Origin of the sequence: Dyadobacter jiangsuensis, from assembly GCF_003014695.1 — a bacterium.
Lineage (GTDB): Bacteria > Bacteroidota > Bacteroidia > Cytophagales > Spirosomataceae > Dyadobacter > Dyadobacter jiangsuensis.
The window spans coordinates 57672-109996 of the sequence record NZ_PYAS01000019.1 but is presented as its reverse complement, the minus strand read 5'-3'; the positions used below and the strand labels follow the sequence as shown (position 1 = coordinate 109996).

At 49.0% G+C, this 52325-nt stretch carries 45 protein-coding genes and 1 rRNA gene (1 of these 46 only partly in view); 27 read left to right on the top strand and 19 right to left on the bottom strand.

Features of this window, described 5'->3' with window-relative positions:
• Positions 1 to 91: ribosomal RNA gene (locus CLV60_RS30080) — 16S ribosomal RNA — on the bottom strand; the annotation flags it as partial.
• Between the two features lie 459 nt (positions 92 to 550).
• A complete protein-coding gene (locus CLV60_RS30075) occupies positions 551 to 2995 on the bottom strand; it encodes a ribonucleoside-diphosphate reductase subunit alpha (protein WP_106599112.1) in 2445 nt (814 codons plus the stop codon).
• Between the two features lie 439 nt (positions 2996 to 3434).
• Here CLV60_RS30075 and CLV60_RS30070 point away from each other — a divergent pair, with 439 nt between their 5' ends.
• From CLV60_RS30070 to rimK, 6 genes are all read left to right on the top strand, one after another.
• A complete protein-coding gene (locus CLV60_RS30070) occupies positions 3435 to 4346 on the top strand; it encodes a sugar phosphate isomerase/epimerase family protein (protein ID WP_106599111.1) in 912 nt (303 codons plus the stop codon).
• A gap of 130 nt (positions 4347 to 4476) precedes the next feature.
• Positions 4477 to 4719 (top strand): type B 50S ribosomal protein L31, encoded by a 243-nt coding sequence (locus tag CLV60_RS30065; protein WP_019945104.1) that lies wholly within the window; start codon positions 4477 to 4479, stop codon positions 4717 to 4719.
• Between the two features lie 154 nt (positions 4720 to 4873).
• The gene (locus CLV60_RS30060; RefSeq protein WP_106599110.1) at positions 4874 to 6058 is read left to right on the top strand and encodes a putative sugar nucleotidyl transferase; all 1185 of its coding nucleotides are present in this window, start codon (positions 4874 to 4876) and stop codon (positions 6056 to 6058) included.
• Positions 6059 to 6090: 32 nt separating this feature from the next.
• On the top strand, positions 6091 to 7209 hold the full coding sequence (locus CLV60_RS30055) for a DNA polymerase III subunit (RefSeq protein ID WP_106599109.1): 1119 nt from the start codon (positions 6091 to 6093) through the stop codon (positions 7207 to 7209).
• Complete coding sequence (locus CLV60_RS30050; protein WP_106599108.1) at positions 7206 to 7676, top strand: ATP-dependent zinc protease family protein; 471 nt, start codon at positions 7206 to 7208, stop codon at positions 7674 to 7676. The genes CLV60_RS30055 and CLV60_RS30050 overlap by 4 nt, the downstream gene beginning before the upstream one ends.
• Before the next feature lie 75 nt (positions 7677 to 7751).
• Positions 7752 to 8654, top strand: a complete 903-nt coding sequence (gene rimK, locus CLV60_RS30045) for a 30S ribosomal protein S6--L-glutamate ligase (RefSeq protein ID WP_106599107.1) — start codon at positions 7752 to 7754, stop codon at positions 8652 to 8654.
• Here the strand turns inward: rimK and CLV60_RS30040 are convergent.
• The gene (locus CLV60_RS30040) at positions 8651 to 9730 is read right to left on the bottom strand and encodes a DUF2652 domain-containing protein (protein WP_106599106.1); all 1080 of its coding nucleotides are present in this window, start codon (positions 9728 to 9730) and stop codon (positions 8651 to 8653) included. The genes rimK and CLV60_RS30040 overlap by 4 nt on opposite strands.
• Before the next feature lie 214 nt (positions 9731 to 9944).
• On the opposite strand from CLV60_RS30040, the gene CLV60_RS30035 reads away from it, so the two are divergent.
• The 3 genes from CLV60_RS30035 to hemC are packed head-to-tail and all read left to right on the top strand — an operon-like array spanning position 9945 to position 11529.
• Positions 9945 to 10226, top strand: coding sequence for a type II toxin-antitoxin system HigB family toxin (locus tag CLV60_RS30035; protein ID WP_211302294.1), 282 nt, complete (start codon positions 9945 to 9947; stop codon positions 10224 to 10226).
• Entirely contained in the window at positions 10204 to 10563 is a 360-nt protein-coding gene (locus CLV60_RS30030; protein ID WP_106599104.1) for a helix-turn-helix domain-containing protein, read from the top strand. The genes CLV60_RS30035 and CLV60_RS30030 overlap by 23 nt, the downstream gene beginning before the upstream one ends.
• Positions 10564 to 10596: 33 nt before the next feature.
• Positions 10597 to 11529 (top strand): hydroxymethylbilane synthase, encoded by a 933-nt coding sequence (gene hemC / locus CLV60_RS30025; protein WP_106599103.1) that lies wholly within the window; start codon positions 10597 to 10599, stop codon positions 11527 to 11529.
• 65 nt (positions 11530 to 11594) lie between these two features.
• Here hemC and CLV60_RS30020 read toward each other — a convergent pair whose 3' ends face one another.
• Positions 11595 to 14498: a TonB-dependent receptor gene (locus CLV60_RS30020; protein ID WP_106599119.1), complete on the bottom strand. Its 2904-nt coding sequence runs from the start codon at positions 14496 to 14498 to the stop codon at positions 11595 to 11597.
• Positions 14499 to 14856: 358 nt separating this feature from the next.
• Here CLV60_RS30020 and CLV60_RS30015 point away from each other — a divergent pair, with 358 nt between their 5' ends.
• Both CLV60_RS30015 and CLV60_RS30010 read left to right on the top strand, forming a co-directional pair.
• Entirely contained in the window at positions 14857 to 15927 is a 1071-nt protein-coding gene (locus CLV60_RS30015; protein WP_106599102.1) for a sensor histidine kinase, read from the top strand.
• A gap of 2 nt (positions 15928 to 15929) precedes the next feature.
• Positions 15930 to 16661: a LytR/AlgR family response regulator transcription factor gene (locus tag CLV60_RS30010; protein ID WP_106599118.1), complete on the top strand. Its 732-nt coding sequence runs from the start codon at positions 15930 to 15932 to the stop codon at positions 16659 to 16661.
• Between the two features lie 58 nt (positions 16662 to 16719).
• On the opposite strand, the gene uvrA is transcribed toward CLV60_RS30010, so the two are convergent.
• Positions 16720 to 19572, bottom strand: a complete 2853-nt coding sequence (gene uvrA / locus CLV60_RS30005) for an excinuclease ABC subunit UvrA (protein WP_106599101.1) — start codon at positions 19570 to 19572, stop codon at positions 16720 to 16722.
• A gap of 314 nt (positions 19573 to 19886) precedes the next feature.
• On the opposite strand from uvrA, the gene CLV60_RS30000 reads away from it, so the two are divergent.
• From CLV60_RS30000 to CLV60_RS34405, 3 genes are all read left to right on the top strand, one after another.
• Entirely contained in the window at positions 19887 to 23144 is a 3258-nt protein-coding gene (locus tag CLV60_RS30000) for a SusC/RagA family TonB-linked outer membrane protein (protein WP_170118905.1), read from the top strand.
• A gap of 35 nt (positions 23145 to 23179) precedes the next feature.
• Positions 23180 to 24943 carry a RagB/SusD family nutrient uptake outer membrane protein gene (locus CLV60_RS29995; protein ID WP_106599117.1) on the top strand — a complete coding sequence of 588 codons (1764 nt, stop codon included), beginning with the start codon at positions 23180 to 23182 and terminating at the stop codon, positions 24941 to 24943.
• 112 nt (positions 24944 to 25055) lie between these two features.
• Complete coding sequence (locus tag CLV60_RS34405) at positions 25056 to 25220, top strand: hypothetical protein (RefSeq protein WP_170118904.1); 165 nt, start codon at positions 25056 to 25058, stop codon at positions 25218 to 25220.
• Here CLV60_RS34405 and CLV60_RS29990 read toward each other — a convergent pair.
• Genes CLV60_RS29990 through CLV60_RS29980 form a run of 4 tightly spaced genes read right to left on the bottom strand, consistent with a single transcriptional unit; the run spans position 25217 to position 27640 of the window.
• Positions 25217 to 25825 (bottom strand): IMPACT family protein, encoded by a 609-nt coding sequence (locus CLV60_RS29990; RefSeq protein ID WP_106599099.1) that lies wholly within the window; start codon positions 25823 to 25825, stop codon positions 25217 to 25219. The genes CLV60_RS34405 and CLV60_RS29990 overlap by 4 nt on opposite strands.
• A complete protein-coding gene (locus tag CLV60_RS29985; RefSeq protein ID WP_106599098.1) occupies positions 25815 to 27002 on the bottom strand; it encodes an MFS transporter in 1188 nt (395 codons plus the stop codon). The genes CLV60_RS29990 and CLV60_RS29985 overlap by 11 nt, the downstream gene beginning before the upstream one ends.
• A 37-nt stretch (positions 27003 to 27039) precedes the next feature.
• The gene (locus CLV60_RS34400; RefSeq protein ID WP_170118903.1) at positions 27040 to 27198 is read right to left on the bottom strand and encodes a hypothetical protein; all 159 of its coding nucleotides are present in this window, start codon (positions 27196 to 27198) and stop codon (positions 27040 to 27042) included.
• A gap of 1 nt (position 27199) precedes the next feature.
• On the bottom strand, positions 27200 to 27640 hold the full coding sequence (locus CLV60_RS29980) for a DUF6934 family protein (protein ID WP_146151621.1): 441 nt from the start codon (positions 27638 to 27640) through the stop codon (positions 27200 to 27202).
• Between the two features lie 112 nt (positions 27641 to 27752).
• Here CLV60_RS29980 and corA point away from each other — a divergent pair, with 112 nt between their 5' ends.
• Both corA and CLV60_RS29970 read left to right on the top strand, forming a co-directional pair.
• Complete coding sequence (gene corA, locus CLV60_RS29975) at positions 27753 to 28697, top strand: magnesium/cobalt transporter CorA (RefSeq protein WP_106599096.1); 945 nt, start codon at positions 27753 to 27755, stop codon at positions 28695 to 28697.
• Positions 28698 to 29081: 384 nt separating this feature from the next.
• A complete protein-coding gene (locus CLV60_RS29970) occupies positions 29082 to 30068 on the top strand; it encodes a glycosyltransferase family 2 protein (protein ID WP_106599095.1) in 987 nt (328 codons plus the stop codon).
• On the opposite strand, the gene CLV60_RS29965 is transcribed toward CLV60_RS29970, so the two are convergent.
• Both CLV60_RS29965 and CLV60_RS29960 read right to left on the bottom strand, forming a co-directional pair.
• Positions 30055 to 31032 carry a glycosyltransferase family 4 protein gene (locus CLV60_RS29965; protein WP_229211195.1) on the bottom strand — a complete coding sequence of 326 codons (978 nt, stop codon included), beginning with the start codon at positions 31030 to 31032 and terminating at the stop codon, positions 30055 to 30057. The genes CLV60_RS29970 and CLV60_RS29965 overlap by 14 nt on opposite strands.
• Positions 31033 to 31133: 101 nt before the next feature.
• Positions 31134 to 31751 (bottom strand): FkbM family methyltransferase, encoded by a 618-nt coding sequence (locus CLV60_RS29960; RefSeq protein ID WP_229211194.1) that lies wholly within the window; start codon positions 31749 to 31751, stop codon positions 31134 to 31136.
• Between the two features lie 441 nt (positions 31752 to 32192).
• Here CLV60_RS29960 and CLV60_RS29955 point away from each other — a divergent pair, with 441 nt between their 5' ends.
• Positions 32193 to 33188 carry a ribonucleoside-diphosphate reductase small subunit gene (locus CLV60_RS29955; protein ID WP_106599093.1) on the top strand — a complete coding sequence of 332 codons (996 nt, stop codon included), beginning with the start codon at positions 32193 to 32195 and terminating at the stop codon, positions 33186 to 33188.
• Between the two features lie 69 nt (positions 33189 to 33257).
• On the opposite strand, the gene CLV60_RS29950 is transcribed toward CLV60_RS29955, so the two are convergent.
• Entirely contained in the window at positions 33258 to 33710 is a 453-nt protein-coding gene (locus tag CLV60_RS29950) for a regulatory protein RecX (RefSeq protein WP_106599092.1), read from the bottom strand.
• Between the two features lie 121 nt (positions 33711 to 33831).
• On the opposite strand from CLV60_RS29950, the gene CLV60_RS29945 reads away from it, so the two are divergent.
• Positions 33832 to 34647, top strand: coding sequence for a metallophosphoesterase family protein (locus CLV60_RS29945; RefSeq protein WP_106599091.1), 816 nt, complete (start codon positions 33832 to 33834; stop codon positions 34645 to 34647).
• A gap of 2 nt (positions 34648 to 34649) precedes the next feature.
• On the opposite strand, the gene CLV60_RS29940 is transcribed toward CLV60_RS29945, so the two are convergent.
• Both CLV60_RS29940 and CLV60_RS29935 read right to left on the bottom strand, forming a co-directional pair.
• Positions 34650 to 34925 carry a hypothetical protein gene (locus CLV60_RS29940; protein WP_106599090.1) on the bottom strand — a complete coding sequence of 92 codons (276 nt, stop codon included), beginning with the start codon at positions 34923 to 34925 and terminating at the stop codon, positions 34650 to 34652.
• 60 nt (positions 34926 to 34985) lie between these two features.
• On the bottom strand, positions 34986 to 35195 hold the full coding sequence (locus tag CLV60_RS29935; RefSeq protein WP_106599089.1) for a hypothetical protein: 210 nt from the start codon (positions 35193 to 35195) through the stop codon (positions 34986 to 34988).
• A 166-nt stretch (positions 35196 to 35361) separates the two neighbouring features.
• On the opposite strand from CLV60_RS29935, the gene CLV60_RS29930 reads away from it, so the two are divergent.
• Positions 35362 to 36582: an NAD(P)/FAD-dependent oxidoreductase gene (locus CLV60_RS29930; protein ID WP_106599088.1), complete on the top strand. Its 1221-nt coding sequence runs from the start codon at positions 35362 to 35364 to the stop codon at positions 36580 to 36582.
• Positions 36583 to 36606: 24 nt separating this feature from the next.
• On the opposite strand, the gene tyrS is transcribed toward CLV60_RS29930, so the two are convergent.
• Positions 36607 to 37902: a tyrosine--tRNA ligase gene (gene tyrS / locus CLV60_RS29925; RefSeq protein WP_106599115.1), complete on the bottom strand. Its 1296-nt coding sequence runs from the start codon at positions 37900 to 37902 to the stop codon at positions 36607 to 36609.
• A gap of 149 nt (positions 37903 to 38051) precedes the next feature.
• On the opposite strand from tyrS, the gene CLV60_RS29920 reads away from it, so the two are divergent.
• Entirely contained in the window at positions 38052 to 39833 is a 1782-nt protein-coding gene (locus CLV60_RS29920; protein WP_106599087.1) for a family 43 glycosylhydrolase, read from the top strand.
• 5 nt (positions 39834 to 39838) lie between these two features.
• On the opposite strand, the gene CLV60_RS29915 is transcribed toward CLV60_RS29920, so the two are convergent.
• From CLV60_RS29915 to CLV60_RS29905, 3 genes are all read right to left on the bottom strand, one after another.
• Positions 39839 to 40396 (bottom strand): Uma2 family endonuclease, encoded by a 558-nt coding sequence (locus tag CLV60_RS29915; RefSeq protein WP_170118902.1) that lies wholly within the window; start codon positions 40394 to 40396, stop codon positions 39839 to 39841.
• An 81-nt stretch (positions 40397 to 40477) separates the two neighbouring features.
• Positions 40478 to 41749: an S-adenosylmethionine:tRNA ribosyltransferase-isomerase gene (locus tag CLV60_RS29910; RefSeq protein ID WP_106599085.1), complete on the bottom strand. Its 1272-nt coding sequence runs from the start codon at positions 41747 to 41749 to the stop codon at positions 40478 to 40480.
• An 11-nt stretch (positions 41750 to 41760) separates the two neighbouring features.
• On the bottom strand, positions 41761 to 42273 hold the full coding sequence (locus CLV60_RS29905; protein WP_106599084.1) for a glycerol-3-phosphate dehydrogenase/oxidase: 513 nt from the start codon (positions 42271 to 42273) through the stop codon (positions 41761 to 41763).
• A gap of 118 nt (positions 42274 to 42391) precedes the next feature.
• Here CLV60_RS29905 and CLV60_RS35085 point away from each other — a divergent pair, with 118 nt between their 5' ends.
• From CLV60_RS35085 to CLV60_RS29890, 4 genes are all read left to right on the top strand, one after another.
• On the top strand, positions 42392 to 42682 hold the full coding sequence (locus CLV60_RS35085) for a BrnT family toxin (protein WP_106599083.1): 291 nt from the start codon (positions 42392 to 42394) through the stop codon (positions 42680 to 42682).
• The gene (locus CLV60_RS34395) at positions 42660 to 42818 is read left to right on the top strand and encodes a hypothetical protein (RefSeq protein ID WP_170118901.1); all 159 of its coding nucleotides are present in this window, start codon (positions 42660 to 42662) and stop codon (positions 42816 to 42818) included. The genes CLV60_RS35085 and CLV60_RS34395 overlap by 23 nt, the downstream gene beginning before the upstream one ends.
• Before the next feature lie 8 nt (positions 42819 to 42826).
• Entirely contained in the window at positions 42827 to 43387 is a 561-nt protein-coding gene (locus CLV60_RS29895) for a cob(I)yrinic acid a,c-diamide adenosyltransferase (protein ID WP_106599082.1), read from the top strand.
• Between the two features lie 143 nt (positions 43388 to 43530).
• The gene (locus tag CLV60_RS29890; RefSeq protein ID WP_106599081.1) at positions 43531 to 44598 is read left to right on the top strand and encodes a branched-chain amino acid aminotransferase; all 1068 of its coding nucleotides are present in this window, start codon (positions 43531 to 43533) and stop codon (positions 44596 to 44598) included.
• Positions 44599 to 44783: 185 nt separating this feature from the next.
• On the opposite strand, the gene CLV60_RS29885 is transcribed toward CLV60_RS29890, so the two are convergent.
• Entirely contained in the window at positions 44784 to 45668 is an 885-nt protein-coding gene (locus tag CLV60_RS29885) for an AraC family transcriptional regulator (RefSeq protein ID WP_106599080.1), read from the bottom strand.
• A gap of 202 nt (positions 45669 to 45870) precedes the next feature.
• On the opposite strand from CLV60_RS29885, the gene CLV60_RS29880 reads away from it, so the two are divergent.
• The 3 genes from CLV60_RS29880 to CLV60_RS29870 all read left to right on the top strand — a co-directional run.
• Positions 45871 to 47700, top strand: coding sequence for a sodium:solute symporter family protein (locus CLV60_RS29880; protein ID WP_106599079.1), 1830 nt, complete (start codon positions 45871 to 45873; stop codon positions 47698 to 47700).
• Positions 47693 to 48946, top strand: coding sequence for a glycoside hydrolase family 130 protein (locus CLV60_RS29875; RefSeq protein ID WP_310589408.1), 1254 nt, complete (start codon positions 47693 to 47695; stop codon positions 48944 to 48946). Before CLV60_RS29880 ends, CLV60_RS29875 begins: the two co-directional genes overlap by 8 nt.
• A gap of 319 nt (positions 48947 to 49265) precedes the next feature.
• Positions 49266 to 52325, top strand: the 5' portion of a protein-coding gene (locus CLV60_RS29870) for a SusC/RagA family TonB-linked outer membrane protein (RefSeq protein ID WP_229211193.1). Its footprint extends 102 nt past the window's final position; the window shows 3060 of its 3162 coding nt (coding positions 1-3060); it begins with the start codon at positions 49266 to 49268; the stop codon falls past the right edge of the window.

Genomic DNA, 52325 nt, shown 5'->3' with positions numbered 1-52325 from the left:
CGTACGACAGTGACATTGCTGCCCCTTCGCCTTGCATGTATTAAGCCTGCCGCTAGCGTTCATCCTGAGCCAGGATCAAACTCTCCATTGTAAATATTAATGTGATCTTACCTTCGAAAAGGTAGACCGAATGTTTCTAACGAACCTATCTTTTTGCTCTCTTCATCATGTCAAAGAACGTTGCTTCGGACTTCCCGAAACTCGTGGCCCTGATCGTTTTCAGTGCCGTTGTTCCCGATTGGGAGTGCAAAAGTGGCAGGTTTAATTTTAACATGCAAGCCCAGACAACAAATATTTTTGAATCTTTTTGAACGAAAATACCTAAACCACTGATAACGAAAATGCTACGCCCAGAAAAAAATTAGAAGTTTTTTAAGTAGCCGGTAAAGCAATGTTTCTACGAACGCAAAATCGATTCATACCCATCCAATTTTTCCATTTATTAATACAACACAAACTTGTCATGCATTACCAACACCACTGTCGTAAAACGAAAGAGGTGCCCGATCTACGATCAGACACCTCTTCGCTATTGCGATTTTAACCTTAATTACGAACCACAAGCCTCGCAGCCCTCAGGATCATCCAGGGAGCATTGCATATCGGAGCGATTGTCACGCGGCGCGACCGGCTTCGCATGCTCCTCCGCATATTGCACGTAGTTGAGTTCCTTTTCGGCCACCACGGCGGTCGCAGGTTCGAGTTGCGGCTCGGCTTGTTTGCTGACCGTGAATTGAACCGGATCGGACGCCGCGCGGGTACGCAGGTAGTACATACCGGTTTTGAGGCCCTTCTTCCATGCATAGAAGTGCATTGAAGTCAGTTTACCGAAGTTCGCCTCTTCCATGAAGATGTTCAGCGACTGGGATTGGCAAATATAGGCTCCTCTGTCGGCCGACATATCGAGCAGGCTTCGCTGCTTGATCTCCCATGCCGTTTTGTAAAGATCCTTGATGTTTTGCGGGATATTCGGAATGGCTTGTACCGATCCGCTGGCACGAACGAGGTTGTTTTTCATTTCCTCGCTCCACAGACCCAGTCTTACCAGGTCTTTCAGCAAGTACTTGTTCACGACAACGAATTCGCCCGACAATACCCTTCTTACATATATATTAGAAGTGAATGGCTCGAAGCATTCGTTATTACCAAGAATCTGGCTGGTAGATGCGGTTGGCATCGGCGCTAGCAGCAAGGAGTTGCGTACACCGTTTTGTACCACTTCTTTCCGCAGCTTCTCCCAGTTCCAGCGTTTGCTTTCCGGTGTTACATTCCACATATCAAATTGGAATACCCCTTGCGAGATCGGGCTGCCTGCCCAGGTTTCGTATGGACCGTGCTGCATAGCAAGCTCCATCGAAGCTTCCATCGATCCGTAATAGATCGTTTCGAAAATATCTTTGTTCAATTGGCGTGCCTCGTCGGAGTCGAATGGCATGCGCATCATACAGAATGCATCCGCCAAGCCCTGCACCCCGATACCGATCGGCCGGTGGCGCTTGTTGCTCTTCTCGGCTTCGGGAACCGGATAGAAGTTCAGGTCGATGATCTTGTTCAGGTTACGCGTTACCACTTTCGTGATCTCGTACAATTTCTGGTGATCGAATCGTATGAATCCGTCCGCGCCCTGCTCCACGAACTTCGGCAATGCGATGGAAGCAAGGTTACAAACCGCCACTTCGTCGGGAGCCGTATATTCAATGATCTCCGTGCAAAGGTTCGACGACTTGATAGTACCCAAATTCTGCTGGTTGGACTTGCTGTTCGCGTGGTCCTTATACAACATATATGGCGTACCAGTCTCGATCTGCGATTCCATGATCGCAAACCACAGGTCTTGCGCCTTGATAGTCTTGCGCGCTTTGCCTTCGCGCTCGTATTGTTCGTACAGCTTTTCGAATTCCTCGCTGTGCGTATCCGCCAGTCCCGGGCATTCGTGCGGGCAGAAGAGCGACCAGGTGTCGTTCGCCTCCACGCGCTTCATGAACAAATCAGGAATCCACAATGCATAGAATAGGTCGCGTGCACGCTGCTCTTCTTTCCCGTGGTTCTTTTTCAGATCGAGGAAATCGAAGATGTCGGAATGCCATGGTTCAATATATATAGCAAAAGAACCTTTGCGCTTGCCTCCTCCCTGATCTACGTAACGCGCCGTGTCGTTGAACACGCGAAGCATCGGTACGATACCGTTCGATTGCCCGTTTGTTCCTTTAATATATGTACCCGTCGCACGGACGTCGTGAATGCTCAAACCGATACCACCGGCCGACTGCGAAATCAATGCGCAGTTCTTGAGGGTATCATAAATACCATTGATACTGTCCTCCTTCATTGTAAGCAGGAAGCACGACGACATTTGCGGTTTCGGCGTACCTGCATTGAACAACGTAGGTGTAGCATGGGTAAACCATTTTTCCGAAAGCAAATGATAGGTTTCAATCGCCGCCTGCACGTCCTCCTGATGGATACCGATCGCCACGCGCATGAGCATATGCTGCGGGCGCTCGACAATTTTCCCTTCAACTTTCAGTAAATACGACTTTTCGAGGGTTTTATAGCCGAAATAATCGTAGGAATAGTCGCGGTCATATATAATAGTAGAATCGAGCAGCGATGCATGCTGGCGGATCACCTCGTAAACCTCCTTGGAGATCAGCGATGCGTTTTCACCGGTTTTGGAATCTATATATGTATAAAGACGCTTCATTGTAGCCGAAAACGACTTCAATGTGTTCTTATGGAGATTTGAGATAGCGACGCGGGCAGCCAGGATTGCATAATCAGGGTGCTTGGTGGTCATGGAAGCTGCGGTTTCGGCAGCGAGGTTATCCAGCTCGGCGGTGGTAACGCCGTCGTAAATGCCGGAAACAACCTTCTTGGCTACTTCCACGGGCTGAACGTAAGCGGCGTCCAGGCCGTAGCTCAGTTTCTCTATGCGGGCGGTCACCTTGTCGAATTTCACGGATTCGCGGCGACCATCACGCTTTATGACATACATAGACATAAGTAATGTGGTGTTTGATAGAACGTTAGTGATGTATATTCTTGGAAGATCAGTCGGAGATGACTTTAAAAATCTCTTGAAATAACACTAAAGAAATCAGATTCGCAATCAGGATTTCTCTACAAAATCATGCCTTATCCGCATAGTCCAAATTACTAAATTGTTAAGAAACTAATAACTAGTTGTTTACGGAAAGCTTACACTAAATTGTTTCAAAGAAAAAAAATTCAGAAAAATGCATTTCAAATTTTGCAAACTTTTGGAGAGAAAAATTTTTAACAAAGAAAGGTTGATTTGACAATAATTGCTGTTAATCAATGATTTAAGGCCAAATATGTTATTTATAATTATTCTAAACTTGTAAACTTTACATAGCATAACGTATTTCGTTTCAACACAAAATATCAATCAATAGCCATAAAAACTCAAACATATGAGCACAATTATCGAACAAGCCGACCGGCGGACATTCCTCAAAACGACCTCCGGAATGGTGGCAGGTCTCGCGCTGGGCGGATCACTCACCGAAGCCATGGCCAAAGCCGCCGGAAACACCGCTTACAGCATTCCACTCGGCGTGTATGCGGCTTACGACAAAGCCGAATTTCTACGCAAATCGGGGTGTGCCTATATTGAAGAATCCGTAGCTGGCTTCCTCATCCCGGAAGGCGGCGACGCCGGCTACGAAAAGAACCTGCAACAACTCAAGACTGAGCACTTCCCTATCAAATCTTATGTGATCCTGCTCCCGGCAAGCCTCAAAACGCTTGGCCCCGATGCAAACCACGAGGCGATCCTTCAAAGAACGGAGACCGTTCTCAAACGCGCCAAGGAATGCGGCTCTCAATTCGTCGTATTCGGAAGTGGTGCATCAAGAATCATACCCGAAGGCTTCGATCGCGCAAAAGCGAAGGCGCAGCATATTGAACTAACACAAAAGATGGCGCCATTGGCCGAGAAACACGGTGTTACCATCGCCGTCGAACCACTGAACCGCGGCGAAACCAATTTTATCAACAGCCTGGCCGAAGGCGTCGAAATCGTCGATGCCGTCAAAAGCCCACGCGTGAAGCTGCTCTGCGATATATATCATATGTTAAAGGAAGACGAACCGGCGTCGGAGATCATAAAGTATGGTAAGCACATCGTGCATTGCCACATCGCCGAGAAAGAGAAACGGACACCGCCGGGCGTAAAGGGCGACGATTTCAGGGCCTACCTGGGCGCATTGAAGAAAATCGGATACAAAGGCGGGCTTTCGATCGAATGCTTCGTGTACACCGATTTCGAAAAGGAAGCGAAACGTGGTGTAGAGGTGCTCAAACAGCAACTCAGTGAAGTCTAAGGCGTTAATTTTTGATGTATTGCATTAATATTAAAAAAGATAGCGTTCCGATACTTGATTTACAAATCAGGATTTTTTACTTTTGCAATCCTTTTGGAAATCGTATAGAAACAAATAATACCATATACCAATGAAAAAAGATATTCATCCCAACTATAGAGAGGTAGTTTTCTGGGATCTATCAAGCGACTTTAAATTCATTACTCGCTCTACCATAGACACTAACGAGACTATCACCTGGGAAGACGGCAAAACCTACCCTGTGTACAAAGTCGAGGTGTCTTCTCAGTCACACCCTTTCTACACTGGTAAAAACGTACTGGTTGACACAGCTGGTCGCGTTGACAAGTTCAGAAAGCGTTACGGAAAATAAGCAACGCATTGGCTTTTTCCTGTGTGGTCGAACACATCAGGAGAACGAAAAAATACAGTGGCAGTCTCCCGACAAATATGCTTGGGAGACTGCTTCTTTTTTTGCCGTAACCAATAAAATGCCCGAACTTTGGCCTGCACATACGTTTTAATATATGCCCCAGACCATTCTGTTCGACGATCCCAAGATTAGAATCCAACTTTTACCTTTTACCTATACAAGACCGGTCGCCGGCATTCGGTGCGGCATCCACACACTGGCTGAAAAATGGGCCGACAGATGCCACTCCACGGTCTCATTCCAAACGGAAGCTTATCTCGCCACCAAATACCCGGAACATACCTCGGGGGATAACCTGTATATCAACGGTGCGCTGTGCCCGGACGATCATCTGACGGGCATTGTCAAAGGCTTGCCGCACGGCAATGCGCTTGTTTCCGACAACGGTGAAGTCCTCGCAGTACGATCGCATTCGGCATGGAAAGCTTCGGATGGTACGAGCGGACTTTCGGTAGTGGAATATGCGGAGGCTTTTACAATGATCCGCAATGTGTGGGATATTTTCGGCCAGAATGGGGCGCAGATCAAAATCGATTACGAACGCATTGCTTCTATCAGAAAATCGGCGGGTATTACGGACCCATTCACGCATTGCTACAAACCGGAGAATGTATTCGTAGAAGAAGGCGCCGTGATCAAGGCGTCCATTCTGAATGCGGAAAACGGCCCCATTTACATCGGCAAGAATGCATTGATCCAGGAAGGTTCGATGATCCAGGGCCCATTTGCGATTGGTGAAAACGGGGTACTGGCCCAGGGAACGAAGATCCGCCCTAATACGACCGTTGGGCCATCGTCCAAAGTCGGTGGGGAAGTGAGCAACTGCGTGGTATTCGGGTACAGCAACAAAGGCCACGACGGTTACCTGGGCAATTCTGTGCTGGGCGAATGGTGTAACCTGGGCGCCAACACCAACAATTCAAATTTGAAAAACGACCATACGAACGTCAAGCTGCACAGCTATGCTACGAATATGCTGGCCGACACCGGTTTGATTTTCTGCGGGCTCATGATGGGCGACTATTCCAAAGCGGGAATTTCGACCATGTTCAACACCGGGACGGTTGTCGGCGTAAGTGTGAATGTATTCGGTGCTGGCTTTCAGAACAAGCATGTCCCGTCTTTCACCTGGGGTGGTGCGGCCGAAGGATGCATGGAGTATCGTTTCGATAAAGCCGTGGCGGTGGCAAAAGATACGGTGAGCCGCCGGGGCATTGCATTCGGGCAGACCGAGGAAGATATTATGCGCGTAGTTTTTAAAAATACGCGTGGTCAGTAAGCATTTTACACATCCATTAATTGATTTAAATCGTGCTTTTCAGAGATATTCCGGGACTCGAAAATATCAAAGCGACATTGCGGCGCTCGGTCCGGAACAGCCATCTGGCCCACGCTCAGCTATTTGATTATCCCACGGGTGGCGCTGGCCTGGCAATGGCCCTGGCGTTCTCTACCTATATTAACTGCGAAAACAGGAACGAGGAAGACGCTTGCGGTACGTGCGCGTCGTGCGTGAAGATGAGCAAGCTCATCCACCCCGATTTCCATTTCATATTCCCCATTGCCACCTCCAAAAAGGTAGATGGCAAAACGAGTGAGGCATTTCTGCCGCTTTGGCGCTCATTCCTGCTGGAAAATCCCTACCGCGTCCTCCCCGACTGGCTCGACCACATCGGTGCGGACAACAAGCAGGGCAACATTTCGGTAGAGGAAGCGCGCGGAATTTTGCGAAAATTGTCCGTAAAAGCCTATGAAGGCGAATACAAAATCCTGCTGATCTGGAAAGCCGACATTATGAATGCCGCCTCCTCTAATGCGATTTTGAAAATCCTCGAAGAACCGCCTGAAAAAACATTATTCCTTTTGGTAAGTGATCAATCGGATAAATTACTGACGACAATTATCTCCCGGACCCAACGGATCACCATTCCGGCATTCACCGATTCAGAAATCAAATCCTATCTGAAACAAGGCGATGTCACCGAAGCCGTCGCCAACCAGGTAGCGTTTTTGTCCGACGGGAATATGGCTGAGGCACTGAAACTCGCTCAGGAAGAGCAGGATGACCGCTCGGCGTGGTTTGCCGACTGGATGCGCTCTTCGTACAAGTTCGATGTTTCTCATTTGGTCAAACTCGCCGATAGCTACGATGTTATGAGCAAGGAAAAGCAAAAAGGCCTGCTCGAATATGCATTGCGGTTGTTCAGGGATATGCTCATATGGAGCCACGGCGCGGGTGAGCTTTTGCGTGTTCCGCAGGAAGAACTTACTTTCGTGCAGAATTTTTCCAAAACCGTCAATTTTGAGTCGCTGGAAAGGATGATCGGGGAAGTAAATACGGCCTATTACCACATCGAGCGAAATGTGCGGGCCAAAATGGTGTTTCTGGACTTGTCGTTGACGGTCGCTCAGTTTTTCCAGCGCAGATGAAACGTCCGTTGGAGATTATCGGCGCGACCGATATTGTGGATTTACCGGAGCTGGATTGGCATCATGTACCTGTACGCGTGGATTCCGGTGCTGCTACGTCAGCTATCCACTGTTCCCGGGTCAAATTGGTAGAGTCGGAAGGACTTCGGGAGCTCCATGTTTACCTCGATGCCAAGCGCGGAGCACCTCAACATTTCTTTATAGTAACCGATTTTAAAGAAACCGTGATCAGGAACTCCTTCGGGAAAGAAGAGAAACGGTTTGTGATCAAGACACCAATCAGGCTTTTCGGTCGAAAAATACGTACCGAGTTTTCGCTGGCCAACCGGCAGAAAATGAGCTACCCTATACTACTCGGGCGAAAACTGCTCAAAAACAGGTTCATCGTGGATGTTTCCCAAAAGAACCTGTCGGCAGCAAGGCATTCGCTGACACCAACTCGTTCCCCAAAATTACCTCTGAACTAAACCCGAGACGCGCAGTCGCTAGACGCCCAGTCCGGGGCTTACAGCCCAACCTCCACATTTTCTAAAAACATTTTTATGAAAATCGCCGTATTATCCACCAATCCGGACCTGTATTCAACCAGGCGTCTGGTGGAGGCAATCAAACAAAAGGGACACGAAGCGGTTGTGATCGACCACGTCAAATGCTTTGTCATGATCGAAGGCGGCAAGCCGACGGTCGTCTACAAGGGCAAGCCCGTCACCGGCATAGACGCCGTCATTCCCCGCATTGGCACCTCGGTAAATGCATTCGGCTGCGCAGTAGTGCGTCAGCTCGAATTGATGAAAGTATTCACCACCGTGAAATCGCAGGCTATCCTGCGCTCGCGTGACAAGCTACGCAGCATGCAGGTACTCGCGAAGGCTGGTATCGATATTCCAAAGACCGTTTTTGCCAAAAATCCGGCACAAGTCAACGAGCTCATCCATATGGTAGGCGGCCCGCCGGTAATCATCAAACTGTTGGAAGGCACTCAGGGCGTTGGCGTCGTACTTGCCGAAACTATCAAGGCCGCGAAATCGACCATTGAGGCATTCTATGGCCTGCGGGCCAACTTCCTGATCCAGGAATACGTGGCAGAATCGAAAGGCGCCGATATCCGCGCATTTGTGATCGGCAACAAAGTGATTGCCGCCATGAAGCGCCAGGGCGCCGAGGGTGATTTTCGCTCTAACCTCCACCGCGGCGGCTCCGGCTGCATAATCGAGCTTTCGCCCGAAGAGGAGCACACGGCTATTGCAGCAGCGAAGGCATTGGGCGTAAAAATCGCCGGCGTCGATATGCTGCAATCCGAGCGCGGGCCATTGGTCATGGAGGTCAATTCTTCCCCGGGCCTAAGGGGCATCGAAGAAGTAAGCGGTATCGACATTGCATCCTTAATTGTGTCTTACATTGAAGACAAAATTGTTACCGACGAAGGAGATACCGTTGGGGTTTAAAAATCGATCGGCAGGGTGATTTGCGGAAGCAGCCCTTCCAAATTTGCCAGCGATTTCCGGAATTCAGCTTCCATCTTGTCTTTTTTGAAGAACCTGAACGAAAGCTGCTTTAATGGATCTTTTTTGAGATAATATTCCAAACTAAGCCGCGTGCGGTTCTCGGCGAGTTTATCGAGCACAAAATAAAGTGCGCTGGTAAACTTCTCATCCGACTCGCTGAAAATGACCCGGGATTCAGGGTCGTACGAAAAACCGCTGGCGTACATCACCGTTTCGCCGTCCTCGCGAATACACCGGTGGCGCGATCCGATGCCGGGGAGAAAATGATCCAGCTCCTCGATGGATTTCACGCCGTCCTGCCAGTGCGGTCGCAGTTCGAGGTGTCCGGAAGTGAAGAAAACCTTTTTGATGTTTGCATCATATTCCCTTGAAACCGACACCATCTTGACCTTTTCCTTCGGTTCAAGCAACGGCGGCTTGTAGGGCGGAATATTGTCTTTCAAATAGCCAATCTGTGTATATTGAAAAGGTATCTGCTCATTTTCGGTCGTTTTGGAGCCGGGGCGCCACTTCATCTGGTTGGTAAAATCGTCGGGGTTTTGCCCGTTCAGCAAATTTTGGGTTACCAGCCAGTACTCATGCTGCTCGATATCGTTTTTAAGCAGCTGATGCGCCACGATAATATCTTTCCCAATCAGCTTTTTGAAATCTTTGACCTGATAAGTCGTAAACTCGCCATAGTGCGCTACCACTTTCAGCGTGAGATTAATCGCAGAAATGCAGGACTTGCACTGGCAAAACCGTCGGTTGTCGAAGGCAATCAGGTATTTGTGAAAATCACAGAACATCTTTTCGACCTGCCGATAGAGCGTTTCGAGTTCTGGTGCTTCGCCGAATTTAAAGAAAAGGACGGCGTCGCCCTCGATCTCAGAGATTTCCAGTCCCATCTGGTTCGCATTCACGATCGTTTCCAGCAATTCCTGGATAATCTGGCGCCCATGCTGGATCTCGATCTCATGCATGAACTGCGTGAAGCCGCTGATGTCGGGGATGAAGATTAGTCCTTTCGTTTCCATGGTGCTGATTTTGATTGGGTTAATTTACGGGGAATTCCGCAATCTTTCACTGGTTGATTTGACAGTATCTCCATAACTTCGCACCCGATTGCAGCGCTCCGCGAATGCGTCAGCAAACGTTCCTTAAAGAAAAATAACGTAACCAAAATGGTAACAATCATTTATCTTTGTTGGAACGATGCGCATAATCGCTATACAGACAATAAGGAATTACATGAAGGCGTATCCAAAGGCAGAGCAGTCGTTGCTAGCATGGAATCAGGAAGCAGAAGCCGCTCGCTGGGAATCGCCCAATACATTGAAAGTACAATATCGAAGTGCATCTATTCTAAGTCAGAAACCGGTGGTATTCAACATACACGGGAACCATTACCGGCTGATCGTCGACATTGAATACAGATTGAAAATTGTATTTATCGTCTGGTTCGGACCGCATTCGGAATATGATCAAATAGACGCAAGAAGAATTAGCTATGATCGGACCCATCAAAAATAACGAACAGTACGAAAGCTATCTGGCGCGCATTTATGCATTGATGCAAACCGATGTAGCACCTGATTCGAAGGAATCAGATGAGCTGGAACTCCTTTCCATTCTGGTAAAGGACTACGAGAATGTACATTTCCCGATCCCCAAACCCAGCCCGCTGGAAGCAATCCGATTCCGATTGGAGCAAATGGGTATTTCGGAAAAGGAACTGTCGGAGATTCTCGGCTATCGGTCCCGTAAATCGGAAATCCTTTCCGGCAAACGAAAATTGAATTTGAGTATGATCCGCAGGTTGAATGAGAAACTTCATATTCCTGCGGAAATTTTAATACAGGCCTATTAACACAAAAACTGGCCTTACATTGTATAAATAACCATGCATATTAAAATAGGAACCCGCGGGAGCAAGCTCGCACTTTGGCAGGCGTATTATGTCGAGGCACTTTTGCAACAGGGCGGTGTTGAAACGGAAATCGTTGTTATCGAAACGAAGGGAGACAAGATCCTCGATCGGTCGCTTTCGAAAATCGGCAGTAAGGGTGTTTTTACCGAAGAGTTGGAAGACCAGCTCCGAAGCGGCGACATCGACATCGCGGTGCATAGCGCCAAAGACCTGCAATCGCAGCTGGATGATGCATTCGAAATCATTGCATTCACCGAGCGCGAGCACGCCAATGACGTGCTCGTAAGCCACGATACGACATTATCGTTGAAAAGCGGCGAATCGTTCACAGTCGGGACGTCGTCCACACGCCGGGTAGCCGTTTTGAAACACTATTACCCGCACATCAAAACCGTGGATATGCGCGGAAACCTCCAAACGCGCCTCCGTAAGTTGGAGGAAGGCCAGTGTGATGCGCTCCTGCTCGCATATGCGGGCGTGCACCGCATGGAGTACGACGACAAAATCGCCGAACATCTGCTGTTGGATGAATTTACCCCGGCCGTGGGCCAGGGCAGCGTCGCCATTGAATGCGCGGTTTCGCTCGACGCTGAGAAAAAGCACAAACTGAAAGAACTCCTCAACCACGAACCTACCGAAACCTGCCTGCTCGCAGAAAGGGCATTCCTGAAACGCCTGCAAGGCGGTTGCAGCATTCCGGTGTTCGGGATGGCTACATTGCACGACGAGGAAATCCACATGACGGGCGGCATTATCAGCCTCGACGGCTCGGAACTCATTCGCAAGGCTGAAAGCGGCGGACATGCATTTCCACAGGCGCTGGGCACGTCACTAGCGGAAGAATTGCTCGCGGCAGGTGCCGACCGCATTTTGGCGAGCATTAGGCAGCAAAACAGCGCTCTTTAAGATATTCTTGAAAACAAAATAAGCCCGGCTGATCTCAGCCGGGCTTATTTGCTTATAGAAGTCTGTTAATCTTTCTTGGTAGAATCAGCCGGTGTGACTGGTTTCGCCGGCAATGCGGTAGAATCCGCAGGAACTGCCGGACGGGCAGTGCTGTCGGGTTTCACCGTGCTGCTGTCGGGGCGCACGCGGGTCGAATCCGGTTTGAATTGCGTTGAATCCGGACGTGCTCCCGGTTGCCCCGGACGGCCCTGGAATCCTCCCTGACGCGCCGGACGAGCTGTGCTATCCGCTGCTGCTCCGGGAGTCGCTACTCCTGACGGACGGCCCGCCCCTTGTGCGCCTGCTCCACGGCCACCTGTTGCCGGTGTAGCTGCCGGCGCTTGTCCGCCTCCTTGCGCACCGCCGCCACCGCCGCCGGTATCCATGTTACCGCCGCCGTCAGATTTCTGGTCGTCGTTGTTGACGGACTTTCTTCTGCGGGTTTTCTGCTCCACGAAGGTCATTTTACCGAATCGGTAAGAGAAATTCACACGGAAGCCGCGGTTATACAGGTAGTTGGTATTGTTCTGGGTAAATGTCTTCGATTCCAGGCTCGTCTTCATTTTGAACGAAGGCGCCAGGAAGTTTTCCATTCCGAAACCGATGCTTCCGCGTTTGTTCTTGAAGTCTTTGCGAACCCCGAAATCGTACATTCTGAAACCGGCTTGCGTTCCTTGCAGCTGCACGTCGCGTCCACGCATGAAACCGCCCGCCTGCAAGCCCCAGCCGTTTTTGATATTAAGGCTGGTACGGAAGCGACCGCTCAATACGAAACCGCTGTTGGAGTTCTGCAATGCAGGGTCCGGGCTGTTGTTCGACAAATCGGCATAATAGAAGTCGAAACCTCCGCCCAACTGCCATCTTTTGAAGAATGTCACGTTTCCGAAAATGTTGGCACCATAGTTCTTCTTCGAACCGATATTGCCGTAAGTCGTCGTGATCACACCGTCGGCGCTGGTCGTACGAATGCTTTCAATGGAGCTGTTGGTAAAACGCGCGAACGTCGAAACATTCACATACAGCGAGTTTTTAAAGAAGCTCGTACCCAATTCAACCTGGTCGGTCAATTCGGGTTTCAGGTTCGGGTTACCCACGGTGATGTTTTGCGGGTTGGCCGCATTCATGTTCGGGTTCAGGAACTGGATGCCCGGGCGTTGCAAACGGCGGTTATAGGCCAGTTTAATGGTCTGTCCTTTTCCAAATGTCTGCGACAGGTTGACACTCGGTACGAGGTTGCCATAAGCCGGCAGTTTCAGATCGCCGGCTTCGCCTTGCTGCGCGTCGATGCTCGTGTATTCATAGCGCGTACCCGCCTTCACGGTAAACCGGCTCTTGGTAGTGTATGTATAGGACAAATATCCGGCAGCCACATTCTGGTCATAGTTCAGATTGCTGGCTGGTTGCGGCGTGTCCACCGTATTATAATAGTCATAATTACTCACAACCTGACGGAAAATGCCCTTACCACCGACTTCCAGCATCTGGTTCTCCTTGATCGGCGTCTGGTAATCTACCTGCACGGTACTTTCCTGGTTATGGCTGCTGTTGTTGTTGCCTTGCGCGCCTAGCAGTGTTTTCAATTGTTCGTTGCTCAGCGAGTAAATGTCCGCATCGTAGTCGTTGGTACGGTTGTTCCGGCTGTATTGCGTCGAAATGCTCAGCTCCTGGCCTGGTTTGGCCAATGTTTTCATGTAATCCACATTCACATCCCAGGTACCCGAAAGGTCCTTGCTGTTCACATCGCGGAAGCTGGTTTTCGTGGTATCGTTCAAAGTATTATAGGTGTAAAGCTCCTGATCCACTTTGTTGTTGCGCATTCCATAACGCACGCCTGCGGACAAGGATGTCTTGGAATCGATCTCCCAATCCCAGCCGAAGTTATAGGAACCGAAAGCCATTTTGTTTTTGGAATCGCTCGTCTGGCGGACCGAGAAAGGGCTTAGCTTACCAATCTGGATATTTTCGGATTTACCAGGCATATTGTAATTGAATCGCCCGAAACCTCCCAGGCTGAAACCCATTTTCCCCACACGGTAATTACCGCGCAAGCCAAGGTTCGAGCCCCGGTTACCGATACCTGTGTCGAGGTTGAGCGTTCCACCCTGGATTGTGCTCTTCTTGGTAATGATATTGATAATACCCGCCGAACCTTCCGCATCATAACGCGCAGAAGGCGAAGTGATCACCTCCACCGATTTGATCATGTCCGCAGGAATCTGCTTCAATGCATCGGCCACGCTGGTTGCGATAATGGTAGAAGGCTTGTTGTTGATCAAAACGCGTACGTTGGAGCTACCTCGGAGCGAAACGTTACCATCCAGGTCGACGGTCAGCATCGGTACCTTTTTCATCACGTCCGAAGCGTCGCCGCCTTTGCTGGTAATGTCTTTTTCTGCATTGTAAACCAGCCTGTCGACCTTCTCTTCAACCATCTGCGCCATCCCTACCACCTCCACTTCATTAAGCTGAACCACATCCGGTACCAGCGTAACAGTACCCAGGTTCAATTCCGTCTTGCGATCGATCTTGACATTATTGATGGTTTTGGTTTTATATCCGATGAAGGAAATCAAGATCTTGAAATTACCCGACGCGACTTTCGAGAGCGTAAACTCCCCTTTCTCGTCGGTAGTGGTACCGTCGATAGGATTGTTGGTTTTGGTATCCACCAGGGATAATGCTGCAAATTCTACCGGCTTTTTCGAAGTAGAATCCACGAGTACGCCCGTGATCTTTCCGCTGCCCTTAGGAGTGTCTTCTGCCGTTCCCGGAATGACCGTCTGCCGCTGCCTGTCGCCACCGCGGAAATCTCCGCCGCCACCGCCGCGAAATCCGCCGCCACCACCGCCACCGCCCGGAAACTGGGCAAATGCCGTCGATGTAAGCCCTGAGAACACAGCCAGGAATGTGAGTTGTAAAACAAGTTTCATGGTTGGGGTTTTAAAAGTGTACTTTTCGAATTTCAAAATAACCAGGTAAAATCCGGCTAAAAAAAAGGAATAGATGGATAGGGAAGATGTACCGATCAAAGGCCGTTTTCAAACGATATAACCCTGGAAATGACAGGCCAATCCCGCGCGGGCCCTGGTGCCGGCCACCAGGCTTGGACAGCGGTACGGGTGTAAGGTTTAAACCGCCTCCCGGCGTTTCTTGTTTAATAGATTGCGATGAGCCGCCGGTCGGTATTCGGGGTACATTGATCGATTGAAATAGGTGGTTTCGTAAATTCCCCGTAAGATTGCAGTGATGTGTTGCGTTCAAATCACATTGAAACTAACTAATTGCTAAATGGATACGCGTACTGCCCGGAAATACCCCCCGTTATTCCTCCATTTACTCGGATGGAGTTTTCTGGCCCTGTTCCTGATGTGGCAACCGCTGAGCTGGCAGATCGAATTTCCCATGAGCTTCTGGGTCAAACAAGCTGTGCTGTTCTCGCTGCTTATCACCATATTTTACCTCAACTATTATATCTGGTTCCCGAAATTCCTCGCCAAAAACAAATACTCCCGGTTTATTCTGTTCAATATCGTGTCGGTAGTGATGCTGGCGGTGATTACCGAGCAGGTGAAGATCGCGATCAACCATGGCGAACAGATGGACCGCGCATTTAAACTGGCCCGGGAAGCCAATGGCGACAAAAAACGGCACGACCGCCTCGATTACTTCGCATTGCTCACAGCCCTGATGATCATCGGGCTCAGTACGAGTGTTGCCGCCGTCCGCACCGCGCAGCTCGACAAGCAATACCGCCAGAACCTGGAAAAGGAGAAAATCAACTCCGAACTGTCCTTCCTGAAAGCGCAGATCAACCCGCATTTCTTTTTCAATACCCTGAACAACATTTATGCGCTCACGGTGATCGACGTGGAGGCAGCGCGCGAGGCATTGCACAAGCTCTCGCGTATGATGCGCTACGTGCTCTACGAAACCCAACACGGCACCGTACTGCTGAGCCAGGAGATCGCATTTGCACAGGACTATATCCAGCTGATGCAGCTGCGCCTGACCGACAAGGTAACCGTGCACCTCGATCCGCCCAATCCGCTCCACGACGTTTCCATTGCACCCATGCTATTCCTACCCTTTATCGAAAATGCATTCAAGCACGGTGTAAGTGCCGTTCAGCCCAGCCGGATCGACATTCAGATCCGCCAGGAAGGACATAAGATTTTTGTGGAAGTCAAAAACACGCTGTTTACCGACAAAAGGGCCATTCTCGATGAAAGCAATGGCATCGGCTTGGCTAATACCCAGCGCCGCCTCGACTTGCTCTACCCTGGCAAATACCAGCTGGAAGTAACCGAGAACAAAGAGGAAAAAGAGTTTGAAGTACACCTCGAACTGGAAACGGCATGAGTATTACATTGGAATGTATCGCCGTCGACGACGAGCCCTTAGCGCTCGGGCTGGTATGTGCATTTATCGAAAAAACACCGTTTCTGAACCTTGCAGGCCGATATTCCAGCGCCGTGGAGGCATTGCAGGTCATTAACAGCAAACACATCGATGTCATTTTCCTGGATATTCAAATGCCGGACCTGACGGGTATCGAACTCGCCAGGGTGCTTGAAAAAGCCGGGACCAAGGCTCCCAGGATCATATTTACCACCGCATTCAACCAATACGCGCTCGATGGTTTCCGCGTAGATGCCATTGACTATCTCCTAAAACCCTTTAACTACGAAGAGTTCCTCCGTGCCGCATCGAAGGCACAGGCTTATGTGGAGCTGGTTCAAAAGGCCTCGTCGGCCGGTTCTGCCGAACCTAAGGATGAGTACTTGTTCCTGAAAGTGGAATACCAGCTGGTACGGATCGCTTACGACGACATTCTGTACACGGAGGGGCTCAAAGATTATGTAAAAGTCCACCTCAAATCGGACCCGAAGCCTATTCTCTCGCTCACGAGCCTGAAAGCGCTGGAAGAGAAACTGCCTGCTTCCAAATTCATGCGCGTCCACCGGTCGTTCATCGTCAATCTGGACAAAATCAGCGCGGTGACGCGAAACACGATCCAGATCGGCCCGACGTCCATCCCGGTGAGCGACCAGTACAAGGAGGCTTTCAACCAGTTTTTGAGTAAATGGATGTAAAAAAATGGCCCTGCATTTTTCTAGTGCAAGGCCATTTAAACTAATGTATTTCAGAAAGTTACTTCAATTCTTCCTGTAAAAAATATCCCGTAAAGCTTCCCTTCACCTTCGCCACTTTCTCGGGCGTGCCTTCCGCGATAATGCGGCCGCCCATGGCACCACCTTCTGGACCTACATCGATAATATAGTCCGCTACTTTGATCACATCGAGGTTATGCTCGATAATGAGCACCGTATTCCCTTTTTCAACCAGCTTATTCAAAACATTGAGCAAATGGCGGATGTCCTGGAAATGCAAGCCGGTGGTAGGTTCGTCAAGAATATACAATGTCTTGCCGGTATCGCGTTTCGATAGCTCTTCCGACAGCTTCACACGCTGGGCCTCACCGCCGGATAACGTGGTAGCATGCTGGCCAAGGGTAATATATCCCAAACCTACATCATTCAAGGTCTGAACTTTGCGCAATAGCCTCGGCTGGTTTTCAAAGAATTCCAATGCGGATTCGACGGTCATATCCAGGATATCGGCGATGGATTTGCCTTTGAAACGCACTTCCAGTGTCTCCCGGTTGAAGCGTTTGCCCTTGCACGTTTCGCAATTGACGTGTACGTCGGGTAGGAAGTCCATTTCGATTTTCTTCATACCCGCGCCTTCGCAATCCTCACAACGGCCGCCTTTGACATTGAACGAGAAGCGGCCAGGCTTGTAACCGCGGATTTTCGCTTCGGGGAGCTCGGCAAAGAGCGTACGAATATCGGTGAAGAGGTTGGTGTAGGTAGCCGGATTCGAGCGCGGCGTGCGGCCGATCGGCGACTGGTCTACCTCAATGACTTTGTCGATATATTCGAGCCCTTCGATCGATTTGTAAGGTAGCGGTTCCCTTCTCGATCTGTAAAAATGCTGGTTCAGCAACGGAAACAGCGTTTCGTGAATCAGCGACGATTTACCGCTGCCGCTCACACCCGTCACACAAATCATCGTCCCCAGCGGAATGGATACCGAAACATTTTTCAGGTTGTGCCCCGTGCAGCCTTTCAACACAATGGATTCACCTTTGCCTTTTCTGCGCTTTTTGGGAACTTCAATGGCTTCACGGCCGGCAAGGTAATCGGCTGTAAGCGAACCGTTTTTAAGGAATTTCTCCGGTGTACCGGCTCCTACCACGCTTCCGCCGTGGCGTCCGGCCCCCGGGCCAATGTCCAAAATGTAATCCGAAGCGAGCATCATATCCTTATCATGCTCGACTACCAGCACCGTATTGCCCAGGTCACGCAGGCTTTTGAGAGAATTAATGAGCCGCACATTATCCCGCTGGTGCAGGCCAATGCTCGGTTCATCCATAATATAGAGTACACCAGTCAGTTGGGTACCGATCTGCGTCGCGAGGCGAATGCGCTGTGCCTCGCCGCCGGATAAGGTCCGCAATGCACGGTTCAATGTGAGGTAATCCAATCCGACATCAAGCATAAAGCCGACGCGCTTCCGGATCTCTTTTAAAACCTCATGGCCGATTACCCGCTGTTTTTCTTCGAGGCGATCCTCCAATCCCACCAGCCATTCGGCCAGTTCCCGGATATCGCTGTCGGCCAGCTCGGCAATGTCTTTTTTATCTATTTTAAAATGCAATGACTCCTTCCGCAGTCGCTTGCCTTTGCATTCGGGGCAGGTTTGGGTTACCATGAAGTCTTTCAGCCAGTCCTGAATTTTCTCATTGCCCGATTCCTGCTGTCTTTTCAAAAAGTTAATAATCCCGTCGAACTTGGTTTCCCATTCGGTACCCGGGTATTTCTTCGAAGGTACAGGCACCGCCTCTTCGCTGCCGTAAAGCACCAGTTTCAATGCTTCCTCGGGGAATTTTTCGAGCGGCGTGGTGAGGGTGATTTTGTATTTCTTTAATAAAACCTCCAACTGCTTGAATATCCATGCCTCGCGGTACTCGCCCATCGGCGCGATGCCTCCGCGGCTAATACTCAGCGATTTGTCGGGAATAATGGAGTCCTCGGTGATCTCTTCGATAATACCCAGCCCCTGGCAGGTAGGGCACCAGCCATAAGGCGAGTTGAACGAAAATGCATTCGGTGCCGGATCGTCGTAGCTGATCCCCGACTCCGGATCCATCAGGTTTTGAGAAAAATAATGGGTATTACCTTTGGCATCGAGTACCATCAATGCGCCTTTGCCCTGCTTGATGGCCGTCGCCACCGACTGACTCAGCCGATACCTCGACTGTGGATCTTCCTCTTCCTTCTTCGGGATCACGCGGTCGATCACAATCTCGATATCGTGGACCTTATAGCGATCGAGCTGCATTTTGGGGGTAATGTCGAGTACCTCTCCATCGACACGTACTTTGGTGTACCCGAGCCGGGCAATCTGCACGAAAAGCTCCCGGTAATGCCCCTTACGGCCTTTCACGGCTGGTGCCAGGAGCACGATTTTTTGCCCCAGGAATTGGGTCATGAGCTGATTCACGATCTGATCCTGCGATTGTTTGATCATCCGCCGCCCCGTCACGTACGAGTATGCTTCACCCGCACGTGCATAGAGCAGGCGCAGGAAGTCGTAAATCTCTGTGACGGTACCTACGGTCGAACGGGGGTTCCGGGAAGTCGTTTTCTGCTCGATACTGATCACCGGTGACAGGCCGCTGATCTTGTCCACATCCGGCCTTTCCATTTCGCCGATGAAGCCCCGTGCATACGACGAGAAACTCTCCATATACCTGCGCTGCCCTTCGGCATAGATCGTGTCGAATGCGAGTGACGATTTCCCGCTGCCGCTGATGCCGGTCACTACCACGAGCTTGTTACGCGGGATAGCTACATCGATGTTTTTGAGATTGTGTTCGCGGGCGCCCTGTACCTCGATGAGGTCCTGTTCCGCCACTTCGAGACCATTTAAATATTCCAAAATGTGATGATAGTTTGTGAGTTAGTCTGTAAATGAAGTCGTAATTCTGATAACCACAAAAATACGCTTTGAGTTGCAAATTTTGTCAAACGCAATCACTGGCGTATACGATTTAGAGATTGGTTTTTTCCAAGATGGCCGTTAGTAATGCAAACGATTGCATAATAAGATTTTTCAAAGAAAAAATATTATGTAACCAGTTATATATTAATATTAATTATTAAAATATTACCAAAAAGAATGTCCAAATTTTTACTTTTAACAGTATATTGACATTTAGTAATACATTTTTAACATCATCCCCAACTCAATTTATGAACAAACATTTACTAGTCCCGCTTTTCCGGGGTGTCATGATTATGCTGTTCGCAATAGCGGCTCATCTGTCCTACGCCCAGGATCATCAGGTCAAGGGTAAAGTAACCTCCTCTGCTGATGGAACCGGTATCCCCGGTGTGAACGTGCAACTGAAAGGAACGAATGTCGGTACGGTCACCGATGCCGACGGCGTTTATTCGATCGAAGCGAAAGGATCCGGTGCAATCCTGGTTTTCTCATCTATCGGTTTAATCAAAAAGGAAATACCTGTCGGAAACCAGACGACCATTGATGTGGCGATGGAAGACGATATCAAGAACCTGAGCGAAGTGGTGGTAACCGGTTACGCAGCACAGCGTAAAAAGGATATTACCGGTGCGGTAACGGTCATTAACCCGAAAGAACTTACCTCCGTCCCCACTGCGAGCGTTACGCAAATGCTGCAAGGACGGGCTTCCGGGGTGACCGTCGGAAACGATAACTCTCCGGGTGGTGGTACCATGGTCCGTATCCGTGGTTTTGGTTCGATCAACAACAACAGTCCGCTTTACGTGATCGACGGTGTGCCAACACAAGGTACACTAAACCAGATCAACCCGAACGACATCGAATCGATGCAGGTACTGAAAGATGCTTCCGCAGCATCCATTTACGGTGCACGTGCTGCAAACGGGGTGGTGATTATCACGACTAAAAAAGGCAAGACCGGTGCTCCGAACATTACATTCGACTTTTACACCGGTACCCAGCGCCCCGGCAAGATGCTCGACCTCCTGAATACGAAGGAGCTGGGCCAATATCTCTACGAAGCCGACCTCGGCGCAGGTAAAAACCCGTCGGTAACATCGCCTTCCGCCCAATACAAGTTCGATGAGAATGGCAATCAGACCATCGCCGATTACATTTATCCGAACGTTTACGGTGAGCTGCCCAGCAACTACACCTACACCAACGACATTGCCGACCCGGCGCTTGGTAAAACTGCATTCAACATCACCAAAGCCAACAAAGAAGGTACCGACTGGCAGGACGTGATCTTCGACCCGGCTTCTATTTCGAACTACCAAATCGGCGCTTCCGGAGGCTCAGAAGCCGCGAAATATGCGCTTTCGGCCAATTACTTCAAGCAGAATGGTATTTTGAGATACACCAAATACAAAAGATACTCGCTCCGCGCGAACACCGAGTTCAAAAAAGGCCCGGTAACGGTGGGTGAGAACTTTACATTCTCCTACGACGAAAGACAGGGGATTACCAACAACGACGAAAGTAACCCGATCATGTTCGCGATCCGCGTGCACCCGATCATTCCGGTATTCGATATTACAGGTGGTCCGAAAGCACTGGGCGGAACCAATACTTCCGATTATAACGGATTTGCAGGAAGCCGCGGCAGTAACCTCGGTAACGCTCCCAATCCACTTGCCCGTCTGTACCGTGAAAAAGACAACCTCACAAAAGGTACGCACGCATTCGGTAACGTATTCGCGCAGGTGGACATCCTCCCGGGCTTGTACGCACGCACGAGCCTTGGTATCGAATACAACCAGTACAACCGCTCGGAGTACTTCCACCGTGATATCGAAGCGGCGGAGGCGAGAAACGCCAACAGCTTGAACGTGATCAACAACGTCGACCGTTCGTTCACCTGGTTCAACACTTTGAACTATGCCAAATCATTCGGCGTGCATAATTTCAGCGTGTTGCTCGGTACAGAAGCCGTAAAAACCTACGCAGCGGAATTCCGCGCCAGCCGGAGTGCATTCGCATTCGACGACCTCGACTACCGCTACCTTGATGCAGGTTCGGCAGCCGGTTTGAACAATGCAGGCCCCGGTGCTACGGAAAGTGCGCTGTTCTCTCAGTTCGGAAAGATTAACTACGCATTTAAAGAACTCCTCCTTGCCGACGTAACATTGCGTCGTGATGGATCGTCCCGCTTCTCGGAAGCCAATCGCTACGGTATTTTCCCTGCATTCTCACTGGGTTTGCGCATGACCGAGCTGGCATTCATGAAGCCGGTGAAATTCGTCGACGATTTGAAACTACGCTTTGGCTGGGGTAAAACCGGTAACCAACTCATCCCTAACGTTTACAATGCTTACACCCTGTACGCGGCCGATCCGCTGAACAACGCCTACGACATCAACGGTACCGGTACGTCGATCGTGAGCGGCTTCGACCTCGTTCAGTTTGGAAACTCCAATGGTAAATGGGAGACCAATACCTCGACCAATATCGGTCTCGACGCGAGCTTATTCAACAGCAAACTGGAAGTGGTACTCGACCTTTACAACCGTATCACTTCTGACATGCTGACGCAAATCGCCATTCCGAGAACAGCCGGTTCCGGTACAGTCCCTTACACCAACATCGGTGAAGTGCGCAACCGCGGTGTGGATCTTGGCATCACTTTCCGCGATAAAAAAGGCGATTTCAACTACATGGTGGGTATTAACTTTGGCCACTACAAAAACGAAGTGCTGAAACTGAACAACGACCCGAATGCGACTATCTTCGGTTTCACGACCCGTCTTCCGGCGATGTCGGCTACCAAAGCGGGATTGCCGATCGCGAGCTACTACGGTTATTTTGTGGATGGTGTGATCAAAGATCAGGCCGAAGCTGATGCCGCTCCGAAATTCGGATCATACACCAGAGAAGGTACTTTCAAGTTCCGTGACGTGAATGGCGACGGCGTGATTACCGCTGCCGACCGTACCATCATCGGCAATCCGCACCCCGATTTCAACTACGGTATCAACGTGGGTGTAGGCTGGAAATGGTTCGACCTGACATTGTTCGGACAAGGCGTGCAAGGCAACCAGATCTTCAATTACGTGAAATACTGGACGGATTTCAACGTGTTCCAGGGCAACCGCTCGAAAACAATGCTGTACGATTCGTGGAAGAAATCCGGCGACAATGCGAAACTGCCACGTTTGAACTCGGGTGACGCTACCAGCCAGCAGGTTTCGTCCTACTTCCTGGAAGATGGTTCTTACTTCCGCTTGAAAAACATTCAGCTGACATTCAACCTGCCTTCAACCTGGTTGAAAAAGGCGAAACTGGGATCGGCGCAGATCTACATTCAGGGGCAAAACCTGTTTACACTCACCAAATACACAGGACTTGACCCGGATATTAACCTGAGAAGATCGGGCGAAAACAACCAGGATATCCACATGGGTGTGGATGAAGGCTCCTACCCGGTAGCCAAGTCGTTCCTCGGCGGTTTGCGTTTCAATTTCTAGTTCATCCATTGATCTTCATTATACAGAACCATACAATGAAAAAGACATTATTAATATGCATGTTGGTCGGCCTGAGCTTCTCCTGCTCCGACGACTTCTTTGATCTGAAACCTCAGGGGCGTGCGTCGAAAGAACAACTTAGTAACAAAAACGGTGTAAATGCGTTGCTCATAGGAACTTACTCGCTACTCGATGGCGTGGGCGCCGGTAACACAGGTCGCCAGTCGACGATTTCGAATTACGTTTTCGGGGGTATCAGCAGTGACGACGCCGTGAAAGGTACCGACGCCGGTGACCAGCCTGAGCAATCGTTCATCGAACAATACAACTGGCTCTCCGACAATACTTATTTCCTCGGTAAATGGTGGCATTCGTACGACGGTGTTGCCCGTGCCAACGAGACAATCCAGATCGCGGGAAGCCCGGACGTAAAAGACATGACCGACGCTGAAAAGACACAAGTAGTTGCAGAAGCACGTTTCCTCCGCGGCCACTACCACTTCGAGGCCAAGAAAATGTGGAACAATGTGCCTTACATCGATGAGAAGATTTACAATGCAGGCGATCCTAATTCGACAAAAGTCCCTAATACCGAAGATATCTGGGGTAAAATCGAAGCGGATTTCCAGTTTGCGGCTGATAACCTTCCTGCAACTCAGGCTCAGAAAGGCCGTGCCACCAAATGGGCGGCAAAAGCATATCTGGCCAAGGCGCTTCTTTTCCAGAAAAAATGGGCCAAAGCAAAAGAATTGCTGGATGATGTTGTTAAAAACTCCGGTAAAAAACTGGTAGCCAACTATCACGACAACTACCGCACAGCCGGTAACAACAACACCGAGTCGATCATGGAGGTGCAGTTCTCCGTAAACGACGGAACGAACGGTAATAACGGTAATGCAGGTGATAACCTCAACTGGCCTTACTCAGCCACAGCTCCCGGACGGGGTTGCTGCGGTTTCTACCAGCCTTCCCACAATTTGGTGAATGCATTCAAAACTGAAAACGGGCTTCCGATGATCGGGGCTTCTGCGGACGGCACATTGGATACTTACAACAAAGTGGATTTGCCTAACGACGAGGGAATCGTGGCTTCGGCCGCATTTACCCTGGATAAAACCATTCCGGTGGATCCCCGCCTCGACTGGACCGTTGGCCGCCGCGGTGTGAACTTCCTCGACTGGGGACCTATGCCGGGCTCGACCTGGATCCGCGACCAGGCTTATGCGGGGCCGTTCACGGGTAAAAAATGGATGTATTATCTGGCAGAAGAGAACAGCACTACCCACTCGACCAGCAAACGGAACGTGAATAACAACTATCGCCTCATTAAGCTATCGCACGTGTTGCTATGGTTGGCCGAATGCGAAGTGGAACTCGGTAACCTGCCTGCGGCACAGGACTTGGTGAATCAAATCCGCCTCCGCGCAAAAACCGGTTCCGTGCAGGATGAATCCGTGACGTACAAAGTGGAGCCTTATCCGGCAGGAACCTTCGCTGCGAAAGGCGCTGACTATGCTAGAAACGCAGTTCGCATGGAGCAACGCCTCGAATTCGCTATGGAAGGTCACCGTTTCTTCGACCTCGTTCGCTGGGGCATTGCCGAAAAAGTACTGAACAAATACGCGGCGGAAGAGGCTGTGCCGGGCAAAGAGCCATCAGGACGTGCATTCAACAAGCGGGGATACATGGCAGGTAAAACATTTACCCAGAAGAACCTGTATTATCCACTGCCGCAGGACGAAATCCTGAACAGCCAAAAGGACGGCAAGCCGACCCTGGTACAAAATCCGGGATACTAATTCCCACATAACCCACTAACGCACCCACAAAAGAGCCGGCCTTCGTGCCGGTTTTTTTGTGCTTTGGGAAACAATGAAATACTTTTGAGAAAACATTCAAATACCTGTAATCATGAAAATCACTAACGAAACCGAATACGAAAAAGCGTCTGAACGGGCCGATGAGATATTCGATGCGAAGAAAGGCACACCTGAGGAAAAGGAACTGCAAGAGCTTCTGAAAGCCATCAAGGAATACGAAGACGATTTTGTGCGAATGCTTCGTGAAAATAATTAGGCTGAAAGCTCTACGGAAAGACCTTCGACTTTTTCCGACCGCGTCATAAACCGCTCGACGAGCGTGGAGCGCACTTCTACTTCCATGGTGCATTGCATTTCAAATGCTTGTGCACGCACGGGCAACTCCATTTCTTTCACGATCCGCATGACATCGTTCATTTGCGGATATTCGAATGAAAGTTTGTAAACACTGAAATAGTGCCGCGTGACAATTTCTGATACGTCCAAAGCCGCTTCGGTAGCAGTTTTGTAGGCGTTGATCAGCCCGGGTACCCCAAGTAACGTTCCCCCAAAATATCGCACTACTACCACCAGTACATTCGTAACATTTCGCGAATACAATGTATTAAGGATCGGGCGACCTGCTGTTCCCGATGGCTCACCGTCGTCGCTCATGCGGTAGCTCATCCTGTCCGCACCCAGGCGATAGGCGTAACAGTGATGGACTGCTTTGGGATGTAGCTCGTGCAACTCGGTTAAGTAGGATTTGGCTTGCTCATCGTTCTCGATGGGATAGGCATAAGCCAGAAACTTACTCCCCTTATCCTTGAAAAAGCCTTCTGCCGGTGCAGCAATGCTGCGATAGGTATCGTCAAATAACACGGGCACGTCGCTTTTTAAACTGGTAAATAACTATTGTGTAGGAAAGCGCAGCCAATGCAAACGCCGCCATGCAGAAAAACACCAATGGCAGATTTTCACGCTGGTTTTCAAACAATTCGGCGGATAGGAATGCACCAAGCCCAATACCTGCTTCCAGGGAAATGAACATGGTCGCGATGGCGCGCCCGCGATTATGATCGCCGCTCAAATCGACCGTCCATGCCGAAAGTACCGGCGAGAGAATGCCCATCGCTATCCCGAAAAACGCCGCACCAATCAGAAACATGAATACGGATTCGGCAAAACCTGTAATGATCATGGCGATGATCAGGATAATGCATCCTACGATCGTGACCGGCATGCGGCCATGGCGATCGGATATTTTACCGGCAAAGAGGCGCACCATGATGGACGAGATCGTGAACATCATAAAGTATAATCCGCGGTTTTGTAAGCCCAGATAACCGCTGAAATCCGGCGTAACAGTAGCCACGGCACCGAAGCCAAAGTAGCAAAGGAATGTAATGAGAGCCGGACTGAACACATCGGGTTCGAAAATATCGCGCCGGGTGATTTGAAAAGATTTGAGGCTCAGTTTGTGCTTTTCCTGCAAAGTCTCCTTCATATTCAGAAGAATCGCAATAGAAAGAAATGCCAGTAACGACGATGTGTAAAAAAGGGCATTCAGAGAAAACTCCTGGCTGATCATACTTCCAATTGCCGGCCCGAACGCCGAACCGACACTCATACACATGCCATGGATGCCCATCGCCTCCCCTCGGCGATTGATAGGTACAATATCCGCCACATAGGCCGCAGTACCCGTCGGTTTAAACCCAGTTGAAAAACCGTGCACCAGCCTGAGCAAGAGAAACGGCATGACCGTCGTGAAGATCGGGTACAAAAAACCGCACACGAAACATACCAGCGAACCGAAAGCCATCACGGGAACACGCCCGACGCGATCGGTAAGCCGGCCGCTGAATGGCCTGGAAAGACCTGCTGTTAAGGTAAACAAACCAATAATTGCCCCTTTGTATTCGGCCCCACCCATGCTCGAAAGATAGGCCGGGAGCTCGGGGATCAGCATATTGAAGCTGGATGAGAAGAGAAACGAGCTAAGGCCCAGCAACCAGAACTGCGTCGTCAATATCCCGGGAGAAGCTGTATTTTGCATCACGCAAAAATACGACTCTTTCCAGAAAGAGCGGAATTTACTTCGCCTTCTCAGCGAGTTCTTTCAAGTAAGGCGCGAGTACCCGCCTTGCTTCTTCGACTTTGCGGACAACGAATGGGTCGTTCGCATGGCTTTTCAAATTGGGGTTCACCTTAACCTTCGAAAGGTCAAAAAGGTCATTTTCTTTTGGTTTCATATTATTCCTTTTTACGATTGATCAAAAACCCTTCATACGCGACACATCTCTCAAACGGATACGGTTTTCCTTTAACTACACCCTGTATATCAAAAAGAGCTGACCAGCTATCAATTTCCCTATCCAGAACTGCCCGATATAGCCTTGTTCGGGCTGGGGAACTTCCAGTAAAATAAATTCGGCTGTTCGGATATACCCGCGAAAACACAATAATAGCTTGAACTACCGTAGCAATCACCTTTGGCATATCCCCATTGTTACTTACAACCAGATCATCTAGGTCCCCTTTTTCGTCCATGTCCCCGAATGCCAGGTTATAGGTGTCGATCCCTATCATCACAAATTCGATAGATTTCGCGATGGCATGGCCTTGGGATTTACTTTCAAACCAAAAGCGCAGATAGTCTTCCGACGCCTCTAACGGATAAAATTTCTCTTTCACAGTGTGTGTATTAGCCGAATACAAGTTAGCTTTATCCGGTGAGCGCTCCAAGGTAACGCTGCACCGATGAACGAACGGCTAAGCGTATGGCTTTTTTTCCCAACTTTGACCCATGGTACGCATATTCTATAAGGAAGGTAAAGTCATCAAGCGCGAAAACGATATCCGAGAGTTGGGAAAGGTCCCGAACCTCGTGTGGATAGATTTACAATCTCCGAGTGCGGAAGAGGAGGAATGGGTGGAAAACAAGTGTAACATCAGTTTCCAGACGCCTCAGGAAATTGTGGAGATTGAAAGCAGTTCGCGTTTCTTTGAGCAGAACGAGACAATCAACGCCAACTCCAACTTTCTCAAAATAGAGCGGGAAGGTTACGAAACCTATCCGGTTTCTTTCATTCTGCACCAGAATGTGCTTTTTACCTATCGTCGCGGTGATTCCAAGACTTTCGCCGACACCGTCAAGAAGATGAAAGTGAGCCCGGAAAGTATACAGGGCGGGGTCGATTTTATGCTTTTGCTGCTCGAAACACGCATAGAAGCAGACGCGGACGCGCTTGAAGGCATTTCCAGGGACATTTCGGCGATCAGCAAGGACCTTACGCACGAGCAAAAGACACGGCAGGAAGTGCTGATCCGCATCAGCGGATTGCAGGAGATCACCATGATGCTCCGCGAAACGAGTATCGATAAGCAGCGCGTACTCTCGGGCATCCTGCGAAGCCAGTACTTTCCCGAAGACCGCAAGGAACACCTGCGTATCATCCTTAAAGACATCAACTCGCTCCTCGAATATACCACATTCAATTTCGAACGGCTCGAATACCTCCAAAACACCTTCATGGGTCTGATCAACCTCGAACAAAGCCAGGTAATCAAGATATTCACGGTGGTGACGATCATTTTCATGCCGCCAACACTAATCGCCGGTATTTTCGGCATGAACTACCAGCACATACCCTCTACCGGTGAACCGTGGGGATTCTGGCTTTCACTCCTCTTAATGGTTTTTTCATCCTTGGTTGTCCTTTGGTTTTTCAGGAGAAAAAAATGGATTTAGAAAAGAATATCTCAATCGCCAGCTATTTTTCCTGATGGTTATACGTTGCGGGTATAATTTTAATGTAATCTTTATTGTGCCGGGGAAATACAATAAATATTTCGCCATTGTGTTAGTATAGAAGTTATATTTCGGCGTCCAGGTTTACGACCGGAGCAACCAACCCTCTTCCAACCATTTCCCTAACAGCAGAGTCATAAGTTCAGGCTGCGTAGCTCCTGCAAACGCTGGCTTGATATTTGTACAAAAAATATCCGCAAGGATATGGAAATGAGCTATATAATTTCACCAAAGGAGAAGATCATGAACGCCATCCTGTTACAAGGAAGTAGTAAAGAATCGGGTATTGAAAAAACTCTCAACTAACTTGATAACCGATTGTATATGAAAAGTATATCAGTAGTAATTCCCAACTATAACGGGAAACACCTGTTCGAAAAATATTTTGAGCATAACTATAAGGTCCTCCAAAAACTAGAAACCAGTGTTCAGATCATCGTAATTGATGATGCATCTACGGACGAATCTGTTGCATATTTACAAGAACATTACGCCGGTAAAATCACACTGATCTGTAAAGAAACCAATTCCGGATTTTCGGAGACTTGCAATATTGGCATCCAGAATGCCACCAATGATCTGATCTTTCTCCTCAATACCGACGTGACCCTTGAACCCGGTTACATGGAAAAACTTTATAAGTATTTCGAATTGGAAGATACTTTTGGGGTAATGGGAAGAGTTATCGGCATGAACGATGATTTAATTCGCGAAGCTGCAAGGGAACCCAAAATATCAGGAAGAAAAATAAAATCTTCGGACTTCTTTCATTTGCAAAACATCAATGCATTTACACCTACATTTTATTTGTCAGGTGCAATTGCATTAATGGATACACAAAAACTGAAAGCCATTAACGGATTCAATGAAATGTTTAATCCCTATTATGGCGAAGATCAGGAGCTTTCTATCAGAGCATGGCGATTGGGATGGAAATGCTATTACGAGCATGACGCCGTCTGCCGGCATGAGGTTTCAGCCAGTACCAAAAATCACAATCACAAGAAAGCCATCAAAAGAATCCATTTCAGAAACCGTTATTACGTGCATTACCTGCATCTGCAAGGAATGGATCTGAAATTATGGCATTTACAAATCTTGCTTTGTGATGTATTGCTGGGAATTTTGACTTTGCAGTTCTTCAAAGTGGAAGCTTATTGGGATTTCTTTAAGAACCGTGGAAACCTGCAAGCGAAGAAGGTGGCTTTTAACCGGGAAATGAAAAAACATCAATCCGATATCGGCATTATCGATGTGATTAATAACTTCAGGATGATGCTGAAATACCAGCAGGTAATTAAACTGAATTAGCAAGACTTCGATATAAATCAAGGTATTCCGAAGCTGCCCTGTCCCAGGAAAAGAATCTGGCCCGTTCCCGGATTCTTTCCCTGGGTTTTGTTTTGTTATAATCTTCCAAGCTCGCATTCAACACATTACGCATATGTTCGGGCTCGAAGTTATCAAAATAATAGGCACAATCACCCCCGATTTCCGGCAATGAGGTGCAGCGTGACAAGACCACAGGCTTTCCGTAATACATCGCCTCGATAACCGGCAGTCCAAAACCCTCCGCAATCGATGGAAAGACGAAAGCCGTACAGTTACTGAGGTACCATTTCTTATCATTCTCCGAGACGGGCCCCGTAAAAATCAGCCTGTCGAGCACATTCAGCTTCTGCGCTTCGCGGATAATCGTCTTTTTGTACTCCTGGCTGCTCTCGATTCCCGCAATGACCAACTTCAAATCATTTCCTACCAGCAATGCAGGCAACACGTGGAAATTTTTCTTTCCGACAATGGTCCCTATCGTAAACAAGAATGGTTGCTCAACGGGCTTTTCGGGCGCATTAATAATTCCCGTGTCTTCAATATTGCAGCCGTTATAAATCACCGAAGTTGGCTTGTCACCCAATTCGAGGTATTTTTTTAGATCTTCCAGAACATAATAGGAAATTGCCACAACATGATCCGCTCGGTCGATCTTCAACTGCAATCTGCTCAAATATTTACTGATCCGTTTTTCGGATCTGTTTCCATCATAAAGGAAATTCAAATCATGAACGGTCAAAACGACGGAAACCTTTTTACCAAAAGGATAATATCTCGAACCCTGGTAGGTACAATGCCAGATATCCACTGATTTGGTATCCGGAAAAAATAGTTTATGAATAAAATGCTGAGAGACATAATTAGCATTTTCTCCGAACGCGTGCTCAGCCGAAGTGGGCAGATAAAATGCGATCTTTTCTTTATCTCCTCCTGCTTTTTTCAAAATCGAATTCCCTAATTGAAGGCAATAGTGATAAAGCCCGGTATGAGGATGCCTCATCCTTTCACAATCAATCAGAATTCTTTTCAACATAAAATGATTATTCATTTTTTGCACGCTTCCAGTGCATAACAAAAACCGTTTATCGACGTGTAACTGACACCATAGCCCAATTCCCCGAGATATCGGCTCATCGTATCTATATTAAACTGACTGTCAATATCGTGCACCTCAATCAGCATTCTTTCGACCCGGCGCATGACATCAGCTGGCGTATTTAAAACAATATCATACTCACTCCCCTCACAATCCATTTTCAGCAAATCGATTTTCGCTCTTGGGATATTAGCCATTATTTCTGAGAATGAAATGGCCGGGATCCACAACTCCTTTGTATTATCAGTATTGAAACCTTTTAACGAAGAAGCGACCACCTGATTATCTTCCGTATCCTGTGCGTATAGCCGCAACATTTCGCGGGACACCCCGGTTACGGCAAAAGGATTGATGGTCACGCTTTTATCAAACCTGCGATTGGAGGATGCAATCGAACGCATGCGTTCGATATTACTGTTCAGCGGCTCATAGGCATAAATTTGGGCATTCTTTATTTTAGATAAAAGCAATATATCAAAAAAACCGGCGTTTGCGCCGATATCGATCACGAGCGGATCATCAGGCAATACGCGCATCAGCGCCCCGATGTTGTATACGTCGGCCATAAATATCTCCTTAAATACCTGATGCAGACTAGCCGGAACGTCGAAGCCAAGCCTGTTGAGTCTGGTGACAAAGTGTAGCATCCTGCCACGATCATGAAATTTGTCGAAAATGTATTCGAGCGGATTACCGATGTTCCGGAACAAATTAATGTATCTCCTCGGACCTGTAACGGGCATGGCTTGTGATGTTAACGATATGAAATATTTCGGGGTAGACATCCAAAGCATTGCCCCGCTGCATTATACCCACTGCTCCATTCGCACCAAATTAATAATGAGCAAGCGCTGCGGTTCGGGTTTTCCTGCGGATTCATGTCCACGGCATTGTTTGATTTTTAGCCCAAAGCATGTAGCTTTGTTTTCTTCCGGCCCGGCTGTCAGAGCCAACGGCAAGTACTAACGTTATATCATTCTGACCCCCGTAAAATACTCTAATTAACTATGTCACAAGAACTTACCAGACAGGAACCCCTGTTGACAGAAGACCCCTTGCGGTTTGTTTTGTTCCCCATCAAACATTCCGATATATGGGAAATGTACAAACGTCATGAGGCTTCGTTCTGGACGGCCGAGGAGATCGACCTGTCGCAGGATATGAAGGACTGGGAGAATCTGAATGACGGAGAAAGGCATTTCATTTCCCACGTACTGGCATTCTTTGCGGCATCAGACGGGATCGTCAACGAAAACCTGGCTGTCAATTTTCTTAGCGAAGTCCAATATGCAGAAGCGAAGTGCTTCTATGGTTTCCAGGTAGCGATGGAGAACATCCACTCCGAAACCTACTCGCTGCTGATCGATACTTACATTAAAGATCCGGTGGAAAAGGACAGGCTGCTGCGCGCAATCGAGACGATTCCTTGCGTACAGAAAAAAGCCGAATGGGCACTGAAATGGATCAATAGCCCCGTATTTGCGGAGCGCATCATTGCATTTGCCGCTGTGGAAGGAATTTTCTTCTCCGGATCTTTCTGTTCGATCTTCTGGTTGAAAAAACGCGGCCTGATGCCCGGACTTTCATTCTCCAACGAGCTGATCTCCCGCGACGAAGGCTTGCACTGCGAGTTCGCGTGTTTGCTTTATACCAAACATATCCTGAACCAATTGCCGCAAGAGCGCGTGATCGAGATCATGATGGACGCCGTTGAAATCGAAAAAGAGTTTGTGAGTGAGGCGCTTCCGGTATCATTGATTGGTATGAACGCCGATCTGATGAAGCAATATATCGAATACATCGCCGATTTCTGGCTGGAAAGACTTGGCTGCCCGAAACAATTCGGCTCAGCCAACCCATTCGACTTCATGGAGCTCATCTCGCTTCCCGGCAAGACCAACTTCTTCGAAAAACGCGTGGGAGAATATCAGAAAGCGGGGGTAATGAGCGGTGTGAAGGACAAAGAATCCGCACACAAGATCTCGTTCGACTCCGATTTCTAAGCAATTTGTCATGCTGAGCGAAGTCGAAGCACATGCAATTCCCTTCGACTTCGCCCGGGGTGACGTCTTTTACAGCTCCCCCAACTCCTTCCACACGAGCTCGCTCTCGTAGCCCTTCCCCAGCGCGAACCTCGCCAGTTTCTGTTTCAATTTGAAAGGATCGGCCTCCGTTTTCGACAGCAAATTCCGCTTCTTCGAAAGCAATTCCCGCAAGCCCGACACATAATCCTCGTCGCCGATCTCGCTCATTCCTTTTTCAATGCTGTAAGTGCTCAGCCCGCGGCGGTTCAGCTCCTGCCTGATTTTCATCCGGCCCCAGTTCTTAACCCTGAACTTCCCGCCGGCGTAGGTTTTCGCAAAGCGTTCCTCACTGAGGTAATTCATGGAAATCAGCTCGGCGATGATCTCATCGGCCTCGTCGCCCCACACATTCCATTTTTTCAGCCGCTGCTTCACCTCGTCCTGCGTTCGTTCCTGGTAGGCACAGTAGGAAGCCGCTTTTTGCAGAATAAGCCGGTCCATGTATTCAGGTTTTTATTAAATATGCTTAACAATGTGCAAGATTAAGGAAATATCACGGACGAATAACTATTTTTGAAAGCACAAGAAACCCCTATTTCTGTTCATCCAAACCCTTTAAACCATGACTTTCCAGAGACGGTCTTTTCTCAAACTTCTACCTGCAATATCCGGAATCACCTATTTGTCGGAACCTGCCAAAGCGCAGCCGGCCGCAGACATTGCGCTTCGGTTTATCGTCGCGTCCGACGGGCATTACGGACAGCCAAATACGGAGTTCAAGGCCTTCCATGCTGATCTGGTAAGCTGGGTAAACCGCGAGAAACTGCAAAAGGGTGTCGACTTCCTCTTCCTCAACGGCGACCTTATCCACGACGACCCTACCTTGTTGTACGATTTCAAAAATGCAATCTCGAATCTGAGCGTGCCTTACTATGTCAGCCGCGGCAACCACGACAAAGTAGGATTGGACGTGTGGCAAAGCACCTGGGGCTACCCTACCAACCACAGCTTTGCAAAGGGCGAATATGCGTTCGTGGTAGGCGACACTTCTAACGAGAAAGGTGAATATATATGCCCTGATGCGACTTGGCTCCGCAACGAAATCGCTAAGTATAAAGACAAGAAGGGAATTTTTATTTTCCTGCACATCACCCCGGCCAAATGGACGACGCACGGCATTGAATGCAAAGAGGTGATCGATCTCTTCGAAAACACGCCGAATGTGAAAGCCATTTTCAACGGCCACGACCATGACCAGGATAGCACGAAAATGTACGGTAAAAAGCCCTACTTCTTCGACGGCCATTTCGGAGGCAACTGGGGAACTGCCTATAAAGGCTATCGCATTGTCGAAATCTACAACGACCACACCTGGCAGTCGTATCAGTACAATCCGACCGCAGCGCCGGTTTTGAATACATTTTCGGGGAAGAGCTGAAGTCACGATTTCCACGTGACCATCGTCTCACCCAGCTTTGTAATCAGCGTCACCACCCGAAGTTGATTAGCAATGTGTATGCGCATTTCAGGCGTTATATTTTCCATATTTTCGGTGAACAGAAAAGCCTCTACCAACGTGTTCAGAGAATCCACAATTTCGGCACTGCCATCCCGTTTGAAAAATTCGCTTACCGTTTCATGTTGCTGACAGAGCATTTGAGCTTCGGCGTCTGAGAATGATTTGAGCTCCTCGTTTAGTTTGGATCTGATAATCATTTCGATAGTGATATATAGTGAAAAGTGTAGGAAAATCTTACAAAATCAGAGTAAAAAATTTTACTTTTTATAAGTCACTAAAATTTTGACGTCAAATCCATATCGCTCTAAAATCGAGATCATTTTCTTTTGAGAAATTCCCTGGTTGAAAGTGAAGCTCCGCCAAGCACTGACCAATTCACCTTTCTTTTCGTCAGCAGGCAAATTTTTATAAACGTTTTCTAAAAACCAGGCAAATGCCTCTTCAATGGAACTAAATGATTTTGACATTCAAAATAGTATTTGTAGGAAAATCTTACAAATTATCCGCTATTTATTTTCAAATCTAAAAAAGATAATGAAACTCGTGCAAAAATAGTAAGCTCCCCACATAGCCTCCCCTAGCCCTGGTACAGAATTTTAACCCCCGGATTCATCAGTTCAACCAAAACACCCGATGGATCTACTCAGTGGCCAGCCTCATTGGTTTTACAAAAACGGGGCGATGCATGCCTACCCTGCATTAACAGAAAATCTAACAGCAGAAATCGTGATTATGGGCGGCGGCATTACCGGCGCATTGCTTGCCTGGCATCTTACTCAGGCCGGTTTTCCCGTGGTAGTGTTGGAAAAACGGCATATCGGGATGGGAAGCACGTCCGGCTCCACGGCATTGCTGCAATATGAAATCGATACGATGCTGACAGATTTGATCGACCTTGTCGGAGAAAAGAATGCGGTACGCAGCTACCTGCTGTGTGTGGAAGCTATTCACAAGGCCCGTGAAATTGTGGATTCGTTGCAGGTAAAAACAGGCTTTTCCCTGGCAAAAAGTGTGTATTACGCATCCAAAAAAGATGATTTGCCGCTTTTGGAAAAAGAATATGAAGCGAGGAGTAAAATCGGTATTAACGTCGAGTGGTGGGACCAGGCTGAATTACGCTCCCATTTCCCCGGCATTCATAAAAGCGGCGCGATTCTCTCGCACGATGCCGCGCAGGTAGACGCGTACGCGCTCGCGCATGCGCTCTTGCAGGAGTGCATGCAGAAGGGCGCGCGTGTGTATGATACCGTCGAAATTACCGACATCCGGCATGAAACCGCAGGCGCTACGCTGGTATTGGACAATGGAAATATCGTTAAAACTAAAAAGCTGATTGTAGCGGCTGGCTACGAATCACAAAAGCTGATATCGCACAATTTCGTGCGCCTGCATTCTTCTTACGCGATCGTGAGCAAGCCGATGCCCGAAAAGAAGGAATTGTGGTACGAAAATGCATTGCTGTGGGAAAGCGCCCGGCCTTACCTGTATTTGCGCACGACCGAAGATAACCGAGTGCTGATCGGCGGCAAGGACGAAATGTTTCAAAGCGCGATTAAAAGAGACAAGCTACTTAATCGCAAAGCCAGGGAATTGGAAAAGAATGCCCGCAGCATGTTTCCCGATCTGCCGTTTGTTACGGATTACACCTGGTGCGGCACATTTGCGGAGACGGAAGACGGCCTACCGTTCATTGGAGGAGTGAAAGAGCACCCTAATACATGGTTTGCATTGGGATTCGGCGGGAACGGCATCCTGTTCAGTATTATCGCCGCCGGGATCATCACGGACCTGATCGCAGGAAAAAAGAATAACGATGCCGCTATTTTCAGTTTTGAACGGCTTGGCAAGTCGTAATCGACTGCCAAGCCGCCCTAAATATTATATTACCTTAATGAGGTGGTTCTTCTTGCCTTTTGAGATCAGCAAAAACTTGTCTTGCAGCAATGCGAAATCGCCCAGCAGTTGTTCAGCTGAAGTAACTTTCGATTTGTTCACACTCACTGCATTCTGCTGGATCGCGCGACGTGCCTCACCTTTGGAAGCGTACACCTCGCCGCGGGTTACTGTGGAAACCAGGTCGGTAATGTTCGCACATTCGTTCCATTCTGAACGGCTGATTTCCGTCTGCGGAACGCCGTCGAAAATAGTATCGAACTCATCCACCTCAATGCTTTTTAGCGTTTCCAGTGTCGCTTTGCCGTACAAAACTTCCGAAGCCTTCAACACGAGATCCAGCGCTTTTTGCGAGTGAATGCGGATCGTCAGCTCGGATGCCAGCGCTTTTTGCATAATGCGCAAATGCGGCTCGGCAGCGTGGCTTGTTTCGAGTGCCTCTATCTCCTCCCTGCCTTTCAGCGAGAACACACGCAGGTAACGCGGCATATCGTCATCACTCTGGTTGAGCCAGAACTGGTAGAACTGATATGGTGAAGTCCGTTCCGGATCGAGCCAGATATTACCGCCTTCACTTTTCCCGAATTTGGAACCGTCGGCTTTGGTTACGAGCGGCGTGGTCAATGCATAGGCTTTGAAATAGCCCTCATCGTCGCCTTCCTTGCGACGGATAATCTCCGTACCAGTCGTGATGTTACCCCATTGATCCGAACCGCCCATTTGCAGCCGGACATTTTTTGTTTTATATAAATGATAAAAATCGTAGCCCTGCAAAAGCTGGTACGAGAACTCGGTGAATGAAATACCGGTCTCCAGACGCTTTTTCACAGAATCCTTCGACATCATATAATTGACGCTCAAATACTTGCCAGCATCGCGCAGAAACTGCAAAAAGCCGATATCCTTGAACCAGTCGTAGTTGTTCACCATTTCAGCCGAATTTTCACCGGAATTGAAATCCAGGAATGATTCGAGCTGCTTGCGGATACCCTCCTGGTTGATCCGCAATGTATCCTCATCGAGAAACGACCGTTCGGCCGCCTTGAACGAAGGATCGCCGATCATCCCGGTTGCACCGCCCACCAATGCAATAGGCTTGTGCCCTGCGCGCTGGAAATGCACCAGGAGCATAATGGTAGCAAGGTTACCGATGTGCAGCGAAGGCGCCGTCGGGTCGAAACCGATATAACCGCATGTCATCTCCTTTTGAAGTTGCTCATGTGTTCCCGGCATCATGTCGTGCAGCATGCCCCGCCAGCGTAGTTCCTCTATAAAATCAATCGCCATTCTAAAAAACTGTTGCTTATTTCAAAATCGACCGCAAAGGTAAAGGTTATCGGTTTTAAAACTTCTTAATGACGCGATGGTTTTGCTTGCGGAAAAGATTATTAATCCAAAAACAGGTAGTTTTGTAAGATTAAAAGAATAATATGTACCCTATCATCAACAAGATCATGTCGTTACGCACATTCGGAATATTATTTAGAATAGTACTCGGACTACATTCGAGGCAGGCCATCGCCCAGACGACCTACTGTAATCCGATGGACATCGACTACAAATACAATTTCGAGCAGCTCAATGACAATATCAGCTATCGTTCCGGTGCCGACCCTGTGATCATCAATCACAAAGGCGAGTATTTCCTTTTCGTAACCATTTCAGGCGGTTACTGGCATTCCAAAGACATGATCAACTGGAAATACCTGACCGCGAATCGCTGGCCTTTCGAGGACATGTGCGCTCCTGCGGCGGTTTCGGTACGCGACACCTTGTTTTTATTCCAATCTACCTTCGAATCCCGCCCGATACTGTATTCCGTTGCACCTGAAAAAGGCATTTGGGAGTTCTATAACCGCTGGACACCACGGCTGCCGAAGGACATTGGCCCATGGGACCCGGCCTTGTTCCACGACCCCGACACCGACAAATGGTATATGTATTGGGGTTCATCGAATGTATACCCGATTTTTGGTTCCGAACTGGATTATTCCAAACGGCTTGCATTCAAGGGACAATACCAGTCGATGTTTTGGCTAAACCAGTATGAGCATGGCTGGGAACGCTTCGGGCCCAATCACTCGGACCCCTTCAAGCCATTCACCGAAGGTGCCTGGATGACCAAGCACAAGGGGAAATATTACCTGCAATACGGCGCACCGGGCACCGAATATAATGTATACGCCAACGGCACCTATGTCAGCGACCAGCCTTTGGGGCCATTCACCTATGCGCCTTACAACCCCGTTTCCTACAAACCGGGCGGTTTCGCAACCGGCGCGGGGCACGGCAATACTTTTCAGGACAATTTTGGCAACTACTGGAACACCGGAACCTCGTGGATCGGCCTGAACTGGGCGATGGAACGCCGCATCGTCCGCTACGCAGCAGGCTTCGATCAGGACGGCCAGATGTTCGCCAACACCCGTTTCGGCGACTTCCCGCACAAAATGCCGACTAAAACCTGGACTGGCAAGGGCGATGAGCTCTTCACCGGTTGGATGCTGTTATCCTACAAAAAGCCGGCAACGGCCTCATCCACATTGGATACCATGGCCGCCCAAAAGATCACCGACGAAAACCCAAGGACATTCTGGGCTGCCAGACAAAACAAGCCCGGCGAAACGCTGACGGTCGATTTGCAGACCGAACAGGAAGTCAAAGCGGTGCAGGTCAACTACACCGACTACAAATCCGACATTTTCGATAACAAGCCTGAAAAAGTCTACACCCAATTTAAAATCTGGACATCAAGAGACGGAAAGAAATGGGACCTTGCGAGCGACCTTACGAAGGAACCCAAACGCGACCGCCCTTGTGCCTATGTCGAGCTTGCAGTACCCGTCCGCGCGCGTTACGTGCGCTATGAGCACGTGTACGTGGCCTCTCCGATATTGGCCATCAGCGAATTCAGGATTTTTGGAAATGGTTTTGGCAAAGCCCCGCAAACGCCTGCGGCCTTCTCCGCCGTTCGGCAGAAAGATGCAAGAAATGCTGATCTGAAATGGGAAAAAGTACCGGGCGCCGTCGGTTATAATGTACTTTGGGGCATCGCGCCGGATAAACTGTATCAGACCTATCAGTTCTGGAACGACGATCCGAATACCTTCGAACTACGCGCGCTCAACGTGGGTGTGCCTTACTATTTTGCAATTGAGGCCTTTAATGAGAATGGGGTTTCCGTCGCTAGTAAGGTGGTTGCTGTTAAGTAGTGTCCTTACTGAACTATATCGGGCTCAAATGTAATGTTTTCGTAAATGGCTTTGAGGCTCATTTCAAAATTGAATACCTCAAAGCAGATCACATCTTCGGCATGTTCGAAACCGCAATAGGTCCAAAGGTCGCTCCCTTCACGTCGCGAGTACAAATCGACGCTGCATTCAAACTGGGAAACCAGGAGATAATATCGCAGCGAGGGGATAGTTCTATATTGTTGAAGTTTCAAACCCCGATCCTTCGCCTCGGAATTTTTCGAAACTACTTCCACCAGAATGCTCGGGTGCTCTACAACATAAGTTCCTGAAATATCTTTTGATGCGCAGGTGACAATCACATCCGGATACGGATAATAATGATCCGAAACCTTCACCTTGACATTCTCCGAGAAAACGTCGCACCCGCATGGTAAGAAGTGGTGGCCCAACAGGTTTCTAACTTTGCCAACAATCCGGTTGTGATTCAAAGTAGTACCCGCCATCGCGTAAACCTCACCATCGTAATACTCATGGCGGATTTCGCTTTGTTCTTCCAACTCGAAGTATTCCTCGACAGTCATCCTCCGGTCAATTAGTTGTGCATATCCCATAATTTACTGCTTTTTAAACAACAAATTGCAGGAAAAGATCAACTAATGAAACTAGGAGGCTTCGTCAATGAGCCAAAGGAGCGACGAGTCTCCATAGCTTAAAAAACGATACTCTTTGGCCAATGCCTCAGAATAGATCGTTTTCCAGTCATTTCCGACAAAAGCGGCAACGAGAAGAATAAGTGTAGACCCTGGCTGGTGGTAATTGGTAATTATCCCACGGCATAACCTGAAACGATAACCCGGGAAAATGAATATCTCCGTTTCACCTACAATCTCCTGGAACCCGGAAGCATCCATATAGTCTGCTATGGCTTGAAGTGATTGGGTTGCCGACGGAGGCTCCGCCTCTTTCCATGGGTATGGATACAGTTTTTCGATATGAAAGTCTGTCGTTTCGCCCTTAAACAGCTTCACGCCGTACCAATACAAGCTTTCCAGCGAGCGCAGCGAAGTAGTCCCTACCGGCACAATGTGGTTAACCGATTGAAGGAGATTGTCTATTAATGCTCTCGTAAACACAACCTGCTCCGAGTGCATCCGGTGCTCGGTAACCTTCTCTACTTTAATAGGCTGGAAAGTACCGGCTCCCACGTGCAATGTCAGGAACGATTTACGAATCCCCTTTTCCGCCAGCGCTTCAAAAACCCGGGGTGTGAAGTGTAATCCGGCTGTTGGCGCGGCAACAGCACCGTCGTGGTGCGCGTATACGGTCTGGTAAGTTTCCTTGTCAGGCTCCTCGGTGTCGCGGTTGAGATAAGGTGGCAATGGAATTTCTCCCAGCGCTTTTACCAAATCGAGGAACGTAACGTCCGCATCCCAGGTAAGCTTAACCAGGTTATGTTCATAGTCATGGTAAGAAACCTGCAAATGCACTTCCTTTCCATTTACTTGTATGACATTCGATAATGCATCGCCTGCTTTCCAGCGCTTCTTATTCCCGATCATACATTCCCACACGCACGAATGCTTCACGAGCATTGCATCGTTAATAACCCGCGTGGGCAATTCCGGATGCAGCAGCAATAGTTCGATTACTGCGCCTGTTTCTTTTCGGAAATGCGCCCGTGCCGGGATTACTTTGGTGTCGTTGAACACCAACAGCGTATCAGCAGGAAGCTGGGAAGTAATATCGGTAAACCGCAGATGGTTGATTTCGCCTCTCTTATAAACCATAAGTTTCGACTGGTCGCGCACTTCCATGGGATACTTCGCGATGCGGTCGTCGGGCAAATCGTAGGTATAGCTTTCCAGGTCGATCGCCTCCGCTTCCTTTCGCCACAATGCGTTATCGCTTCCCTCTGCCGCTATTTTACCTTCCATATCCGGCAGTATTACAGTTTATCATCCTGCACCGGTGGCCATAGCAGGCGCAGCGGCAGCAGAAAAACGCCCAGAACCAATGCAAGACTGGCATAATAGAGCCATGAAAAGTCAAACACGTCCATTTTGTAGTTCGTGCTGTTGATCGTCGCCAACGCCAGCAAGCTGAAACCCGTAATGGTGTTAATCACAGCCACCAGACAGAAAAGCCAATTGATGAGGTGCTCGTTCAACTCGGCACGATGCTGCGACCATTCTTTCCGTTTCAGGATGGGCAGGTTCATCGGATCTACGTTTGGAATGTGACGGGCTATGCCGGTGATCACTACATTATTGAGCAGAAAAAGGCCCATTACGATATAGAAAATGTGTCCTTTTTCGACATAACGCTCTGCCAGGCCGCTATCCGCGAAATCGACGGCCACCATCTCAGGGAAAAGCGAATACGTCCATACGAGCGCCCCGATAACGAATAATAAAGATGCCCAGCGCCAGATCTTTATTGCAAATGTTGTAACTTTCATGAATTAGGTAACCTATTAGAGAGGTTTTTTCGCCATAGTAAATCAGGGTGCAAAATTAGGTCGGGAAGCTTCCAAAACCTAATTGGCTCTTAACAAACACACATTATAACTTTCGGCAATGCGCTTTGAGTGGGATTATCACAATCTAAGACACATAATTTATGATTATCCTGAGAGGGAAAATACGGTCGAGGAAATCGAAAGCATATTCCGGGATCCAGATTTGATTCTGAATGTCGGCAGAAGGAACGCGGTGGAGCAGCGGTTTGAAGCAGTCGGAAGGGGAAACTCGCAAAACGTAAAAGTGGTTATATTTACAGTTAACAATGGAATAATCAGGCCGATCAGCTGCTGGTCCGCTAACAAACAAACTACACGCTACTATTATGAAAACATACAAGGCAAATAGGACCGCAGTTATCAGAAACAGCCATACCGCAGAGGAGATGCGCGAAATTGAGGAAGAATTCATCAAGAAGGAGCCCCTGAAGTGCACCATCGAAGAACTTGTTAAAATCGAATCTGCGAAGAAAGCAAAGGCTTAATTCCCCTTATGAAAATCTACTCCAAAACCGGTGATAAAGGCACCACGTCTCTCATCGGGGGCACTCGCCTGAGCAAGGCACATGTGCGCATAGACGCGTACGGTACAGTCGATGAACTGAACAGCTACATCGGAATGCTGCGCGACCAACCGGTGAATGAAGGCCGGAAGGATCTGCTCAAAGAAATCCAGGACCGCTTGTTCACGATCGGCTCGCATTTAGCGTCGGAATCCGACCAAAAGAAAAAAATTCTGCCTGATCTGCTCGACGAGGACATTGCGTTGCTCGAAAAGGAAATGGACCTCATCGACGCACAAGTACCGCCGCTGCGGGCGTTTATCCTGCCCGGGGGCCGTCAGTCCGTTTCCTTCGGTCACATAGCCCGAACCGTCTGCCGCCGTGCCGAGCGGGCGGTTATCCATTTGCAGCAGGGAGAAGAAGTGGAGCCCATCGTAATCCGCTACCTGAACCGGCTTTCCGACTACCTTTTTATGCTCTGCAGGGCCATGACGCACGAGCTCGGAATTGAAGAAATCACATGGCAGCCGAGGGTTCCGCGGCAAAAATAATTGTTATACTAAATATCAATTATTTATAGATTAAATTCTTTAAATTGCGGGACTTAAGAAGGAATGCGCCGGGATCTCCAAATCCTGCCTTTTTTCTGATTATAAGCTTCGGAAAGCGTTTGAAAAATTAAATTTTTGGCATCATGACAGCCGACACAGTACAAATAGAAGTTCAGCAAACCACCAAATCCCGTTTGCAGGAGGTTGACTTCAACAACCTCGTTTTTGGACGGAACATCTCCGACCATATGTTTATCGCTGAGTACAAAGCCGGACAATGGCAAGACCTGCGCATCGTCCCTTACGGCGACCTCTCGCTAAGCCCTGCTACCGCCGCGCTACATTACGGTCAGGCTATTTTCGAGGGAATGAAAGCCTACAAAAACGATGCTGGTGAAGTGCTGCTCTTCCGTGCTATCGACAACTGGAAACGCCTCAACAAATCGGCTGAGCGCCTTTGCATGCCGCAGATCCCGGAAGAAATCTTCATGAATGGCCTTACTGAGCTGCTTCGCCTGGATGCAGGCTGGGTGCCTTCGCAGCCGGGTTGCTCGCTTTACATTCGTCCATATATGTTTGCTACCGACCCTTACATCGGTGTCAAAGCATCGGATTCATATTATTTCATCATTTTCACCAGCCCGGTAGGCACCTATTATGCCAAACCTCCGCGCGTGAAAGTGGAACAACATTTCATCCGTGCCGCAGAAGGCGGCGTGGGCGCTACCAAATGCGCAGGTAACTACGCAGGTTCACTCTACCCGGCGAAACTGGCTCAGCAGGAAGGTTACGACCAGCTGATCTGGACCGACGCACGCGATCACGCTTACATCGAGGAATCAGGAACGATGAACATCATGTTCATGCTGGATGGCAAATTGCTTACTCCGCACGTTTCTGAAACTACGCTGGACGGAATTACCCGTAAAAGCATCGTGGCAATTGCTGAACATTGGGGTATTCCTGTTGAAGAGCGCCGTATCAGCGTAGCAGAGATCATCGACGCGTTGAAAGCCGGCAAACTCGAAGCCGCATTCGGGGCCGGAACTGCTGTGGTAATCTCCCCATTCGCGACGATCGCCTACGAAGGTGTGGATTATGCATTGCCGGAAATCAAGGAAGACTCGTTCGTAAGTAAAGTAAAAACTTACCTGACCGACCTCCGCACCGGCAAAGAACAAGACATCTTCGGATGGATGCTGAAAGTATGATGATGTCAAGTGGTCAGAAATAGTCAGTAAGTCATTTGTAGTTATTAAGACAAAAAGTGTTCAAAGTCAGGGTTTAACCCAAAACTTTGAACACTTTTTTTATTTATTCTCAAAAGCACAACACCTGACCTAATGACCTCCTGACTACCTGACTTTATCCATAACGCCACAAACACACCCCGCCGTTAAACAAACGTCCGCGTCCCCGAATAGTTATCCCGGAACTCCTTCGGCGTACAGCCATTCCTGCTTTTGAAAATCCGATTGAAATACGAGAGGTTATTGAATCCGCATTTGTAAGCAATCTCGGAAATGGTATTCGAGGTATTGATCAACGACCGTGATGCGTGACCGAGGCGTATCTCGTTCAGGCTTTCGACAAACGTCTTGCCCGTCCGCTTTTTGATAAACCGGCTGAACGATACCTCCGACATTCCTGCCAGTTTCGCTACGCCCGCCAGATTCACATCCTTATCATAATTGTCGCGCATATAGGCGAACACTTTTTCGATGCGCCGGCTGTTAAAATTGATGTTTTCGTCGGTGAATGTGCTGTTGGAAAGCGTCCGCATGTCGCGCGAGACCGAGAGGTCATGCAGAATAGACATCAGTTCGAGCATGGAATCGAAACCACTTTTTTGCGCCAGGCAGGTAAGCCGCGGCTTAATCCGCTCGATCGTTTCCCTTGAAAACGCGATTCCCTTAGCCGACTTCTCCAATAGCGAGCGGACAAAAAACAGCTGATTCCGTTTCAGAAACTTGTCGTCGAACAAATCCCGGTGGAATTGTACCGTCACTTCCTTGATTTCCGGCATCCCTTCCTGCCAGCGGTAGGAATGTGTAAGCCACCCATGTGGCAGATTGTTGCCCACCAGCACCAGCTCCGCATCCTCGATCACTTCGGTATGATCGCCTACTACCCGTTTCACTCCTTTTCCCGCGAGAATCAGGTTCAATTCGTATTCCTCATGACTGTGCAACGGGAAATCGAAAATCGTCTTTTTGCGGTCGAAAACGGTGAAACAATCGTACTGGGTCAATGGGGTAATTTCTCGGTAGATTTCACTCATAGGCTAAATTTGTATAGTTCATTCACTATGTTATATTGAGGTAACAATTTAAATATTAATTATTAATAATGCCACCCGTACACCCTCCTATAATCCTATAAACTGTTAGTATTGGTCTAATCATGGATAAAAAAGTATTATACCCAACGGCAGTTTTGTCAATAAGTTTGTACCATACGCGGATCGATCAGCACGCTTACCGATGAACATCAAGGCGATCGACCTCCTCGTCATATTACTTTACATGGTAACGGTCCTGGTGATCGGCATTTACCTCAAACGGCAGGCCGCAAAAAGCAAAAACGACTACCTGCTCGGCGGGAAATCTATGCCGTTCTGGATGCTGGGCATTTCCAATGCGTCCGGGATGTTCGACCTCTCCGGCACGGCCTGGATGGTCGCTATCATGGTGGTTTATGGAGTAAAGAGCATTTGGCTGCCATGGTTGTGGCCGGTATTTAACCAGATATTCATGATGGTCTACCTCTCTATGTGGCTAAGGCGCTCCAATGCGGCTACCGGTGCGGAATGGATGCTGTTCCGTTTCGGCGACCGTCATGGAGCAGGGCTTTCCCATAAGATCATCATCGCCTTCGCATTACTGAGCTGCCTGAGTTTTATGGCCTACGGATTCACCGGATTGGGCAAATTCATTGAAATCTTCATTCCCTGGAAGGTCGTCAGCGCATATCTCCCGTTCTATTTGCCGGCGACCTATACCGCTCACTTTTACGGCATTCTTTTTACGGCTTTTACCGCCTGCTACGCACTGCTTGGTGGCATGAAAAGCATCGTGTGGGCCGATATGCTGCATTACCTGATCATGGTCATCGTTTGCGTGTCGGTGGCTGCCATGGCTTATGTGGCGCTACCCGGTGTGGATAGCCTACCCATACCCAGCGGCTGGACAAGCCTTTTCTTCGGAAAAGACCTCGGCCTCGACTGGTCCGATCACCTGCCTGCCGCCGCTGCAAAGCTGCGCAACGACAGTTTTACCCCCTTCGGCTATTTCTTCGCATTAATGGCCGCCAAAGGCATTCTCGCGAGCCTAGCGGGCCCGGCACCCAACTACGACATGCAGAAAATCCTTTCGACCCGCTCCCCGAGAGAAGCAGCGCTAATGAGCATGATCGTAAACGTGGTATTACTGCCCACGAGGTACCTTTTTATTACCGGCATCGCCGTTTTCGCGCTGCTTTACTTTCGCCAGCCCGGCATTTCCGCTGCTATCGGCACCGATTTCGAGAAAGTACTGCCCGCGGTACTCAACACTTATATTCCGTCGGGACTGCTGAGTTTAGTGCTGATAGGCCTCATGGGCGCGTTTATGGGCACATTTGCGGGGACTTTCAATGCTGCGCAGGCCTATTTTGTAAACGACATTTACCTACGCTCTATCAACCCCGGTGCCGGCAACAAGCAAATCAGCAGAATAAGCTACCTTTCCGGGATTGTGATTGTATGTATCAGCGTATTGCTGGGCTTGCTGGCAAAAGATGTAAACAGCATTCTCCAATGGATCGTATCTGCGTTATTGGGCGGATACATTGCTTCCAATGTACTCAAATGGTACTGGTGGCGATTCAACAGCGCTGGTTTCTTCTGGGGAATGCTGGCGGGTATCGTTTGCGCGCTGGTTTGCCCGCATGTTTTGAAGGATACATTGCCGCTCTATTACTTCCCTCTAATTCTGGGCATTTCTTTAATCGGGGCGATAGGCGGCTCGCTTGCCGCAAAGCCTACGGATATGGAGACGCTCAAAGCATTTTACCGAACGGTCAATCCGTGGGGTTTCTGGGGGCCGGTCCGGGAAGAAGTCATCAAAAACGACCCCGCATTTGTACCAAACGGAGATTTTGCGAGAGATCTTTTCAACGTAGCACTCGGCATCGTGGCGCAGACAGCCATTACCGCCATACCTGTTTTTGGTATTCTTAAAATGCCACAAGAAACTATCATGGCAACCGCCATTTTTTTAACCTCCTCCATCATCCTCTGGAAAACATGGTACAAGAACCTCCCGCATGAGTGAGTATTCACAATCCCTGACAAAATCAGCCATGACGATCTTCGAAGAGCGTTTTAAACGTATCAAAAGCGAAAAGGAACAGCTAACCGGAACGCCCAACAAAAAGCTGGATTCGGGTGACGGATTCTACGAACGTTACAGATTTCCCGTACTCACCGCGGCTCACGCGCCGCTTTTCTGGGAATATGACCTGAATCCTCGTAGTAATCCTTACTTCATGAAGCGGTTTGGGATCAATGCGGTTTTCAACGCCGGTGCGATCAAGCTCAACGGGAAGTACCTATTAGTCGTTAGGATGGAGGGCTACGACAGAAAATCATTTTTCGCCGTGGCTGAAAGCATTACCGGGACTGACGGGTTCGAATTCTGGCCCTATCCGCTCGAAATGCCCGAAACTCCGGAACCGGAAGTCAATATCTACGATATGCGTCTCACGGCTCACGAGGACGGCTGGATTTACGGTTTGTTTTGCACCGAGCGCAAAGACCCCGCCGCAGCGCCTGGCGATGAGTCGCGAGCGGTTGCGCAATGCGGGATCGCCCGCACGCGTGACCTGCGTGCGTGGGAGCGTCTGGCGAACCTGCGCACACCGTCTGCACAGCAAAGAAACGTCGTCTTGCATCCCGAATTCATTGATGGGCAATATGCATTCTATACCCGTCCCCAGGATTCATTCATCGAGGCCGGACGTGGTGGCGGCATTGCATTAGGACTTGCCCCATGTATAGAAAACGCTCAAATAACCATCGAAACAGTCATTGACGCCAAGCGATACCACACCATTTACGAATCGAAAAATGGCCAGGGACCTCCTCCGATCAAGACCCCACTAGGCTGGCTGCACCTGGCGCATGGTGTAAGGCACACCGCCGCTGGCCTGCGTTATGTCCTTTACCTTTTCATGACCGATATCGCTGATCCTGCGAAGGTCATTTACAAACCCGCAGGCTATTTTCTCACGCCGGAAGACATGGAACGCACCGGCGATGTTTCCAATGTAGTATTTTCGAACGGGTGGATTCTGGATGACGATGGCTCGGTATTGATTTATTATGGTTCGTCAGACACGCGCCTGCACGTGGCTACCACGTCCGTGGATCGGCTTCTGGATTATGTCACCCATACTTCGCCCGATGGTTTCACCACAATCACCTCCCGGAATACCCTTACCGGCATCATCGACCGCAACCTTGCTTTTCTTTCCCCGAGCCATTCAAAGGATGGCTCTGCTTACCCTGTATTACATTAGGCTGTTACACGGACGTATACCCACAACCGAACAGTCATTCAACCAATCCCTCCGAAACGTGTTAGAATAAATTCGCATCGCCATTTACAAGCCTAATCAGACGCCATCAGTACGAAATAATCCTGTTTTGTAGTAGAATAATTTCAATTCAAACATTAAAAAGGTGTTAAAAATGTGTTATTTTTAGATAAAAAAGCACTATGTACATATGGAGTCAACCGCGGTATATTTGACTCAATTTTCAGCACTATTTCCTCCATTAAGTATCCATTTAACCTATCGATGTACGGATTGTATGAAAAAAAATCTACTAGTAAAAATGCTGATACTGTTCACTGTGCTCTCCTTCAGGGGGTATGCACAGGAAATGACGGTATCCGGGAAAGTAAGCGACGCTGCCGGCGGTGAAATTGCCGGTGTAAATGTGGTCGTAAAAGGTACCACCAGGGGTACCACCACCAACGACAAGGGTGAATATAGCATCACTGTCGACAAAGGGAAAACCCTGACTTTCAGCTATATCGGTTACGTCACCAAGGAAGTGGTCGCGAATGCCACCATCCTGAACATTTCATTGGCAGCCGAAGCGACTGCACTGAATGAAGTAGTTGTCACCGCATTGGGTATCAGCCGCGAAAAAAGATCATTGGCCTACTCCATCACCGAGGTGGCCGGCGCAAACATGACGGCCGCCCGCGAAGCTAACCTGGGCAACGCGCTCGCCGGTCGTGTGGCGGGGGTTAACGTCAGCAAGATTGCCTCCGGTCCCGCGGGCTCGTCACGCGTGATTATTCGCGGTAATAAATCCCTTCAGGGAAATAACCAGCCATTATATGTAATCGACGGTATTCCGATGGACAACAACAACTTCGGTCAGGCCGGTCTCTGGGGAGGTTCCGATGAAGGGGATGGTCTTTCGAGTATCAACCCGGACGATATCGAGTCGGTGGTGGTGCTGAAAGGTGCGAATGCTGCCGCTCTTTACGGTTCACGTGCGGCTAACGGGGTTATCAACATTACGACCAAGCGTGGTACCAAAAGAAAAGGCATCGGCATCGAAATCGGTTCAAACTATGTTTTTGAAAAATTCAATGACCTCTCCGACCTGCAACACAGCTACGGCAGCGGTTCATATGTGAACGGCGTCGCTTCCAAACCCACAACTCAGGCACAGGCCTATGATTGGGGGGATGATTCATGGGGTCCCAAATACGATAATAGCCAGGTAATAGGATTCGACGGCAAAATGCGCCCATATGCTAATCAGGGCGACAATTTCTCACGGTTCTATAAAACAGGCCACGCCTTCACCAACAACATCGCATTGTCGGGCGGAAATGAAAATCAGAATTTCCGGGCATCTGTTACCAACCTGAACAGCACCACCATTATCCCGAACTCAGGCTACGACAGGATCAACCTCTCGCTTTCTACCAATTCCAAATTCGGCAAACGGCTGACGCTCGATGCCAAAGTATTGTACTCAGAAGAAAAGGCTAAAAACCGCCCGAATGTTTCCGACTCCCCTGGTAATGCTATACAGTCGATGTGGCGCATCCCCGGCAATTACAATGTGCTGGATTATTATGGAGATCCTGCCAAACCGGGAGCCATACCTGCCGGCACCGACGCCAACAGCCTGAGTATTTTTGGCAAAAAAGTGGGTCAGGAATTCCAGCAGGCGGCTAATAACTGGGGCCAAAACCCGTATTGGGTAACCCACCAGTTTATCAAAACCGATAACAAAGACCGGTTCATCACCTCCGGCGCATTGAAATACCAGGTTACCGACTGGCTGTATATTCAGGGACGCGTGGGCCTCGACAAATACCAGCGCCGCTCGGAAGGACTCACCCCGGAAGGCACAGGGTATCAATTAGGCGGTGCGCGTAATGCAGGATCGTGGAATGTACAGGAGCTGAACCTGGAATATACGGTCGGCTTCAATAAAGAGTTTGGTAAAGTGGGCGTAAATGTATTTGCGGGCGGCAACCGGATGAGAAGAAAATACGAATACGAAAACATTTACGGTTCCGGCTTCAACGTAGCGTTCTTCCCCGCGATCTCGAACCTCAAAACCAAGCTGTGGGATTACAATTACAGGGAAAAAGGGATCAACTCACTGCTGGGTTCCGCCGAAATTTCGTGGGACGGCTATTTGTTCCTGAACGCTACGGCACGTAACGACTGGTTTTCCGTGTTGAACCCGGCCACCAACAGCATTCTCTACCCTTCCGTAGGAACAAGCTTTGTTTTCTCCGATGCATTCAAGAATCTGCCTTCCTGGCTATCCTATGGTAAAGTCCGCGCCTCGTGGGCGCAGGTGGGTAATGCAACGATCGACGAGTATTCAACCAACATGACCTACTCCCTGAACGGAAACCCGCACCTGGATCACCCGATGGCTTCTTTCTCTTCGGCGATGGGCAACAATGGTAACATTCCTAACCCGAACCTGAAACCACTGACCGTTACAGAAACCGAATTCGGCATCGATTTCCGTATGTTCAACAACAAATTGGGGGTTGATTTCACCTACTACGACCAACAGACAACCGACGATATCCTGAATGCCACCATTTCCCGCGCCAGCGGTTTTGGTAGTACATCGGTGAACCTTGGGAAAATGCAGAACAGAGGGATTGAGTTACTCATAACAGCTACACCGCTCAAAACCAACAATCTGACCTGGGATGTCACCCTGAATCTGGCGAAAAACAACAACAAGGTTAAAGCGCTGATCGAAGGCTCCACCGAGCTTGTAATGGAAGAACCGAGAACCAGAAATGCTTTCATCAAGAACATTGTCGGCCATCCGTTCGGGATGATTACCGGTAAGGTTCAGAAATATTCGCCTGATGGCCAGCCCGTATTCTTTGCCGATGGTCGCCCGGTTTCGGATGGCAATTATCAGATTATCGGAAATGGTATTGCCAAGCTCACCGGCGGTTTGACCAACGCATTCAACTACAAAGGCTTCGATTTATCTTTCCTTGTCGACTTCAAATGGGGTGGAGACATTCTGTCGGGAACCAATATGCGCCTCACCCAGTGGGGAGTTAGCAAACAATCGTTGCAGGGACGTGAGGGCGAGGCTCCGTTGACGGTTACCGGTGTAACCCAGGAAGGCTCCGAATACAAACCTTTCACCAAAACACTCACTCCGCGTGAAGCCTATGACTACTGGCAGTCTGTGGGTGGCGAAGCTAACCCGGTAACGACCAAGTTCCTGTACGATGCTTCGTTCATCAAACTCAGACAGCTCTCATTGGGCTACACTTTCCCGAGAAAACTGCTGGAAAAAACACCGCTCCAAAACCTGACCTTGTCGTTTGTAGGCCGGAACCTCGCGATCCTTTTCAAAAACATCGACAACGTC

Bases quoted from the DNA above. Each gene is read 5' to 3' on its own strand.
- CLV60_RS30075 (WP_106599112.1), bottom strand. From the start codon at position 2,995: ATGTATGTCATAAAGCGTGATGGTCGCCGCGAATCCGTGAAATTCGAC.
- CLV60_RS30070 (WP_106599111.1), top strand. From the start codon at position 3,435: ATGAGCACAATTATCGAACAAGCCGACCGGCGGACATTCCTCAAAACG.
- CLV60_RS30065 (WP_019945104.1), top strand. From the start codon at position 4,477: ATGAAAAAAGATATTCATCCCAACTATAGAGAGGTAGTTTTCTGGGAT.
- CLV60_RS30060 (WP_106599110.1), top strand. From the start codon at position 4,874: ATGCCCCAGACCATTCTGTTCGACGATCCCAAGATTAGAATCCAACTT.
- CLV60_RS30050 (WP_106599108.1), top strand. From the start codon at position 7,206: ATGAAACGTCCGTTGGAGATTATCGGCGCGACCGATATTGTGGATTTA.
- rimK (WP_106599107.1), top strand. From the start codon at position 7,752: ATGAAAATCGCCGTATTATCCACCAATCCGGACCTGTATTCAACCAGG.
- CLV60_RS30040 (WP_106599106.1), bottom strand. From the start codon at position 9,730: ATGGAAACGAAAGGACTAATCTTCATCCCCGACATCAGCGGCTTCACG.
- CLV60_RS30035 (WP_211302294.1), top strand. From the start codon at position 9,945: ATGAAGGCGTATCCAAAGGCAGAGCAGTCGTTGCTAGCATGGAATCAG.
- CLV60_RS30030 (WP_106599104.1), top strand. From the start codon at position 10,204: ATGATCGGACCCATCAAAAATAACGAACAGTACGAAAGCTATCTGGCG.
- hemC (WP_106599103.1), top strand. From the start codon at position 10,597: ATGCATATTAAAATAGGAACCCGCGGGAGCAAGCTCGCACTTTGGCAG.
- CLV60_RS30020 (WP_106599119.1), bottom strand. From the start codon at position 14,498: ATGAAACTTGTTTTACAACTCACATTCCTGGCTGTGTTCTCAGGGCTT.
- CLV60_RS30015 (WP_106599102.1), top strand. From the start codon at position 14,857: ATGGATACGCGTACTGCCCGGAAATACCCCCCGTTATTCCTCCATTTA.
- CLV60_RS30000 (WP_170118905.1), top strand. From the start codon at position 19,887: ATGAACAAACATTTACTAGTCCCGCTTTTCCGGGGTGTCATGATTATG.
- CLV60_RS29995 (WP_106599117.1), top strand. From the start codon at position 23,180: ATGAAAAAGACATTATTAATATGCATGTTGGTCGGCCTGAGCTTCTCC.
- CLV60_RS34405 (WP_170118904.1), top strand. From the start codon at position 25,056: ATGAAAATCACTAACGAAACCGAATACGAAAAAGCGTCTGAACGGGCC.
- CLV60_RS29985 (WP_106599098.1), bottom strand. From the start codon at position 27,002: ATGCAAAATACAGCTTCTCCCGGGATATTGACGACGCAGTTCTGGTTG.
- CLV60_RS34400 (WP_170118903.1), bottom strand. From the start codon at position 27,198: ATGAAACCAAAAGAAAATGACCTTTTTGACCTTTCGAAGGTTAAGGTG.
- corA (WP_106599096.1), top strand. From the start codon at position 27,753: ATGGTACGCATATTCTATAAGGAAGGTAAAGTCATCAAGCGCGAAAAC.
- CLV60_RS29970 (WP_106599095.1), top strand. From the start codon at position 29,082: ATGAAAAGTATATCAGTAGTAATTCCCAACTATAACGGGAAACACCTG.
- CLV60_RS29960 (WP_229211194.1), bottom strand. From the start codon at position 31,751: ATGGCCGACGTATACAACATCGGGGCGCTGATGCGCGTATTGCCTGAT.
- CLV60_RS29955 (WP_106599093.1), top strand. From the start codon at position 32,193: ATGTCACAAGAACTTACCAGACAGGAACCCCTGTTGACAGAAGACCCC.
- CLV60_RS29950 (WP_106599092.1), bottom strand. From the start codon at position 33,710: ATGGACCGGCTTATTCTGCAAAAAGCGGCTTCCTACTGTGCCTACCAG.
- CLV60_RS29945 (WP_106599091.1), top strand. From the start codon at position 33,832: ATGACTTTCCAGAGACGGTCTTTTCTCAAACTTCTACCTGCAATATCC.
- CLV60_RS29940 (WP_106599090.1), bottom strand. From the start codon at position 34,925: ATGATTATCAGATCCAAACTAAACGAGGAGCTCAAATCATTCTCAGAC.
- CLV60_RS29935 (WP_106599089.1), bottom strand. From the start codon at position 35,195: ATGTCAAAATCATTTAGTTCCATTGAAGAGGCATTTGCCTGGTTTTTA.
- CLV60_RS29930 (WP_106599088.1), top strand. From the start codon at position 35,362: ATGGATCTACTCAGTGGCCAGCCTCATTGGTTTTACAAAAACGGGGCG.
- CLV60_RS29920 (WP_106599087.1), top strand. From the start codon at position 38,052: ATGTACCCTATCATCAACAAGATCATGTCGTTACGCACATTCGGAATA.
- CLV60_RS29915 (WP_170118902.1), bottom strand. From the start codon at position 40,396: ATGACTGTCGAGGAATACTTCGAGTTGGAAGAACAAAGCGAAATCCGC.
- CLV60_RS29910 (WP_106599085.1), bottom strand. From the start codon at position 41,749: ATGGAAGGTAAAATAGCGGCAGAGGGAAGCGATAACGCATTGTGGCGA.
- CLV60_RS29905 (WP_106599084.1), bottom strand. From the start codon at position 42,273: ATGAAAGTTACAACATTTGCAATAAAGATCTGGCGCTGGGCATCTTTA.
- CLV60_RS35085 (WP_106599083.1), top strand. From the start codon at position 42,392: ATGCGCTTTGAGTGGGATTATCACAATCTAAGACACATAATTTATGAT.
- CLV60_RS34395 (WP_170118901.1), top strand. From the start codon at position 42,660: ATGAAAACATACAAGGCAAATAGGACCGCAGTTATCAGAAACAGCCAT.
- CLV60_RS29895 (WP_106599082.1), top strand. From the start codon at position 42,827: ATGAAAATCTACTCCAAAACCGGTGATAAAGGCACCACGTCTCTCATC.
- CLV60_RS29890 (WP_106599081.1), top strand. From the start codon at position 43,531: ATGACAGCCGACACAGTACAAATAGAAGTTCAGCAAACCACCAAATCC.
- CLV60_RS29885 (WP_106599080.1), bottom strand. From the start codon at position 45,668: ATGAGTGAAATCTACCGAGAAATTACCCCATTGACCCAGTACGATTGT.
- CLV60_RS29880 (WP_106599079.1), top strand. From the start codon at position 45,871: ATGAACATCAAGGCGATCGACCTCCTCGTCATATTACTTTACATGGTA.
- CLV60_RS29875 (WP_310589408.1), top strand. From the start codon at position 47,693: ATGAGTGAGTATTCACAATCCCTGACAAAATCAGCCATGACGATCTTC.